The sequence below is a fragment of the Fenollaria timonensis genome (genome assembly GCF_001457835.1).
GTDB classification, from domain to species: domain Bacteria; phylum Bacillota; class Clostridia; order Tissierellales; family Peptoniphilaceae; genus Fenollaria; species Fenollaria timonensis.
The window spans coordinates 58,013-115,683 of the sequence record NZ_LN898230.1; the positions used below are offsets into that span (position 1 = coordinate 58,013).

47 protein-coding genes (2 of these 47 running past the window's edge) are annotated in these 57,671 nt (G+C 36.9%); 43 read left to right on the forward strand and 4 right to left on the reverse strand.

What is annotated here, in order from left to right:
- The 17 genes from rsmI to BN3004_RS03575 all read left to right on the forward strand — a co-directional run.
- Window positions 1-26, forward strand: partial view of a 16S rRNA (cytidine(1402)-2'-O)-methyltransferase gene (rsmI, locus tag BN3004_RS03495; protein WP_058259880.1) — the 3' end only. 811 nt of this gene lie to the left of the window's left edge; only the last 26 of its 837 coding nucleotides appear in the window; its start codon lies off the left edge, out of view; it ends in the stop codon at window positions 24-26.
- Between the two features lies 1 nt (window position 27).
- A complete protein-coding gene (locus tag BN3004_RS03500) occupies window positions 28-966 on the forward strand; it encodes a DNA double-strand break repair nuclease NurA (RefSeq protein ID WP_058259881.1) in 939 nt (312 codons plus the stop codon).
- Window positions 963-2,801 (forward strand): ATP-binding protein, encoded by a 1,839-nt coding sequence (locus BN3004_RS03505; protein ID WP_058259882.1) that lies wholly within the window; start codon window positions 963-965, stop codon window positions 2,799-2,801. The genes BN3004_RS03500 and BN3004_RS03505 overlap by 4 nt, the downstream gene beginning before the upstream one ends.
- Window positions 2,801-4,240, forward strand: coding sequence for a glycogen synthase (locus BN3004_RS03510; RefSeq protein ID WP_058259883.1), 1,440 nt, complete (start codon window positions 2,801-2,803; stop codon window positions 4,238-4,240). Before BN3004_RS03505 ends, BN3004_RS03510 begins: the two co-directional genes overlap by 1 nt.
- A gap of 613 nt (window positions 4,241-4,853) precedes the next feature.
- A complete protein-coding gene (locus BN3004_RS03515; protein WP_058259884.1) occupies window positions 4,854-6,302 on the forward strand; it encodes an aspartate ammonia-lyase in 1,449 nt (482 codons plus the stop codon).
- 124 nt (window positions 6,303-6,426) lie between these two features.
- Entirely contained in the window at window positions 6,427-7,368 is a 942-nt protein-coding gene (locus BN3004_RS03520) for a Fic family protein (protein ID WP_058259885.1), read from the forward strand.
- A 107-nt stretch (window positions 7,369-7,475) separates the two neighbouring features.
- Window positions 7,476-8,405, forward strand: coding sequence for a carotenoid biosynthesis protein (locus tag BN3004_RS03525; RefSeq protein ID WP_196792476.1), 930 nt, complete (start codon window positions 7,476-7,478; stop codon window positions 8,403-8,405).
- Window positions 8,398-9,447 (forward strand): DMT family transporter, encoded by a 1,050-nt coding sequence (locus tag BN3004_RS03530; protein WP_058259887.1) that lies wholly within the window; start codon window positions 8,398-8,400, stop codon window positions 9,445-9,447. Before BN3004_RS03525 ends, BN3004_RS03530 begins: the two co-directional genes overlap by 8 nt.
- 69 nt (window positions 9,448-9,516) lie before the next feature.
- A complete protein-coding gene (locus tag BN3004_RS03535; RefSeq protein ID WP_058259888.1) occupies window positions 9,517-10,089 on the forward strand; it encodes a methyltransferase domain-containing protein in 573 nt (190 codons plus the stop codon).
- 762 nt (window positions 10,090-10,851) lie between these two features.
- A complete protein-coding gene (locus BN3004_RS03540) occupies window positions 10,852-12,177 on the forward strand; it encodes a radical SAM/SPASM domain-containing protein (protein WP_058259889.1) in 1,326 nt (441 codons plus the stop codon).
- Window positions 12,161-13,879, forward strand: a complete 1,719-nt coding sequence (locus tag BN3004_RS03545; protein WP_058259890.1) for an ABC transporter ATP-binding protein — start codon at window positions 12,161-12,163, stop codon at window positions 13,877-13,879. The genes BN3004_RS03540 and BN3004_RS03545 overlap by 17 nt, the downstream gene beginning before the upstream one ends.
- Entirely contained in the window at window positions 13,872-15,587 is a 1,716-nt protein-coding gene (locus BN3004_RS03550; protein ID WP_058259891.1) for an ABC transporter ATP-binding protein, read from the forward strand. Before BN3004_RS03545 ends, BN3004_RS03550 begins: the two co-directional genes overlap by 8 nt.
- Before the next feature lie 83 nt (window positions 15,588-15,670).
- Window positions 15,671-17,608 (forward strand): methionine--tRNA ligase, encoded by a 1,938-nt coding sequence (metG, locus tag BN3004_RS03555; RefSeq protein WP_058259892.1) that lies wholly within the window; start codon window positions 15,671-15,673, stop codon window positions 17,606-17,608.
- Window positions 17,608-18,378 (forward strand): TatD family hydrolase, encoded by a 771-nt coding sequence (locus BN3004_RS03560; RefSeq protein ID WP_058259893.1) that lies wholly within the window; start codon window positions 17,608-17,610, stop codon window positions 18,376-18,378. The genes metG and BN3004_RS03560 overlap by 1 nt, the downstream gene beginning before the upstream one ends.
- Window positions 18,371-18,904 carry a ribonuclease M5 gene (gene rnmV, locus BN3004_RS03565; protein WP_058259894.1) on the forward strand — a complete coding sequence of 178 codons (534 nt, stop codon included), beginning with the start codon at window positions 18,371-18,373 and terminating at the stop codon, window positions 18,902-18,904. Before BN3004_RS03560 ends, rnmV begins: the two co-directional genes overlap by 8 nt.
- Window positions 18,897-19,757 carry a 16S rRNA (adenine(1518)-N(6)/adenine(1519)-N(6))-dimethyltransferase RsmA gene (gene rsmA, locus BN3004_RS03570; RefSeq protein WP_082244069.1) on the forward strand — a complete coding sequence of 287 codons (861 nt, stop codon included), beginning with the start codon at window positions 18,897-18,899 and terminating at the stop codon, window positions 19,755-19,757. Before rnmV ends, rsmA begins: the two co-directional genes overlap by 8 nt.
- The gene (locus tag BN3004_RS03575; RefSeq protein ID WP_058259895.1) at window positions 19,747-20,091 is read left to right on the forward strand and encodes an ArsR/SmtB family transcription factor; all 345 of its coding nucleotides are present in this window, start codon (window positions 19,747-19,749) and stop codon (window positions 20,089-20,091) included. Before rsmA ends, BN3004_RS03575 begins: the two co-directional genes overlap by 11 nt.
- A gap of 188 nt (window positions 20,092-20,279) precedes the next feature.
- Here the strand turns inward: BN3004_RS03575 and BN3004_RS03580 are convergent, their stop codons facing one another.
- The 3 genes from BN3004_RS03580 to BN3004_RS03590 all read right to left on the reverse strand — a co-directional run bounded on the left by BN3004_RS03580 (window position 20,280) and on the right by BN3004_RS03590 (window position 23,017).
- Window positions 20,280-21,455, reverse strand: coding sequence for an ISL3 family transposase (locus tag BN3004_RS03580; protein WP_058259271.1), 1,176 nt, complete (start codon window positions 21,453-21,455; stop codon window positions 20,280-20,282).
- Between the two features lie 174 nt (window positions 21,456-21,629).
- A complete protein-coding gene (locus BN3004_RS03585; RefSeq protein ID WP_148344886.1) occupies window positions 21,630-22,592 on the reverse strand; it encodes an IS3 family transposase in 963 nt (320 codons plus the stop codon).
- The gene (locus tag BN3004_RS03590; RefSeq protein ID WP_058259269.1) at window positions 22,487-23,017 is read right to left on the reverse strand and encodes a helix-turn-helix domain containing protein; all 531 of its coding nucleotides are present in this window, start codon (window positions 23,015-23,017) and stop codon (window positions 22,487-22,489) included. Before BN3004_RS03590 ends, BN3004_RS03585 begins: the two co-directional genes overlap by 106 nt.
- Before the next feature lie 212 nt (window positions 23,018-23,229).
- On the opposite strand from BN3004_RS03590, the gene BN3004_RS03595 reads away from it, so the two are divergent.
- On the forward strand, window positions 23,230-28,257 hold the full coding sequence (locus BN3004_RS03595) for a Cna B-type domain-containing protein (protein WP_058259896.1): 5,028 nt from the start codon (window positions 23,230-23,232) through the stop codon (window positions 28,255-28,257).
- Window positions 28,258-28,374: 117 nt separating this feature from the next.
- Here BN3004_RS03595 and BN3004_RS03600 read toward each other — a convergent pair whose 3' ends face one another.
- Window positions 28,375-29,172 (reverse strand): hypothetical protein, encoded by a 798-nt coding sequence (locus tag BN3004_RS03600; RefSeq protein ID WP_058259897.1) that lies wholly within the window; start codon window positions 29,170-29,172, stop codon window positions 28,375-28,377.
- 98 nt (window positions 29,173-29,270) lie between these two features.
- Between BN3004_RS03600 and BN3004_RS03605 the strand changes: the two genes are divergently transcribed.
- The 25 genes from BN3004_RS03605 to BN3004_RS03725 all read left to right on the forward strand — a co-directional run.
- Window positions 29,271-30,434: an amidohydrolase gene (locus BN3004_RS03605; protein ID WP_058259898.1), complete on the forward strand. Its 1,164-nt coding sequence runs from the start codon at window positions 29,271-29,273 to the stop codon at window positions 30,432-30,434.
- 190 nt (window positions 30,435-30,624) lie between these two features.
- On the forward strand, window positions 30,625-32,694 hold the full coding sequence (fusA, locus tag BN3004_RS03610; RefSeq protein ID WP_058259899.1) for an elongation factor G: 2,070 nt from the start codon (window positions 30,625-30,627) through the stop codon (window positions 32,692-32,694).
- A 597-nt stretch (window positions 32,695-33,291) separates the two neighbouring features.
- Window positions 33,292-33,750, forward strand: a complete 459-nt coding sequence (locus BN3004_RS03615) for a CtsR family transcriptional regulator (RefSeq protein WP_058259900.1) — start codon at window positions 33,292-33,294, stop codon at window positions 33,748-33,750.
- Between the two features lie 4 nt (window positions 33,751-33,754).
- Window positions 33,755-34,318, forward strand: coding sequence for a UvrB/UvrC motif-containing protein (locus tag BN3004_RS03620; protein ID WP_058259901.1), 564 nt, complete (start codon window positions 33,755-33,757; stop codon window positions 34,316-34,318).
- Window positions 34,290-35,330, forward strand: a complete 1,041-nt coding sequence (locus BN3004_RS03625; protein WP_058259902.1) for a hypothetical protein — start codon at window positions 34,290-34,292, stop codon at window positions 35,328-35,330. The genes BN3004_RS03620 and BN3004_RS03625 overlap by 29 nt, the downstream gene beginning before the upstream one ends.
- Before the next feature lie 26 nt (window positions 35,331-35,356).
- Window positions 35,357-37,831, forward strand: coding sequence for an ATP-dependent Clp protease ATP-binding subunit (locus tag BN3004_RS03630; RefSeq protein WP_058259903.1), 2,475 nt, complete (start codon window positions 35,357-35,359; stop codon window positions 37,829-37,831).
- The gene (gene radA, locus BN3004_RS03635; RefSeq protein WP_058259904.1) at window positions 37,800-39,161 is read left to right on the forward strand and encodes a DNA repair protein RadA; all 1,362 of its coding nucleotides are present in this window, start codon (window positions 37,800-37,802) and stop codon (window positions 39,159-39,161) included. Before BN3004_RS03630 ends, radA begins: the two co-directional genes overlap by 32 nt.
- A 182-nt stretch (window positions 39,162-39,343) precedes the next feature.
- Window positions 39,344-39,820: a CarD family transcriptional regulator gene (locus BN3004_RS03640; RefSeq protein ID WP_058259905.1), complete on the forward strand. Its 477-nt coding sequence runs from the start codon at window positions 39,344-39,346 to the stop codon at window positions 39,818-39,820.
- An 8-nt stretch (window positions 39,821-39,828) separates the two neighbouring features.
- Entirely contained in the window at window positions 39,829-40,893 is a 1,065-nt protein-coding gene (locus BN3004_RS03645; RefSeq protein WP_058259906.1) for a PIN/TRAM domain-containing protein, read from the forward strand.
- A gap of 13 nt (window positions 40,894-40,906) precedes the next feature.
- Complete coding sequence (gene ispD, locus BN3004_RS03650) at window positions 40,907-41,635, forward strand: 2-C-methyl-D-erythritol 4-phosphate cytidylyltransferase (RefSeq protein ID WP_058259907.1); 729 nt, start codon at window positions 40,907-40,909, stop codon at window positions 41,633-41,635.
- Window positions 41,635-42,111, forward strand: a complete 477-nt coding sequence (gene ispF / locus BN3004_RS03655; RefSeq protein ID WP_058259908.1) for a 2-C-methyl-D-erythritol 2,4-cyclodiphosphate synthase — start codon at window positions 41,635-41,637, stop codon at window positions 42,109-42,111. Before ispD ends, ispF begins: the two co-directional genes overlap by 1 nt.
- Before the next feature lie 98 nt (window positions 42,112-42,209).
- Window positions 42,210-42,671, forward strand: a complete 462-nt coding sequence (locus BN3004_RS03660) for a rhodanese-like domain-containing protein (protein ID WP_058259909.1) — start codon at window positions 42,210-42,212, stop codon at window positions 42,669-42,671.
- A gap of 281 nt (window positions 42,672-42,952) precedes the next feature.
- Window positions 42,953-46,351: an S-layer homology domain-containing protein gene (locus BN3004_RS03665; RefSeq protein WP_058259910.1), complete on the forward strand. Its 3,399-nt coding sequence runs from the start codon at window positions 42,953-42,955 to the stop codon at window positions 46,349-46,351.
- Window positions 46,352-46,521: 170 nt separating this feature from the next.
- Window positions 46,522-47,634 (forward strand): ABC transporter ATP-binding protein, encoded by a 1,113-nt coding sequence (locus BN3004_RS03670; RefSeq protein WP_349267119.1) that lies wholly within the window; start codon window positions 46,522-46,524, stop codon window positions 47,632-47,634.
- Window positions 47,621-48,553 (forward strand): carbohydrate ABC transporter permease, encoded by a 933-nt coding sequence (locus BN3004_RS03675; RefSeq protein WP_082244070.1) that lies wholly within the window; start codon window positions 47,621-47,623, stop codon window positions 48,551-48,553. The genes BN3004_RS03670 and BN3004_RS03675 overlap by 14 nt, the downstream gene beginning before the upstream one ends.
- A gap of 5 nt (window positions 48,554-48,558) precedes the next feature.
- Complete coding sequence (locus BN3004_RS03680; protein ID WP_058259912.1) at window positions 48,559-49,386, forward strand: carbohydrate ABC transporter permease; 828 nt, start codon at window positions 48,559-48,561, stop codon at window positions 49,384-49,386.
- A gap of 24 nt (window positions 49,387-49,410) precedes the next feature.
- Window positions 49,411-50,766 carry an ABC transporter substrate-binding protein gene (locus BN3004_RS03685; protein ID WP_058259913.1) on the forward strand — a complete coding sequence of 452 codons (1,356 nt, stop codon included), beginning with the start codon at window positions 49,411-49,413 and terminating at the stop codon, window positions 50,764-50,766.
- A 55-nt stretch (window positions 50,767-50,821) separates the two neighbouring features.
- On the forward strand, window positions 50,822-52,228 hold the full coding sequence (locus tag BN3004_RS03690; RefSeq protein ID WP_058259914.1) for a CehA/McbA family metallohydrolase: 1,407 nt from the start codon (window positions 50,822-50,824) through the stop codon (window positions 52,226-52,228).
- On the forward strand, window positions 52,218-52,913 hold the full coding sequence (locus tag BN3004_RS03695; RefSeq protein WP_058259915.1) for an HAD family hydrolase: 696 nt from the start codon (window positions 52,218-52,220) through the stop codon (window positions 52,911-52,913). The genes BN3004_RS03690 and BN3004_RS03695 overlap by 11 nt, the downstream gene beginning before the upstream one ends.
- Window positions 52,914-52,993: 80 nt before the next feature.
- On the forward strand, window positions 52,994-53,710 hold the full coding sequence (locus BN3004_RS03700) for a TIGR04282 family arsenosugar biosynthesis glycosyltransferase (protein WP_058259916.1): 717 nt from the start codon (window positions 52,994-52,996) through the stop codon (window positions 53,708-53,710).
- Window positions 53,688-54,383 (forward strand): TVP38/TMEM64 family protein, encoded by a 696-nt coding sequence (locus BN3004_RS03705; RefSeq protein WP_058259917.1) that lies wholly within the window; start codon window positions 53,688-53,690, stop codon window positions 54,381-54,383. Before BN3004_RS03700 ends, BN3004_RS03705 begins: the two co-directional genes overlap by 23 nt.
- Window positions 54,352-55,026, forward strand: a complete 675-nt coding sequence (locus BN3004_RS03710) for a TVP38/TMEM64 family protein (RefSeq protein ID WP_196792477.1) — start codon at window positions 54,352-54,354, stop codon at window positions 55,024-55,026. Before BN3004_RS03705 ends, BN3004_RS03710 begins: the two co-directional genes overlap by 32 nt.
- Complete coding sequence (locus tag BN3004_RS03715) at window positions 54,998-55,684, forward strand: TIGR04283 family arsenosugar biosynthesis glycosyltransferase (RefSeq protein WP_058259918.1); 687 nt, start codon at window positions 54,998-55,000, stop codon at window positions 55,682-55,684. The genes BN3004_RS03710 and BN3004_RS03715 overlap by 29 nt, the downstream gene beginning before the upstream one ends.
- Window positions 55,674-56,630: a heterodisulfide reductase-related iron-sulfur binding cluster gene (locus BN3004_RS03720; protein ID WP_058259919.1), complete on the forward strand. Its 957-nt coding sequence runs from the start codon at window positions 55,674-55,676 to the stop codon at window positions 56,628-56,630. The genes BN3004_RS03715 and BN3004_RS03720 overlap by 11 nt, the downstream gene beginning before the upstream one ends.
- A 194-nt stretch (window positions 56,631-56,824) precedes the next feature.
- A protein-coding gene (locus tag BN3004_RS03725; protein WP_058259920.1) for an ABC transporter ATP-binding protein crosses the window boundary here: on the forward strand, window positions 56,825-57,671 show its 5' end (the start). 848 nt of this gene lie beyond the right edge of the window; 847 of the gene's 1,695 nt are visible here — the first part of the coding sequence; it begins with the start codon at window positions 56,825-56,827; its stop codon lies beyond the right edge, outside the window.

A 57,671-nucleotide genomic window follows, 5' to 3' on the forward strand; every position in this document is an offset into this window, starting at 1 on the left:
CGCTGCTTGAGATAAAGGAAGACTAAGATGTACGAAGATTTAATCATAAAGATGAGGGACCTCAACAATTTAATAAAAGAAAAGTCCATGGATATTGATAAGAGGGGCAGAGAAGGTCTTAAGAAGGAGATTTATTCTGGCCTTGCCGAAAAGTATTTGATAGATGACGATATTGACCTAGAAAGATTGGCTGATGAAGGCGGCCTCTGGGCTGTGGACGGCTCACTGGGCAGGATAGGCTCTCTTTATCCGCACTACATAAGCGTGATAGATGCACTTGTGATATCGACAAAGGGCGGCTTTGAGCACAGGAAGAGCAGTCTTTACTCGCCAATGCAAGGGCAAGTGCAAGAGGAGGATGAATTTTCTTTCGAGTCAGAAATGTACGTAAAAAAAGAGATGGCGAGGCTCGAGGTGCGCGTCGTTATCGAGGCTTTAGAGAAAGAAACGCCTAAGATGATATTTATGGACGGCGGCTTTATCCGCTACATCATCAGCTGTAAGGAAGATTTTGAAGAGCTGAAAAAGATTTGCATAGAGCGCGGAATAATTTTAGCTGGGGTCATAGAAGAGATAAAGACATCAATACTTGGTAAAGAGCTGGATCTAAAGGCTTACGATAGAGAGATACTCTTCTCGCTACTTGATTATAAAGAGGCGATGCTTATCAATGACGAGATCAATAACAAGGCTGAAGAGGGCATAACGAGTGCCTTTGCACGCACATCAACCAAGCCCTATGCCATCGGCGTAGATATATCGACTGAGCAAAAAGATTTTATGAAGGATGTGCTCAAAACCATAATCAAATTGACGCCAAAGGATTCGAGAGGCATACCCATAATCTTGGATATAGTTGACAAGAAGGTCAAAATTACGGATGAACTTAAACAGAGGGTTCTAGTCAAGGAGCTTGACAAGGACGTTTACGATAGATATTTTAACGAAGTGAGGAATTTTAGATGAAGGTCTTAGGTTTAACAGGTACTAGCGAGGTTTATTTGGCCTCGAATGAGAGAAATTTTAGAATAAATGAGTTTTTGCTCATTGAAGATAAAGTAAAAAACTATATTGGCGAAGTTGTTGAAGCAAACACCTTCAATCGCTTTATGCCATTTGAAAAGGAAAATGATTTTGTTGATCAAAGCGTGATCGATTCTTTATTGGCTTTGGGTTACGACGTGAATAACGAGGTCGTCTACCTAGCTAAGCTAAGGCTTTTAGAGGAAGCGATGTACCCAATCATGGCGGGTTCATCTGTTAGAGTGCCCGAGTTTGATGAGATTAAGAGCCTTATCATCAAGTCGTCACCTAAAGATGGCTTGGTGCTTGGCGTTATCAAGAACACAGACGACCTTTACAAAAATGCGGACGAGGAGCTAAAGGACATCGTCTACACTTTTGAGAATGGCGAGAGAAAAAATCAAAAGGACCTTCCTTATATCTTCAATGTGAGCGAGTTCAGTCAGTACCCACACATAGGCGTCTTCGGCGGCTCTGGCTCGGGTAAATCATTTGCCCTAAGAGTCATTATCGAAGAGCTAATGAAAAAGAGGATACCGACTATAGTTTTAGACCCTCACTACGAGATGGATTTTAAGCTAAAGACTTACGACGAAGCGGCTGATTATAGCAGTCTATATCAAAGCTTTTTGCTTGGTAAGGACGTCGGAGTTGATTTTAAAGACCTAAATGTGGGTGAGTTCAAAAATTTATTAAACGCAGCGGGCGCAATGACTGACGCGATGGATACTTCAGTTGATGAAGTCTTCAAAAGAGGCGAGAGTGTCGACGCATTTAGACTTAGACTAAGTGAAATACTTGAAGCACTTGACAGGACTGAGGAAGCTCTCAATATGGATATGCAGACAGCAGAGCTTAATGGCGATGCAGCGGAGGCAGATAGGATAAGAAGATTACTTGGCTACCAAAAGACTTATGGCCGCAAGCTTAATGCATCGAGCTTAAAGGGTATTAGCTGGAGATTTAGAAGACTTGTTCAGGACAATGTTTTTAGCAATAGCTCAGAAGCTTTAGAGGCTGCGCTTAGAAGCGGCAAGCTTATATCATTAAAGGGATCAACAAGACTTTTGGAAGTTTATTCATCATATATACTTAAGAAGTTTTATTACAAGAGAAGAGCCTATATGGACGCAAAGCTACTTGGCACTAACGATGAGGACTACTTCCCACCATTTATCATAATCACAGATGAAGCACACAATTTTGCTCCGAAGGCCTTTGAGAGCGCGTCAAAACCCATTCTCAAAGAAGTTGCTCAAGAAGGAAGAAAGTATGGTGTCTTCTTGATACTCGCAACACAAAGAATTACACTGCTTGATGACACTATCACTGCTCAGCTCAATACAAAATTTATACTAAGAACGGTTAGAGAGTCAGACATAAGTACCATAAAAGAGGAGACAGACATCAGTTCAGACGACGCGAAGAGGCTCCCTTACTTGACTACAGGCGATGCCTTTATATCCGAGGCCTCCTTTGGCAGAACCATATTTACAAGATTTCGTTTTGCAGACACCAAGGCCATAGACAAAGTAAATCCATTCTTAGAGTTAAAGGGCGAGACAGAAAATAGGATGCTGGCGGTCTTTGAAGAGATAAAGGATAATTTGCCTATAAGCGATTTTAATCTTACTCGTGAAGCGGCAAGGCTTGAAAAAACAGTTGGCACCATGAGCACAGAAGAGTTTAAGGACATACTTGAGCGCCTTGCAGACGAGGGCTACATCAGTAAGAGAACAAATCCATTCGGACAAAATGAATATATAGAGAAGGAATAATGATGAGAATATTTTTTTTAGCAGCAGAAGTGAGTCCCTTCGTCAAAACAAGGGGACTTGCCGAGACCATGAGGTGCCTTCCAAAGGAGGTCGCCAAAGAGGGTAACGACGTCTACGTCTTCATCCCACTGCACAAGCCAATTAAAAGTGAATATCAAGAGAAGGTCGAGTTCATGTCATCCTACGGGGTCATGATGGGCGACGGCATTATCTATGCGAGCGTTTTTAAGTACGAAGAGGACGGCGTTAAATATATTTTTATTGCCAATGAAGATTATTTTGAGAGAGACAGAATTTATGGTGAGTTTGATGACGCCAAGCGCTACATCTTCTTTAGCAAGGCCGTTTTGGAATTTATTCAAATGTATGGGATCAAGCCAGACATCATTCACGCGAATGACTGGCACACAGGACTTGTGCCCGTTTTACTAAAGCAATATAGGAAGAGCGACAGCTATTACAGAGGCATCAGAACCGTCTTCACAGTTCATAATTTAAAGTACCAAGGAGTTTTCAATCAAAATATCATAGCCGGCATAGTCGATACCGACCTCGATGTACTTAAGGACCAAAATTATGAGTTCATCGACTCGATCAATATGCTTAAGGCAGGTATTGTCTCAGCGGATATAGTGACTACCATTAGTAAGTCCTTTAGAGACGAGTTAATGGATCCGCACTTTGGAGAAGGGCTCGAAGAAGTCTTTAAGGAGTATAGCTACAAGTTTCACGGCATTGTCAATGGTATAGACAAGGAAAAATACAATCCGATGACGGACAAGGCCTTATTCAAAAATTACGATGCAAATGGCTTTAAGATTAAGAGATATAATAAGGAAGAAGTTCAAAACTACTATGGACTTAAGAAAGATGCTGAAAAGCCTCTAGTCATTATGATCAGCCGTATGAAGCGCTCGAAGGGCATTAAGCTCGTGATTGGCGCCATAGAAGAGATGGTTAAGCTCGACTGCAACTTCATCATCATGGGCACTGGCTTTAAGAGCTTCGAAGAAAAGTTTAGAGAGCTCGAAGAAAAGTACCCGGACAAGATGGCGGCAAGGATTTATTATAATGAGAACGAAGCGAGAAGATTATACGCCGCATCGGACATACTCTTGATGCCGTCGGAGCTTGAGCCTTGTGGATCAGCTCAGATGATTGCCATGCGCTACGGCTCGCTGCCTTTAGTAAGGAAGGTTGGTGGACTTAAGGACACGGTCATTGCTTATAATGATGACAAGGAGCACGCCAATGGCTTTGCCTTTGAAAATGTTGATCAGAATGAAATGTATGTGGCGCTTAATAGGGCGTTAAAATTATATTATCAAGATGAGGATGAGTTCAATAGGATACTTAAGAACGCAATGAGAGTTGACAATGGCTGGAAAAATACTGCAGAGAAGTATATTGAATTGTATCAAAATTTATGCGACGAATAAAATTTTGCGTTAAAATGCGCCCTTACGCTTATTCGCTTTTCGGCAATGCTCAGGTATGATTATACATTCCGCTTGCCTCAAAGCTCCATTTCGCGTAATCATCACATTTTTCCAGCAAAATTAAAAAATATATTAGAAACATCTAAATAAGAAATTACAAAGTTAAAGCTCTTTGCTCAGTGCAAGGAGCTTTTCTTGTATAGTGACGAGCGATTGCTGAGGTAAAATTACTAAGGCTATGACGAGCGCTTGATGAGGTAAAATTACTAAACGTATGACGAGCGCTTGATGAAGTGAATTTACTTATCATATGCTGGGCGATTAAGTGAGCAAAACAATAATCATGGCAAGACCATTATCGTGGCAAAACCATTATCGCGGCAAGGCCATTAGCAAGAAAATTTTATTAATTTTTTTGAAAAGATTAAATAATTTCTTTCATATTTACTCATATAAGGACTGTGATTTGAGTCACAATGAATTATCTATTCACTTAGCTTGCAAATACTTTACTAGATTAAAAACTCTACGCCATTATCCTAGGTTTAAGCACTTGCAAGCTTTTCGATTATGTGTTAGAATGATGATGTAATTAAAAATCGGGAGGTAAGTCATGGAAGAAATCAAAAAAAGAATAGAAGCGGACTCTATTGGTGAGAAGGAAGTACCAGTAGACGCTTATTATGGCGTTCAAAGTCTAAGAGGTAAGGAAAACTTTCATATAACTGGCAGACACATTCATCCAGAGATGATTGTTGCCCTTGCTGAAATTAAAAAGGCTTGCGCTATCACTAACCAACAATCACGCCTTATGTCTAAGGAAAAGGAAGAGGCCATTGCCAAGGCTTGTGATATGATTATCGAAGGAAAGTATCACGACGAGTTCATCTGCGACGCAATTCAAGGCGGTGCGGGCACTACAGCTAACATGAACGCTAACGAGGTTATAGCCAACCTTGCTAACGAGATCATGGGCGGAGACTTAGGTACATACGACCACGTTCACCCAAATGACGACGTAAACATGTGCCAATCAACTAACGATGTTTATCCAACAGCTGGTAAGATAGCTGCTGTTAAGCTTGTTAACAAGACTATCGACCAATTGATGGATCTTATAAATGCTCTTGAAAAGAAATCGATTGAGTTTGACGACGTTATCAAGATGGGTAGAACACAATTACAAGACGCAGTACCTATCAGACTTGGACAAGAGTTCCACGCATACCAAAGTGCTCTACGCCGTGACGTTAGAAGAATTAAAAAGGCGAGAGACGTGCTTAAGGTTATTAACATGGGCTCAACTGCCATCGGTACTGGTATAAACGTTGATGTTAACTACTATGTAAATATTACTGAGACACTTGCGAGAGTGACAGGACTATCACTTAAACAAGCGGACGACATGATTGATGGCACTCAAAACCTTGACGGAGTGGCATTCCTATCAGCAACTATCAAGACTTGCGCTATAACATTATCAAAGATGAGTAACGACCTAAGACTTATGAGCTCGGGACCAAGAACTGGTTTTGGCGAAATCATTCTGCCAGCTAGACAAAATGGCTCATCCATAATGCCAGGAAAGGTTAACCCAGTTATACCGGAAGTAGCTAGCCAAGTTGCTTTCTCAATCATAGGTAACGACATGTGTATCACTATGGCGGCTGAAGCTGGTCAACTTGAACTAAACGCGTTCGAACCAGTTATGTTCTACAAGCTTTTCGAATCGATTGAAACACTTGGAAACGCTTGCGAAACTCTAAGAGTGAACTGCGTTGAAGGCATCGTTGCTGACAAGGAAAGATGCAAGGCGCTACTTGATAACTCTGTAGGTATGGTTACAGCCCTTGTACCGCACATCGGCTACAAGAAGTCAGCAGCCATCGCTAAAGAAGCGCTTAAGACAGGCGAATCAGTTACTTCAATCATACTAAGAGACAATATCCTTGACCAAAAAGAAATAGATGAGATCTTCAACCCATTCCAATTAACTAAACCGGGAATTGCAGCGAGGGAGTTATTAAAGGATAAAGGCGACAAGGAAGACGACGATAAATAAATAAAACAAAATAAAAAACTTATGGGGAGCAAATGCATTGAAATTTTGATGCAAATGCTCCCCATTTTTCTTGCTTATTGGTAATAATAATGATATAATTAATAAAAGAGATAGGAGGTGCATTATGAGTCCAAAATATGAAGACATTCAAGAGCTCATTAGGAGACGAGCAGACCTTAACGCAAGGCTAAGGCTTCTTCCTTACGATGGAACACCCGAAGTAAAGACTCGTGGTGATAAAAAATATCTTTATGTGAGAAAAAGAGAGCTTGGCAAACAAAAGTCGTCCTACGTTGGTGTATATAGCGATGAACTTTATAATATTTTGCTTAGCAATGCAAGAGAAGCGCGTGAGATAAAAAAAGAATTACGTGCACTAGATAAGGAGCTTGCTAGCCTTGGCTACGAAGAAGCTAGTTTATCAAGCAATGTTCTGATGAATATTGATTTTGCTCGAGCCAATATGAAGACAAATATATATGATCAAGCAGTTCTCGAAGGTGTTGGAACAACATTTCCTCAAACAGAAGAAATTATTGATAATGGCAAGGTTAGCGGCGTTAAAGCAAGTGACGTGCAAAAGATTTTGAACTTAAAGCACGCCTGGGAATTTATACTTGATAAGGATGTTATCACTTGCAAAAGCGATTACTATTTGCTTTCACAGATAGCAAACTTAGTTAACGAGGGCTTCTATATAGATGGCGGACGCATGAGATCATTGCCAGTTGAGATAGGCGGATCAAGCTATTTACCGCCAATACCTATGGAAGCAGATGTTAAAGATGATATAAATAGCATTATTTTAGAAGATGCTCCAGCCATAGACATAGCTATAAAACTATGTATATATACAATGAAGAAACAAATATTTCTTGATGGAAACAAAAGGAGCGCAATAATTTTTGCTAATCACTACTTAATAGCTCACGCAGGAGGCTTTTTGGTAATACCAGAGAATGAAGTAGAAGAGTTTAAAAAGCTTCTAGTAGCTTATTATGAAGGAGAAGACATTAATATAATAAGTGAGTTTATGAAAGAGAAGTCATGGAAAAAGCTAAATTAAATATTCTCATTGGGGAGCAAATGCATTGAAATTTTGATGCAAATGCTCCCCATTTTTATCTGCAAATTTGTGTTATAATATAAGTATAAAACAAAAAGGAGTTAATTATGAACTGGATCAATGCATTTGAAATAATTTGTTACATAATCGTCGCAATATTTTTATTTGACGTGATTAAGAAAAAGGCGTGGAACGAAGTATATATGTTCATATCCGCGGCGATAGCGGGCTTTTCGCTCGAGCTGCTTGCGGTGCGCTTAACAGACATCTATCACTACTCGAAGCTCTATTACATAATGATAGGCGTAGAGCCATATCAATTCCCTTTCTTCGGCGGACTTATGTGGGGCGCAGTGGCCGTCTGCGCCTATAGACTTGCCAAGAAATTTAAACTCAGCCCAATAATGACGGCGCTTCTATCGGGCTTTTTCGTTGTGTCGATGGACCTCTTACTAGATGTAGCTGCGATAAGGCTTTCGGGCGGCTTTTGGGCATGGGATGGTAGACCCATTAACTTAGTCATTGACCACCATACCTTTATGTCCGTCATCTGGGTAAACTTCCTTGGCTATATGTTTGAAACACCGTCGATAATTTATTATTCACAAAAATATTGGCGCCGCAATGAAAAATCCATAATCAAAAACGTAATTGCCGCCATAATCATAGGGCTTATGTCGGTCGTGACAGTTGGCGTTTTAAGCTTCATATCGCTTAAGCTAAATGATGTAACGGATGAATGGTTTTCATTCATCGCCTTTGTGGTTTTGTGGCTATATATATTTATAAGGCTGATTAGAGAAATCGTTTTAAGGAGAAAAGAAGTAAAGATAAAACTAGACGACGCAGCACTAACAATATTTTGGTTCGCGCTATATCTTTACTGTTTAGTGGGTCTTGTGCGCTTAGGCATACTAAGCGCAAAGCCACTATATACTGCGCTTTGTGCACTACTATCTCTTGGCACAGTGCTACTTACTTTGATTAATTTTGGTACTGATGATGAAGATTTTGTTAAGGAGCTTCAAGATGAATAAAAATAATAAACTTATCGCAATAATCTGCGCCATATTAGCGGCCGTCTTTTATGCGCTTAATACACCATTTTCAAAAGTTTTATTAAAAAATATCTCGCCGACATTCATGGCCGCCTTCCTTTATCTAGGAGCTGGCATAGGCGTTGGCATTATGTACCTATTTCAATACAAAAAAGAAGACAGCTCAATGCGCTTAAGTCGAGAAGACCTGCCATATACGGTACTGATGGTTCTTTTAGACGTCATCGCACCCATATTTTTAATGATAGGCATATCCATAGGCTCGTCAGCAAACGCATCGCTTTTAGGAAACTTCGAGATAGTTGCTACAAGTATCATCGCTCTAGTGTTTTTCAAAGAAGCAGTTTCGAAAAATCTCTGGATAGCGATAGCCTTTATAACAGTTTCAAGTATAATACTTTCATTCGAGGGTGAAGGAGCATTTAAATTCTCCTATGGATCACTATTTGTAATACTTGCGACACTTTCGTGGGGGCTTGAAAACAATTGCACGAGAAAAATTTCAAATAAATCAAGTTATGAGATAGTTACGATCAAAGGGATATGCTCAGGACTATCATCATTAATCATCTCATTCATCATCGGGGAGCAGCTGCCTGAATTTAGATACATCGCCTATGCACTTTTGCTTGGCTACGTGGCATATGGCCTAAGCATCTTCCTATACGTAAGAAGCCAAAGAGATTTAGGAACCGCTAAGACCAGCGCTTACTATGCAATAGCTCCCTTTGTGGGAACCTTTCTATGCTTTTTAATTAACGGAGAAGCCTTAAGCGCTTCGTACTTCATCGGCCTAGTATTTATGGTGATAGGAACCGTCTTTGTAGCTATGGATACTTGCTTAATTAAACACACGCACTTGCACACACATACGATAAGACATACACATGACGGAAGCACTCATACACATGTATTTACACACGAGCATGAGCACAAGCACTTTTTAGATGAAGATGGCAGGAGCCACAACGCCTTTTTGAGCAGCGAAGAACATATGAGGCTTCATAAAAATAATTTATAAATATTAATAAATAATATAACATATAGAATATTTTAAATATGTTCTGGGTATATATACTATGGTGATGATATGAATAAAACAGATACAAAACAATATGTTGATGAATTTTATAAAAGGATAGCCGAAGACAATAAGGTTTCGGACGAGGAAAAGCAGAGGGCTGTCGCTTACTCATTGGGCTACACTGACGAGGACATAGAGCTTGGCGGCGACTTGGGTCTTGGCTGCGGCAATCCCATTCAAAATGCTAAGCTAAAAGATGGCGAGTGGCTACTTGACCTTGGTTGCGGCAAAGGGGTTGACGTGTTTAAGGCGGCTCGTGAGATGCACGGCACAGGCAAAGCTGTGGGCATAGATAGGCTTCCTGAGATGATTGAGAGAGCAAATTTCATTCGTGACAAGAGAGGCTTTGACAATGCGGACTTTTTAGTCTCGGATATTGATGATATCAACTTGCCTGACAATACCTTTGACGTAGTTATATCAAACTGCGTTATCAATCTCTTAGAAGATAAGGAAAAGGTCTACAGAGAGATATTCCGTGTGCTTAAGCCAGGCGGACGTGTTTCGATAAGTGACATCATTCAGATAAAAAAGCTTCCTGATGATATCCTAGCCGATCCCATCTTTCATGCGACATGAGTGGGTGGATCCATCACTTCAGAGGCTCTGAATAAAATTTTAGAAAAGGTCGGCTTTATGCCATATACAATTGTCGAAGAGGACTTGACAGAGGAGTACCTAAACAAGTGGGGCCACGAAGGCCTTGACGAATTTATCAAGCGTGGCAAGATACTCGCGATAAAGCCGCTTAATTAATTTAATAATCATGCTTATGGATGCTATTTAATAATGGCGTCCATTTATTTGCAAAAAAACACTATAACTTTAGCTAAATGACTTGACAATTAGTTTGCAAAGTGATACGATAGATGCAAGGAATAGTTTATTATATTAACCCTCCCTCAAGCTTTTCTCCTTCGTTTGAGGGGGGGTGTTTTTTTATATTTATATCAATGGAGGTGAGGCTATGAAAGCAATTTTTAGCACCTACAAACTAGTGCGCAAGCATGCTGGAGCCACATACATATTCATATTAGTTGTAAAAGAATATTATTCTAAGTGTAACATATGTCTTGACAATTAAGAAATTTTAATGTTATTTAATAAAATAAATATTGACTTTAGTATTCTAAGGTGATATTATGTATATAGATAGCTACATAGATTAATTTTCATAGAATGGAGGTGAGATAATGATATCTAGAGTCAGAAAATTTCTAAGGAATCAACAAACTATATATGGCGGCTGTACATGTAGAAGTCAAAGGTGTGCTAACTAAAGATTTTAATATTTAATAAAACAAAATATCTGTGTAGCTATCTTACTTTATGGAGGTAAAAATGAAGGACGTAAGAGTTATTAATGGGGCATATGTAACTGAAGAAAATGATAAGGTATTAATTTTTAATCCACATTTATTTACATCATTTATATTAGCGAAAGATGGCACTATCGAGAATACAATTGAAAAAAATAAAAAACTACTTATAGATAAATCTATTATTTTTGAAGATAATTTTAACTATAACTTAGTATCAAAATTTTTTGAAAATAAAGAAAAGTACAATTTTAATAAGTTAACCATTACTGATGCATTATCATATAACTGTAATTTAAACTGTTCTTATTGCATGCAGCAAAATACATTTAAAGAAATAAGAAGAATTAATTTGGATGAAAAGCTAGATTTATGGTTAAAATTAATTAACTTATTTAATGCAAAACAAATAGATTTATGCATGTTTGGTGGTGAGCCACTATTAGAATATGAAAAATTCGATAAACTGTTTGATGGTTTACTGTTAAATAATATTTGCATATCCAATATTAACGCTGTTACTAATGGCACTATTTGCAATGAAAATATAATTAATTTTATTAATAAATATAAATTAAATTCGTTACAAATTACAATTGATGGAACTGAAAATATTCATAATTTAAGAAGAGTTTCTAAAAACATAGGAGAAAAACCTTTTAATAATATCATAAATAATATCAAGTGGTTTTTATCAAGTACTGATGTTTTAATTACGATAAACACTGTTTTGGATAAAGCTAACAAGGATGACTATATAAATCTTATTGATTATTTAATAAAGGAATTTAAAGAATATATTTATAGCTGTAGACCAAGAATAATATTTAATCTAGGGCTTGAGTGTCATCCATTTAAGAAGTCTGATTTTACTATAAAAAACATATTGCCTGACAGTGAATATCAAAATACTTATTACGATTGTATGTATAAATTGATTAATAAGAATGTTGCTATTAATTCGATTTTACCTTCTCCAATATGTATTAAAAATTTACCAACGGACTTAATTATTTCTCCTGATGGCTCGGTTTATAATTGTATATCTGGACTAGGATTAGATGATTTTAAAATAGGCACTTATTATGATATCACAAATAACCCAGAAAAATTTATAATAAATTTAATAAATAAAAAGAAAAGATTAGATTATAATTGCAATAAGTGCAAGTATTCTCCACTTTGTAATGGTGGCTGTGAATATGAAATGATATCGTCAGAAAAGAAATCATCTTGCCAAAAAGGAATATTTGATAAACATATATACGACATAATTAAAATTGCTACAATGGTAGAGGAAATAGACAACAATGTTTTTAGGAGGCGTTGCTATGAAAGCGATTTTTAACACGTATAAACTTGTACGTAAGCATGCAGGCTCCACATACATATTCATTTTAATTGAATCTTTAATCACGGCTCTTGTTAGTCCGGCGATAATTTACGCTACGGCTATGGCTGTCGACTCGATTCTTAACTATGTACATGGAGAACGTAATTTATTTCCAGTCATTCTTTTGATACTTTTATTTGCTTGGGGAGAAGTATCTAAGTTCATTCGAAATATTTTAGACATAAAGCTTGAGCAAAAACTAGAACTTAATTTAAACACGGCTGTAATGAATAAACTAGATAAAATATCTTTGGAAGAGATAGAGAAGTCTGCTTTTCAAGATAAGCTAAACAAGGTGAAGGACCGTCCTCATATGGCAGTGATTGAACTTTTTAACTCATCCATCGCCATAGCAGCTATTGTGGTGAAGGTAGTGGGTATTGCCTTTGTCTTCTTTACAATATCAGCTTATCTTGGCCTTGCTTATATCATAAGTGCTGCGCTTGATGTATTTTTCAGCTTCAAAGCCGTTAACAATATGAACAAGATGTTTGAGAACACATCACATAACGAGCGTGAGATGGAAAATATTTTAAGGATACTTAAGGACAAGAACGCCATTTACGAGATAAAAGTTTTTCAAATGAAGAACTTATTTCTTAAGAAGTTTAAAAAATATTCCGAGGCCGTTTTTGATGAAAGGCTTAAGACGACTATTGCAAGTCAAAAATATCTTTTGCTTAGCTCTTTTATAAATATAATATGGATGGGCCTTGCAATACTTTTCGCCCTACTAAAACTTATTCAAAGAGCAATTACTGTCGGTTCGCTTACAGCAGTCATCACATCTGCGTCGACCACTTTGGATATGGCTGAAGACTTTGTATATGAAGCCTCTAGCGTAGCTAATTCTGGCTACATCGCAGAAACTCTTTTATATATTCTTGATTATGACGAAAAAGAAGTCAGAGAGCAAGTAAAAAGCGGCGAAAAAATCGTTTTTGATAAATTAAGTTTTAAATATCCACAAAGTGAAAACATAGTTTTAGATGAATTATCTCTAGAGATTGACAAAAATAAAGTAACTGCCATAGTTGGTGATAATGGCGCTGGCAAGTCAACTATAATCAAGTTAATAGCTGGACTTTACAAGCCAACGAGTGGAACCGTCAAGATCAATGGCGCTGAGCCATATTATTTATCGAAAAACGAATTAGCAAATGAGCTTGCGATAGTTTATCAAGACTTTCAAAACTATGAACTTAGTATAAGGGATAATGTTTTGCTTGGCGATGATAAAGATATTTCAAGCGATTTAGATTTAATGGAGCTTGATAAATACGATGAAAAAACTAATTTAGGTAAGCTTGAAGATGACGGCGTATATTTGTCTGGTGGCGAAAGCCAAAGGCTTGCCATAGCTAGAGCCATCTCAAAGTCTTCTGATTTTCTTATCTTTGATGAGCCAACTGCATCCATGGACCCGATGATGGAAGCGAAGATGTATGAGGGCATAATCAAGGTGCTTAAGATGCGTGGTGCAATCATTATAACACACAGACTTGTCTTATCAAAGCTTGCTGATGAGGTTCTAGTCATTGACAAGGGAAGACTTATTGAACGAGGCACGCATGAAACTCTTATGAAAAAGGGCGGCAAATATGCAAAGATGTTCACTGAGCAAGCGGCTTGGTATAAGGAGGCAAAAAATGACTAAGGTAATTAAAAAAGTTTTTAGCGTAACACCAATTGCGACCGTATATGTCTTCATCTACCATATAACTTCAGGCTTCTTCGTTGCAGCAAAGCTATATGCCTCAATGCACATCATACAAAGCGGCTATGAATACATCAAAAACTTTTCTGATATAAACGTTTTTATTAAGTATGGAGTCATGCTTTTAATCATCATAGCACTTGAAAGACTTCTTGAGTACCTATATGCGATAGCGATGAATGGCTATTTATTCGAAAAAACTGGCAGTTACTTAAATAGAGAAATGGCAGCAAAATTATCAAGGGTAGACTTAATTAACTTTGAAGATAGAGATTTTTTAACTATAGAAGAAAGGGCAGCCACAGCTGTTGACGACGAAAGGCTAAGTAATTCGGTAAGGTTACTTGCTATGGCACTAGGTCAAGTACTTGAAGTCATCTTGATACTTGCAACACTTTGGACTTATAGCCCATACTTAGTTGCACTAGCAGTCTTAACAGTAGTGCCCTACCTAATCACAAGACTTATACGCGGCAAAGCCTTTTATGATCTAAAGAGCATAGAAGCCTTTGACGAGAGAAAGCTAAATTATTTTTATAGCATATTTACAGACACTAAAACTAATAGAGAGATAAAATCATATAATAGCTCTGAGTTTTTCTTAAGTAAATATACAAAGGTATTTAAAGATACAAGCAAAAAGTATTTTGATGAGAGACTAAAAGATGCTAAGTCACTACTTTTCTGCGACATACTAAGCGTTATAGCCTTCTCCATAGCCATAGTCATAACGGTAAAACTTGCCTTTGATGGCAAGATACTCATCGGCATGATGGGCGCTGCACTTATGGCTTATCAAAATATGCAAAACTCAAGTAAAGAGATGATAGTCACTGTCGGCAATTTACCGAGAAACATTTCCTTCGCAAGCGATTACTTTACTTTTATGGACAGCAGCGAAGAGAAAAAGGCTTACAATGTAGATTTTGGCAAAATTAGCGTAAAAGATGCTTCATTTACTTATCCAAAGACTGATAATGGCCTTCACGATATTAGCCTAAGTATAGATGAGGGCGAGAGTGTGGCAATTGTTGGCTATAACGGTTCAGGTAAGACTACATTTACAAAGGCTTTGACTGGCGTTTACGATGCGAGCGGGGAAATATCTTTTGCTGGAGTAAATATAAAGGTAAGAGGACTTAGTTTTGATGATTACACTATAGTTCCTCAAGAAAGAACTGAGACTAATTTAAGTATAGCTGAGCATATAGCCTCGCAAGAAACTTATGATGAAGCAAGAATTAAATCTTTGCTTGATTATGTGAGCTTAGACAAATTATATAAAGAGCATTCACTTGATACAAGGCTTGGCAAGGACTTTGACGGAGTAGAGTTATCTGGCGGCGAAAGGCAAAGGCTTGACATAGCGAGGTCCATGTATAAGGATGCTAAGCTTATAATACTTGATGAGGCAACATCGGCTCTTGACCCGATGCAAGAGAGCGAGATCTTAAAGAAGTTCCTTGACATATCAAAGGGAAGGACGTCCATCATCGTTACACATAGACTTGGTATATGCAAGAGCGTTGATAAGATAGTAGTCTTTAAAGATGGCAGAGTGGATAATCTTGGCACGCATGATGAGCTATTAAAAAATTCGCCATATTATAGAGAGATGTATGAGGCACAAGCAAAATTTTATAAGTAATAAAAAAATCAAAGACCATATATAAACGGTCTTTGATTTTTTTGTCTCTTTATGCTATAATTAAGGGAAAAGGAGTTGAAAGAATGGAAAAATATTATTTAAGTACACCAATTTATTATCCAAGTGGTTATTTACACATAGGAAACACGTATACGACTATAGTTGCTGACATGCTTAAGAGGTACAAAGAGCTTCAAGGCATGGATGTATATTTTGTTACTGGCTCCGACGAACACGGCGAGAAAATCCAAAAGAACGCTGAAAAGGCTGGCGTTACTCCATTGGAATTCGTTACAAAGATTAATGAACAAATATATAAGCTATGGGACTTACTTGACATAAGATATGATAAGTATATAAGAACTTCTGATAAGTCTCATGATGAGATGGTTAAGAAGATATTTACAAGGCTTTACGAGCAAGGCGACATCTACAAGGGCGAGTACAAAGGACTTTACTGCACTCCATGTGAGTCTTTCTGGACTGAGTCTCAACTTGTTGACGGCAAGTGCCCTGACTGTGGTAGAGAAGTACATCCAGCTCATGAAGAAGCGTATTTCTTCAGATTAAGCAATTACAAGGACAGACTTTTAAAATATTACGAAGAGCACCCAGAATTTATTGAACCAGAGTCTAAAAAGACTGAAATGATCAATAACTTCTTCAAGGACGGTCTTCAAGACTTATGCGTTTCAAGAACATCCTTCGACTGGGGCGTTCAAGTGCCATTCGATCCAAAGCATGTTGTTTACGTATGGATAGACGCTTTGTCGTCATACATTGACGCGGCAGGATACTTACAAGACGATGAAAAATTCGAAAAGCTTTGGCCAGCTGATATTCACTTAGTTGGTAAGGACATTTTGCGTTTCCACGTAATTATTTGGCCAGCTTTGTTAATGGCTCTAGACCTTCCACTACCTAAGAAAGTCTTTGGCCATGGCTGGATACTTTTTGAAAGCGACAAGATGAGTAAGAGTAAGGGCAATGTCATCTACCCTGAGCCAATAGTTAAGCTATATGGCAGAGATGCGCTTAAGTACTACGTTTTAAGAGAGTTTAACTTCGGTAGCGATGGTAACTTCCAAAGCAAAAAGTTTATGGAAAGAGTAAACTCTGACCTTGCAAATGACCTTGGTAACTTGGTTTCAAGAACTATTGCCATGGCTGAAAAGTACTTTGGCGGCACTGTTAATAAAAAGGCATCTGATGACACAATTGATAAAGACTTAATCGATGTGGCACTAACAAGAAAGGCAGTTCTTGATGAAAAGATGGAACACCTTAACCTATCTGTAGCCATTGACGAAGTATTTAAGCTAATTAGAAGGTCCAATAAGTACATCGACGAAACATGCCCATGGACTCTTAACGATGATGAACACAAGGAAAGACTTGAAACTATAATATATAATTTACTTGAAGCATTAAGAATTTCATCAGTTTTACTAAGCCCATTCATCCCAGATACTGCTAATAAGATTAGGGAAGCGCTTGGTTTAAGTGAAGAAATGAAATATGAAGAGTGCGACGACTTTGGCTTAGTTGACAAATACACTGTAAAGAAGATAGATACACTATTCCCAAGACTTGACGTTGAAAAAGAAGTAGAGAAACTACTTAGTGAAAACGCAAATTTAATTAAATCGAGAGAAGAAAAAGATGGCAAGGCAAAGGCAGAGGACTCTGATGCTAAGCCAGCTATAGAATATGATGACTTTGCTAAGCTTGATCTAAGACTAGGTGAAATTATTGATTCGAAGGAACATCCTGAAGCTGACAAGCTTTTGATTAACACAGTTAAGATTGGTGACGAGACAAGAACTATTGTTAGCGGTATCAAAAAGTGGTACAAACCAGAGGACATCATAGGTAAGAAGGTTGTCGTTGTATGCAACTTAAAGCCTAGAAAGCTTAGAGGCATTGAGTCTCAAGGCATGATACTTGCTTGTGAAAACGGCGATGACTTATCACTAGTGACATCGCTTGCAGATATGCCATCGGGCTCAGTGATTGCGTAATGATATTCGTTGATTCACACGCCCATCTTGACGACGAGGCCTTTGATGAGGACAGAGACGAAGTCATAGCCGATATATTAGCTGGCGGAAACTATTTCTTTAATATAGCATCTGACCTTAAGACGAGCTACAGCTCATATGAACTTGCCAAAAAATACGATCACGTCTACGCAGTTGTAGGCGTGCATCCGCATGAGGCAAAGGATTACACAGCTGAAACGCGTGAGGCACTTAAAGAGCTATTAAAAAAGGATAAGGTTATGGCGATAGGCGAGATTGGTCTTGACTATCACTATGATTTTTCGCCAAGAGATGTGCAAAGAAAAGTTTTTATTGATCAGATAGATTTATCTAGTGAAATGGATGTGCCCATCGTTATTCACACGCGTGAGGCGATGGAAGAAACTTATGAAATACTTGAAAAATACGCTCAAGGTATGAAGGTTTTAATCCACTGCTATACAGGATCTATAGAGATGGCGAGAAAATTTTTAAAATTAGGCTACAAACTAGCTTTAGGCGGAGCACTAACTTTTAAAAACGCAAAAAACACAGTTGACGTCGCAAAAGAGGTAGCTCTAGAAGATTTACTTATAGAGACAGACTCACCATATATGACGCCGGTACCTTATAGAGGCAAGAGAAATGACCCGAGAAAAGTCATTTTGGTTGCAGAAAAACTTGCTGAGATCAAAAATATTAGCGTAGAAGAAGTGCTTGAAGCAACAAAGAAGAACGCATTTGAATTTTTTGGAGTGAAAAATGATTAAAGAACTCATAGTTGTCGAAGGCATGGACGACATCGCTCAGATAAAAAACGCTGTTGATGCAGACATCGTCGCGACACATGGCTATAAAATAAAAAAGACGCTCTTCGATGAGCTTAAGAAGGCTGTCAAAACGAGGGGAGTAATTGTATTTACTGACCCTGATTACGCCGGTAAGATGATTAGGCGCACCATAAATGAGAATGTTAAGGGCTGTAAAAACGCTTATTTAAAGCAGTCAGATGCGATTAAGAAAGATGATATAGGCGTTGAAAATGCTTCGAAAGAAGCAATTATAGATGCCTTAATGAACGCAAGAGCCTCGACAGAGGAGAGGACTGTACTATATACAACGAAAGATTTGTATGAGACAGGCCTCTTAGGCGCGGACGGCTCTAAGGAGAGACGCGAAAAACTTGCGAGCCTACTAAAAATTTCTAATTCAAACGCAAAAAAGATGCTCGACGCACTAAACTATTATCAAATTTCGAGAGAAGATTTTGAGGAGGCTATGAAAAAAATTGACTGAAAAGGGTTTATATAGCATAGCAAGACTCAAAGAGCTGCAAGAGGACTTTGGCTTTGTATTTAAAAAAGCGCTTGGACAAAACTTTTTGATTGACGGCAATATAATTAGGAAGATTGCTGAAGAAAGCGGCATAACAAATGACACTACTGTTATGGAGATAGGTCCCGGCATAGGCACCTTGACCGAAGAGCTCGCAAAACACGCGAAAAAGGTCATAGCCTTTGAACTTGACGAATCACTTAGAGAGATACACAAGGAAACGCTTGGCGAGCATGATAATGTAGATGTCATTTACAAAGACTTTATGGACGCCACTGAGGACGAGATCAAGGCTTTGACAGGCGGTCCGTTTAAAGTATGCGCCAATCTGCCATACTATGTGACGACACCCATATTAACATTTTTACTAGAGTCAAAACTTGATATAGATTCAATCACGGTTATGGTGCAAAAAGAAGTCGCTCAAAGGATAGTCGCAGATGAAAAATCAAAGGACTACGGCAGCATATCTGTCTTTACAAGGGCCTATGGCGATGCGCGCATAGCATTTAACGTGTCTAAGGACTGCTTCTATCCAAAGCCAAAAGTTGATTCAGCAGTACTATATATAGAAAAGAAGAAAAAAGATTTGGAAAATGAAGAGCTATTCTTAAAGATAATTAGAGCAGCCTTTATGAAGAGAAGAAAAACGCTTGCGAACGCTTTATTTAATAGCGAAGTGGGTATAGATAAAAAGGATACAGTGGCAGCACTAAAGGCCATTGGCAAAGGTGAAAATGCAAGGGCAGAGGAGCTGAGCTTTGATGACTTTGTAAGCATAACGAGAGACTTGGAGGGAGATTATGGAAAATAGAGAATTAAGTCAAGAAGACTTAGACGCAATAAAAAACGATGTCATCGACTATAAGATAGTTGAGAAACTTGCAGACATTATGAAAGCGCTTAGCGAGCCTTCAAGAATACAAATCATACATGCGCTAAGCCTAAGCGAGATGTGCGTTACAGACCTTTCATACGCGTTAAACATGACACAGCCACTTGTCAGTCACCACTTAAGAATATTAAGAAATCTTGGCCTAGTTAAGTACGAGAGAGATGGCAAGGCACTGATATACTCACTTGATGACGAACACGTTTTGATGCTGTATAAACAAGGCTTGGAGCATGCGAAAGAAAAAGTTCAATAAAGATATATTATGGCTCTATGTCAAATATTGGGGAGACTTATTGATTTAAGTCTCTCTTTTTATGTTAAAACTAACATTTGCACGTTTTTAATTTATATACTTAAAATAACACAAATTTATGTAATTTTTGCATGACTAATAAACCTATATAGGCTTATTAGGTTTTTATGATGTTTTATATATATATTTTAGTCTAAAAGCATTATTCTTTTTCTGAACCTCTCGAAGTTTCTCATACCAAAGCTGTTTCTTTTTAGTGTCTTTATCTTTGTATGTTTTCCTTCTAGTGCTCCATTTGAATGTTTGTAGTCAAATGAGTTTGTAATTTCATCAGACCAGTTTGTAAAGGCTGTTATACATGATTTAAACTCTTTAAGTTTTGATTTTTTACATATGTCTATCCATGCGTTTACCTTGTATTGTGCTTGTTCTTTGTTTTTCTGCACTAGAACTTCTTGATAGAAGGATTCTTTTAAGCCATATGCTAGTCTTAGCTCTTCGCTTATCTCTAGCATTAGAGCTGCTTCTCGCTTTTGATCATCATTAAGTTTTGGCATTGGTTTTGTAAGTATGCTTTTACTTCTTTTTAGGTATATTCTCATTTCTGCTGATGTATCTTTTTGTATTCTCTTTCTTACGTTTTCTAAGCTCCAAGAGACTTGTCTTACGAAGTGATATTTGTCTGCTATGTGTACTGCGTTTTTAAAGTATGCGTTTTTAACGTTTTTAAATGTTTTTGACATATCGCTAACAAATATCTTTACATTTTCTCTTTCTTCTTTTGGTATGTTTTTAAAGTATTCAAACAAAATATTTTCTTGCCTACTTTTAACTATGTCTATGATTTCATGTGTTATGCCATCTAGAAGTGAGCATTGATACTTGTATGAACCGCTGTCGCCTTTAAACTCGTCTATTAAAAGTACTTTTGGAAGACTTTTTCTCTCTACTGATAGGTAAGATAGGACTCTTGTAACTGTTGATGTGCTTACTGAGTATCTTCTTGATATTGACTTTATTGAGTAAAGTTCTCTAAACTCTCTAGCTATGGATGCTACTAGTCTTTTTGTCATGGTCATTTTCTTTGCTACTAGTTCTGTTTTGCTATCAATTCTTTTCCCGCAGCACTTACAGTTGTACCTAGTTTTTCTTAGGTTTATTATGCATTTTTTACCATGCATCTGTGTATCTTTTATCTTTTGAGTTCTGTGATCATGAACCCAGATATGTTTAGAACCACAGTATGGGCAGCTTTTTAACTTTTTTGTCTGTGCTTCTATAACTACTACATTTTCACCTTCTTTAAAATTGTTAACAACTACATCTTTACAAGCTAGCAAATTTATGGTATTATATTCTTGCACTTGTACACACCTCCTATGTTGTAGTGGTATTTTAAGTATAGGATAAAATGTGTGCAAGTGCAACTTTTTTTTGTAATTTTATCAAAAAAATATCTATTGAGGTTTTACTCCCCAATAGATATTATACAGCCNTGTGATATGCACCCACAAACCCGGACAAAATAACCGCGTTTATTACACGGCTTGTAACCTGTACTCAACAGGTGACAGGCCGTTTAATTTTGTCTTTATTCTCTTGTTGTTATACCAGTCAATATATTCTCTAATAGCAGCTTCTAATTCCTCAATAGTTTTGTAGTTTTCACAGTAAAACATCTCTTGTTTTAACAATCCAAAGAAATTTTCCATGGGTGAATTATCTAGGCAATTTCCTTTTCTAGACATACTCTGTTTGATCCCATATTTTTCAAGTGTATATACCCAACTCCTATGTTGGTAATGAAAGCCTTGATCGGTGTGGATCATTAAGTTATGCTTTACAGGTATGGTTTGTATTGCGTCTTTTAATGACTTTAGTGTGAACTCTACTGTTGGAGATTTGCTTATGCTGTAGGAAATTATTTCTCCGTTATACAGATCCATTATTGGAGATAGGTAGAGTTTTATTTCCGAATTTCTTATTCTAAACTCTGTTACATCACTTACCCATACTGTATTTATCTTATCCACATAAAAGTCTCTATTTAAATTATTTTTAGCAACTTTACCTACATTGCCTTTGTATGATGAGTAGGCTTTTCTTCTTAAGCCATACTTGTTACATAAGAGATTGTTTTCTTTCATGATTCTAAGAACTTTTTTATGGTTCATAATTATGCCTTCTTTTTTTAGTTGTAAGCACACTCTTCTGTAGCCATATCTTCTTTTGGATTCTTCAACTACTCTCTTTACTCTTTCAATATCTTTGGCTTCTTTTGTATTTACTTCCTGTAGTTTCTTCTCCCATTCATAGTAAGAGCTTTTTGGCAAATCAGCAGTCTCTAGCCAATACTTTAAAGGTAATTTCTTGTATTTTTGCCTTAGTTCAAAAATTATTTTGGTCTTTTCTTTGTTTTTTGCAATCTCTTTTGAACTAAGGCTTCCAGTTTTTTTTCGTATTCTAGCCTTGCTTTTAGGTATAGATTTTCTTGTCTTAATTTAATTAACTCTTCTTTTTCTGAAGGGGTAAATTCATTTATCTTATCTTTGCTCATATTAGAATCTCCTAGTTTCTTTGGCCTTCCTCTCTTCCCACATAAACCTTCAAAACCTTTTTCTTTATACTTCCTTTGCCAGACAGCTATTGTGGATGGCTGTTTGATTTTGAAGTGTTCTGCAGTTTCTTTGTAGGATAGACCATTTATTTTCCTATATTCTATCACAGATAATTTAAATTCTCCACTATATGAACTATTTTTAATACTTTTCTTGAGGCCTTCTTCACCAAACATTCCATATGACTGAATCCAATTTCGAATTGTATCTTTAGATATCCCATATTTTTTCGATAGATAAATTTGTCCATATCCTTCTTGGTTTTCTTTTACTATTTTTAATTTCTCTTCATATGTTATTTTTTTCATTAAAATACCCCCTTATTTCCGTGTCCGGATTTAAGGGGGCAGTACAAAGGCTCTCTTTTTTGTGTGCGTTTTTATAAAATGTATATGATTTGATTGAAAATCATTGCAATTAACTTTATGTAGGTATATAATAATAGTACTCAAATAAAATTTTTGAGTATGCAAAGTTATATCTTTGCAAAATAAAATATAAAAAGAAAGGAGGGAGAGAAATGAAGAAATTAAATGTGATTATACTAACAATGATACTAAGCTTAGTTATCTTTGCAGGTGTAAACGTCATGGCGATGGATGAAAATACAGTAAAGACAGAAGAGCCAAAGACAGTAATTTCTGAAGAAGCTCCCAAAGGTATTGAGGGAGGAAATACAGCTGAAGAAGTAAAAGCTGAAGAGAAAGAAGAAATTGTAGAGGAAGGAAATAAAGAAGCGAGTGCTCCTATTGAAGACAAAACTACAAAAACAGATGTAGAAAATGTTGACATGGGGGGGGTGCCAAGCTCTAATATAGATACAGATAAGACTGTAGAGCCTGAAGACAAAAAGCCTTCCGATGCAAAAGAAGAAACAAAATCAGAAGAGGAAGCTGAAGGAAAGACTAATGAAGAAGATAAAAAGTCTGAAGAAGTAAAAGATGATAATAAAGAAGAAGATAAGAAGCAAGAAGAAAATAAAGATGGCGACGACAAAAAAGAAGAAGCAAAAGATTCTGATACTAAAACAGACGAAGAAAAAGCTAAAGAAGATACAGAAGAAAAGACTGAAGAAGAAAAAGCTAAAGAAGGTACAGAAGAAAAAGCTGGTGAAAAAGCTGAAGAAGGCGAAAAAACTGAAGAGAAGACAGAAGCAAAAGAATTAAAGGCTGGCGAAACACTAGAAATAGAAGAACTAGCTGAAAATCCTATAGCTTTAGGAGCAGGACAAGGTAGTGGAGCTGAAAAAGTTGTTGAAGTAAGTACGTTTGAAGAATTAAAGAATGCAATTGCAGAAGCAGGTTCTACTCCAACAATCATCAAGATTATGCAAAGCTTTGATATAAGTGAAACGATTATAATAAAAGCAGATCAAGACATAACAATTACATCTGGCGCTGATAGAAGTAAAGCAGATAATCAAGTCACACCAATTGGCGAAGATAAAATAACTATGCCAGAACCAGATAATGACATGGAAAGAAGACAAGAGCTTGTTAAAGAAGCAGAAGCTAAAGGTGAACAAGCTCTTGAAGATACAGATTTAGAAAAGAATCCATTGCCCAATGTTGATATTATTTTAAAAAGAGCTAAAGATTTTAAGGCAACACTATTTAAAGTCGAAAAAGGAGCTACGTTAACTTTAGGAAAAGATAATAAGGATCCATTATTTATAGATGGCAATAAAGATGTGAAAACAGCTATAGAACATGGATCAATAATTGATGTGTCTGGCGAACTTACTATGAATGGAGGATTTATTGCCAACAGCAATAATGAACACGTTAATTCTGCGCCTATTTATGTGCATGAAGGTGCTACATTCACTATGAATGGCGGCAGAATTACTTCTAATAAAAATATTTCTAAAGGTCAATCAACATTCAATGCAGCTGGAGCTGTTTATATTGATGAAGGTGGCAAATTCACTTTAGAAAGCGGAAGTCTTGATAATAACGAAGCACCAGTAGGTGGCGTATTTTTAGGACGAATTTTCGGAAATAAAAATGGTAAAAGAATTAAAGCTCTATTTACAATGAATGGAGGTCTTATTGCTAATAATAAAGGTCCATTGTATGACAACTTAGAACCAGAGACAGAAAATTATGGCGGTGCTGTACATGTAGATTCACTTGCTAATTTTATATTCAATAATGGTATATTAGCTGGAAATGAATCTTACCATGGAGGAGCTGTTGCTATTAATGATAATTATGTTACAGGTACTAATGGCGTAAACTATTCTAATATTCAAAATGTTGATTATGATGAATATATTAAATATGCTGGAGCGTACTACACTCAATATGGTGGACTTATTTATAAAAATATAGCCAAAGTTCATAATGATGGTAACACATCGGGTGCAGGTGGAGGCATTTATATCAATGCATCGACTGCTACATTAAAAGGTGGTTATCTTTTAAACAATAAGTCTGAAAATATGGGCGGAGGAATTTATGTTTCTATTGTCCCACACGTTTTAAAGTTAGAACATGTATTGATTAGTCAAAATAAAGCTATAAATGGTGCTTACTATCATCTTTCTGCTGGTAATGGCGGGGGATTTTGGCATTGTCCAGCAGGAAATGTAGATTTTGAAGATTTTAATTCAGTTTACATTTTTGATAATGATGCTTCATCTGGTGGTAAAGACATTTTTACTCATGGAAAAAAAGATAATTATAGTATTTTTAATGGAGAAAGTTATGATTTTCCAAAATTCTTAACAAATATATCTCCAATAACAGAACAAGGAAATATTATAAAATATCTATATAACGGCAAAGAAGTTCCAGAATGGATGTATCACACAGACAAAGCTGTATCTTTACAAGCTATATATAATGCTCAAACAAAAAATGAAGCTTGGACAAACTCTAATCTATTTATTATGGGCAACACTGCTTTAAAGGGTGCTGGAATTGGATCAAACGCTAACACTACTCCTCCAGGAAAAACTGGCGAATATGAAATAACTATAGATAAAAAGTGGCATAAATCGATTCCTGAAGATAAAAAACCTAAAAGCATTTGGGTTGATTTATTTATAGGAGACGCAAAATATGGCGAAGTTGAACTAAGTAAAGATAATGATTGGACTGCAAAGTTTGAAAATCTACCTTTTACAGCTGAAGAGCTTATGAAAAAGAAGATCAGCTACTCAATAAAGGAAAGAAATGATGATTTCTACTCTGTTATAGATGAAACATTAAATTCTTTAGAGGTTGAAAGAGTATTTGCTGGTGAAAAATACCCTAATGATGATAATGCCATTAATTTTGATATGCCACCTCACAAGCAAATGGACTACAAAATCGTATTTATCCATAAGGATAAAAATGGTAAAGAAATCTCGAGGGAAGATATTAAAATTGACTATAAGGAAGATAAAGAGAAATGGACTGGCCTCGTAAAAGATATGCTTCTTGATAAGTTTAAGAATCTTAAAGATGTAAAAATAACATATCATAGTTATGAAAAAGCCTATGAACCATCTCCTGATTGGGTTGGCCTTGGCTACAATGGTTTAACTGCTGATTCAAATTGGTGGGAAGAAAATGGTCCTTGGCATGAAGCCTATATACTCGAAAAAGAAGACGGTACAGTTGAAATTCAACTACCATATCTTTGGACTCAATATATGGGGAATCCAGATCATACAACTGATGATTACACAAAAAATACCAATGGTTATAGGTTAGCGTTAGTGCCAAATCATAGATTTACCATTACTAACTATCCATATTCAGAAATACCTGTAGTGAAAAAATGGGATGAATCGATAGAAGAAAAGGATATTCCTGATTCTGTTAAGGTATATTTATTGAGAGATGGAATAAGAGTTAAGGATAAAGATGGAAACGATCGTTACGTTATCCTATCTAAAGATAATGGATGGAAAGGTAATTTTGACAAACTTCCATTTTTTGAATTAGATGGCATGGGATTTGAAAAATATTGGGTTAAGGAAGATTCTGAAATATTTATCCCACTTGTTACAAGAAAAGAAAATTCTATTTTAAATATTAGAGTTGAAAGGGATAAAGATTCTGATAAATATCTAATTTATAAAGATTATACAGGTGGATATTTTAGAATTAATTATATACCTTTTGAAGTGCACTATATTTACAAAGTTGGGAATAAAGAAGTAAAAGAAGTTTATACAAAAAAACTAGAGCCATATAGAGTTGATGGATGGGATTGGCATTTAGACACAGTTATCAAAGATATAGTAATGAATGGAAAATTTAAAGATTCAGATATAGAAATTAAAATGTATTACGATGAAAATGGAAAGCCGTTCCCAAGAAACCTTGGACAGTATGAAGCGAACTGGGATGGTGACATTGTTACAAACGATGATCCATATGTCCTTAAATTAGTTGAAGAAAATGGAAAGTTAGTTCTTTATGTACCAAAGTTAACAGATGTTGGCGATAATGACAATTTACTTTATGTAAAACCATATACTGAAGAAGGTAAGAAATATTTTGAGCTTACAAACTATTATCAACCAAAACATCGTATTGAAGTTGAAAAAGTTTGGGATACTGAAAACACTGAATCTATCCCTAAAAATCTTAAGATTAAGATAAAAGGAAAGTATGTTGATAAAGAAATAACTCTTACACCTGAAGAGTGGAAATACATGGAAGAATTCCTAGGAAAAGGGATTCTATCTACAAACAACTACGAATTTACTGAAGAAGACTTAGAAAAATTTGACGGAAAACAGTCTATTGAAACAACTATGGATTTTGATGCTAAAGACAAGATTGTAAAATTCTTTGGCACAGACAAGAAAGAATTGACAAAAGATGAATTCTTAAAAATGATTCAAGGCAAAAAATACTCATTTGAACTTAAAGAAGCAGCCGAAGATAAAGCTGAGGTAGAACTTAAATATGATGAAGATGGAAACTTGATCATCGTATATCCAGTTGATGTAGTAATTACAGAAGTAGCTAAAGTCACTTTCACTAACACAGAAAAACCTGAAGAGCCAGAAGAACCACCTACACCAGAAACAAAAACTATAACAGTTAGAGTAAATAAAGTTTGGCAAGCTCTTGGCAAAACTAGAGATATACAAGTTGAGCTGTATATCAATGGCGAAGCAAGCGGCAAAATCCTTACTTTAAACGCAGCTAACGGCTGGAGTGCAAGCTTCACTAATCTTGATTTAGAAGACGAATCAGGAAGAAGATACACATACACTGTTAGAGAAGTAGGCGAAAAGGACAATATCTACAATATTGACGATAGAAAGTTCGAGGTAAGCTACTCTGGTGAAATGTACAAAGGTTTCACTATACTAAACAAAGAAGTTCCACCAGAAGAACCTGAGGAACCAGAAGAACCTGAAGAAGAAGAACCAGAAGAACCACATGAACCAGAAGAAGAAAATGAAAAGCCTAAAGACAAGAACAGATTACCAAAGACTGGCGTTACAGAAGACGCTTTAGGTATATTCTTAGGTTTAATGATTTTACTTGGACTTGTATATATCAAGAAAAAGTTTATCGTAGAAAAAAGTAAATAGTTAAATCTATTATAAAAGATATCTGCTAGGCACATATGAGCCTGGCAGATATTTTTTGCAAAAAAAATAGTAGGAAGCATCTCTTCCTACTATATATACATATCTATTAAAAATTATCTACTTAAACTCAAATGTAGTCATCTTTTCTTTGCCGCCATCGCCTTTGTAGACTAGATCGAATTTTTCTGCCTTGCCTTTTGCGTGATTGAAGTAGAAAAGCGCGTGCTCTGTCTTGCCGCTTGCGATATTTATCTTGAATTTGGCTGCATCGTACTTACCTCTGTCTGTGTAAAGCGTTGCGCTTAGTAGCTCTCTGTCCCATTTCTCAGTGCTCATAAGTTTTGCTCTGACTTCCATACCCTCAGTAACTTTACCAAGTGATATGAACTGTATATTGATTTTGTCTTTATCAAAGTCACTTAATTGCCAAGCGTGCGGCTCGTACATCGATGGTGCAAACTTGAATACATCGTCTTTATCCTTGTAGATGTAGATGTACTGCGCAGTATTTGAGTTGTTAAAGCTCAAAGTGTATCTAAGCTCGATTGCGTGTTCATCAACTTGGCTCGCTTCAACATCTGATACTTCGATGTCAATGTCTTTAAGTGCTTCGCTTGTCTCTTTGTTAAGCGCTCTGTATTCATCACGCGTCATGTCAACCGCTGTCAAATACTCATCGCTAACCATCTCTGAGAAGGCTTCGTAATTTTTCTCTGCTATACTCTTCTTAATAAAGCGTTTAAGCGCATTAACAAAGTCGTCGTCGATGTCATCAGCCTTTGGCTCTTTGCCTTCGCTAACGTTCCAGTCTTTTATCTCTTCCTTTGTAAACTTCGTCTCTTTTTCTGAACATGCTGTCAATGCCATAAGCATGGCCACTAGCATAGTTATAAATAAAATAAATTTCTTTTTCATAATTCACCTCAACATGAATATATTACTACATCTACAGCAATTTGTCAAGCTTGACAAAACGCGGCTCTTGATGTAAGATTTAGCTAGTAGGTGATAAGATGGATTTAGTTTTATATAGAAGATTTTTTCACAAAATCCCCGAGCTCGGCTTTGAAGAGATTCAGACGACTAAGGAGATCATTAAAATACTTGAAAATTTTAATTGTAAACTTTATTATGGCAGGGCGCTTTACGAAAAGGGCGCCGAGAGTAAGATGAGCGACATCGATAAAGGCTTCACTGGGGTGATGGCTGAGTTTGGCGCGGCTCCGTACTTTTTATTCAGAGCTGATATCGACGGGCTCAAGATAAAGGAGACGAGTGATATAACGCATTTACCGAACACCTTTGGCTTTGCCTCGACTAATGGCAATATGCACGCCTGTGGTCACGACGGACACATAGCCTTGGCACTTAGCTTATGCGAGCGCTTTAGTAAGTCTGGAGAATCGGCTCGTGTACTATTTCAACCTGCAGAAGAAGGGGTTCGCGGCGCAAGAAGCATGGCGGACTTTATTACAGAGGATGTGGGTGGATTTTTATCATATCACATTGGTTTAGGCGAGGAAAAGGGCTACATTGGTGTTGGAACGACTGATTTTTTGGCAACTACCAAGCTTGATATGAGCTTTTTCGGAAAGGCGGCGCACGCAGCAAACGCTCCTGAAAAGGGGATCAGCGCTCTTACTATTGCCATGGCTTTTATAGATATGATAAAGGATCTTACAATTGATGCTCATAGCAAAAAATTTATAAACATCGGTATTATAAATGGCGGCGGCCAAAGAAATGCTATCATGGATAAAATTACTTTGGGTATGGACCTTAGAACGGATAGCGACGAGGCGATGGATGAGATGCTTTCTTCTATGGAGAAGATTGCAAGATGCGTATCTGAGGCGAAGGGCGCGAGCTACGAGATGAAGGTGCTTGCAAAGGCAAATGCATATAAGGAAGAGAACTATGAACTAATTGATAGAGTGATTGAAAAACTTAAGGCAAATGAGATAAAGACTCATAGAATGCCAAGCTTTGGCGCGAGTGAAGATGTGACTTTTTATCTTAAGAAGCTTAAGAGCCGCGGCGTTCCAGCCATGCACATGATGCTGGGAACGAATTTAAAGGGGCCGCACCACAGCGATACATTTGACTTTGACGAGGAAGATTTAGAGTTCTTCTACAAGGCCATAGGTCTAGCGTATGAGGAGATGAAAGAAGAGTGATGAACTCTTCTTTTTTTAGTCTCTTTAAACTTTTCGCGTATCATCTTGATAAAATCATTGCAAAAAAAATCTATATGTGTTATAATATTTTTGTGAAGAAATTATTATCTTCACGCTAAATTTTTTTACATATAACGCTTTTATAAAGTAAATCGATAAAATAACTATATTTATATGAGGAGGAAAAAATATGAAGGCTTACGATGCAAGCAAAATCAGAAACGTATCCCTTTTGGGACACAGTAGTAGTGGTAAAACTATGCTAGTTGAATCACTTTTATACGCAACAGGAGCTATCTCTAGGATGGGTAAGGTTGAAGACGGAAATACTGTTGGAGACTTTTCCAAAGAAGAGATACAAAGAAAGGTTTCTATCAATACAAAGGTTATTCCTGTAGAATATAATGATGTTAAATACAATTTCCTTGATACACCTGGTTACTTCGACTTCATTGGTGAGATGTACGGTGCAAAGAGAGCGTCAGAAGGCTCTATACTAGTTATTGACGCGCAAGCAGGCGTTGAAGTAGGAACTGAAAAAGCGTGGAAGAACTTAAATAAATATCATACACCAAGATTTATCTTCTTAAATAAGATGGATAAGGAAAATGTTAAATTCGACGAAGTTTTGGAAGATATAAAAACAAAACTTGGTGGCCATATAGTTCCACTAGTTATGCCTATTGGCGAAGCTGAAGGCTTTAAGGGCATGGTTGACTTAATTCAAGACAAGGCTTACAGCTATGAAGGTAGAAAGAGAACTGAAATTCCTGTTCCAGCTGAGTGGGATGGCTATATTGAAAAGCTTAGAGGCGAGTTAAACGAAGTCGTTGCTGAAACATCTGAAGAGCTTATGGAAAAGTATTTTGCAGGTGAAGCCTTTACTGATGCTGAATTTAAAGAAGGTATAAAGCAAGCTGTTAGAAATGGTGAATTAACTATACTTATGGTAGGTAGTGTTGAAAAAGGCATAGGCATGGAACTACTTCTTCATAAGATTCAAAGATATTTCCCTGCTCCAAACGAAGTAGGCGCATACACTGGCACATGGGAAGATAAAGAAGAATTGAGAAAAGTTGATGAAAACGAACCATTCTCGGCAGTTGTTTTCAAGACTATAGTTGACCCATTCGTAGGAAAGTTATCATTATTCAAAGTTATATCTGGTAAGATTACTAAATCTACACCATTATACAATGCAAGTCAAGAAGTAGATGAAAAGCTTGGCGGATTATTCTACTTAAGAGGTAAGACTCAAATCGATACTGATAGCATCATCGCAGGAGATATCGGTGCTACGAGTAAACTTGAACACGCTCGCACTGGCGATACGCTATGCGACAAGGCTCATCCTGTTATATTCGAGAGAATTAGGTATCCAAAGCCAACTCTATATATGTCGGTAAGACCTGTAAAGCAAGGCGAAGACGAAAAGATAGGCGTTGCGCTTAACAAGATGACTGCGGAAGACCCAACATTTGAAGTAATTAGAAATCATGAGACTAAGGAACTTTTAATTGGTGGTCAAGGTAACATGCAATTAACAGTTATTAAAGATAAATTGAAAAACACATTTGGCGTTGAGATTGAACTTGACGATCCAAAGATTGCTTACAGAGAAACTATTAGACAAAAGGCTGAAGTTCAAGGTAAGCACAAAAAACAATCAGGCGGCGCTGGTCAATACGGTGACGTTTGGGTAAGATTTGAACCACATGATGGAGATGACTTTGTATTTGCTGAAGAAGTATTTGGTGGAGCAGTTCCAAAGAACTTCTTCCCAGCAGTTGAAAAAGGTCTTAGAGAATCGCTTGAACATGGCGTTTTAGCAGGATACCCAGTAGTACATGTTAAGGCAACATTATACGATGGATCATACCACGACGTTGACTCAAACGAAATGGCGTTCAAGATCGCTGCACAATTGGCATTTAAGAAGGGTATGCAAGAAGCAAAACCAATCCTTCTTGAACCTATAGTTAAGGCAGAAATAAAAGTACCAGAAAGCTACTTAGGCGACGTTATGGGCGATATGAACAAACGTAGAGGCAGAATTTTAGGTATAGACTCACAAGATGACGGTACACAAGTAATCACAGCAGAAGTACCTCATTCAGAAATGTTTAGATACGCAATAGACCTAAGAGCGATGACACAAGCAAGAGGCTCCTTCCAAATGGACTTTGTAAGATACGAAGAAGTACCACAAGACCAAGCAAATAAGATTATAGAAGCAGCCAACGCAGAAAAAAATAAATAAATAAAATATTTTTCAAGCACGGAGTGCCAAGGTTCACGTCCGTAAGGACGGGGTTCTTCTATTTTACATCGCTGAAAGCGATGGCAAGGTTCACGGGACCCACCCGAAGCTAAAAAAAGCATACACAAATAATATATTTTTCATATTTATTCTCTTAAGGAGGACGTACTGATTAAGGTACGTCTTTCTTATTGTGTATGCTTTAGCTTCGTTGGTGGGTGTGGTTCTTTTTCTCTTAGAGAAACACACAGGTTTTACTTGTGTGTTTTTCTTTATATATTTTTCAAGCACGAAGTGCCAAGGTTTATTTAATTTGTGATAAGTTAAAAAAAGTATATAAGGTTTTCATATTTTAAATTGCCGAAGGCAATTGCAAGGTTCCGGGGCACCCATCCAACGCGAAGCGTTGAGATAGGGTCGGGTTCTTATTCTCTTAGAGAAACACATGGGTTAATTCTCATGTGTTTTTCTTTTTTTTATACAAGTCCATTCACAATTCTAATAGAAATTTATACAAAATAGTTACACTTAATGTTTATCCATTGTCAATCTTGGGTATTTATGTTATAATAGTCAAAGAAGGTCAAAGGTGAGAATATGTTAAGCGATGAAATACAATATTTTTTAAACAATTTAATTGAAGAAGAAGGCGGCAGCATACTTATCAAAAGAAGCGACATTGCCGTTAGATTCAACTGTTCGCCAAGTCAAATCAACTATGTCTTGACGACAAGGTTTGCGCCTCACTTTGGTTACTACATTCAGTCGAGAAGGGGCGAGGGCGGCTATATCAAGATCGAGAAGCTTGATCTTTTAGAGGATGAAGACGCATACAAAGAGATACTCATGGACGCCATTGGCGATAGCATCACCATAAAAGAAGCTCACGACATCATCAGAAAGCTTTGTGATGACGAGATCATTACAAGGGATGAGAAGGAGATAATACTTGCTTCGATTGACGATAGGGCTCTTGCCATTGACATAGACAAGAGAAATGCACTTAGAAGTGATATATTAAAGAACATCCTATTGGTTTTACTGAAAAGGGGGTAGTAAAATGTTATGCGATGAATGCAACAAGAATGAAGCGATGATTAATTTAAAGCTGATATTGGACGGCGAAATTATTGAAAAACACTTATGCACTGAATGTGCGCTAAAGGACTTTAACGAAATGAATCAAGGAGAATATGGAGAATATACGGATATGAATATAAATGAAAGCGATATAAGGAGCCTTTTTGAGGGCTTGCAAAAGCTATTTGGCTCGTTCGAAACTTATGAGTTCGAGGAAAAGGAGTGCCCTAACTGCCACATGAAGTTCAGTGATTTCAACAAGAACAGAACGCTTGGCTGCGAGGAGTGCTACAAGACTTTTGCCTACGAGATCAGACCGATTTTGAACTCTCTAAGAGGAGAAAAAACTTATGAGGGCCTACTACCAAAGAGGTATATGGACGCAAATCCTATGCACATGGAGATCATATCTCTTAAGAAGGAGCTAGAAGCCGCAATACAAGACGAAAACTACGAGAGAGCTGCTGAGCTTAGGGACGAGATCAAGGCGAAGTCCACGAAGGAGAAGGTGGAAGATGGCGAAATCAATGACAATTTACAATAAATATATACTAAACACGATTGTTTCTTTAAAGAGGAACATCAAGGGCTACAAGTACCCTGACATGCTGATGTGGTCTAAGCTTAACGAGATTTTGAATATGGTTTTGGAAGCTTTAAAAAACACTAGCTACAGTTTTATGCTTTATGAAGTATCAAATATGGATAAGGAAAAGTTTGAGTACTTTTTAGCTAAGGGTTTTATGGATGAGTCAGTGAAAGAGAATATCACAAGAACGAAGCTTTTGCTTGATGAGGACAAGTCCATCGCCATAGTTATAAATAACAATGACCATATTGAGATCAGAGTTCTGGGAACGGCAAGCGCTGACGAGCTAGTTGACATCGCCATAGACGTGGAGCGTGAGCTTGATAAGTCAATCGAGTTCCAATTTGACGAAAACTACGGTTATCTTACGAGCGACCCCGTTAACATTGGCAATGGCATAAGCATAGCCAAAATCGTTCATCTTTATAGAAGGGACGAGTTTAACAAGGATGAGCTAAAAAGCGATGATATGTCTAAGATTAGGCTTACACCGCTTGTGGGGCCAAATGGCTCTAAGATAGAGGACATCTACATCTTGGACGCTAATGTAAACAAGTTTACTAATATCGAGTCGTTTAAAAAGCTTTCCATGCTGACTGACCAAAATGTAATTGTTTACGAGAATGAAAATAGACGCAGGTACCTTGAGCAAAATTATATCTTGATGAAGGATAGAATTATGAAGGCTTTGGAGATGATTAAGGTGGCGAGCCTTATCAGCTACGACGAGGCACTTATCTACCTATCGAACCTGATGTTCGCAAGGAGCATGGACTTACTTGAGCCAGCTGATGTAAGCATCGACGCGGCTCTTTACCAAATGATAACGCCTGAAGCTATCGAGTATACTTACTTTATTAGCAATAAGTCAGAAATTGACCAAAAGAGAGCGACTATACTTAGGGAAAAGCTAGGCAAGGTAAAATTTATTGACAAGGATATTAAGGAAGAAGAAAATAATTTATAGATTTATATATAAGAAAGGAGATAAATATGGCAGTTTTTGGAAGATTTACTAGAAATGCAAGATTCTCATTTCAAATAGCCGAAGAAGAAGCTAGAAGGATGTTTAAAAGCGAAGTTGATCCTTCTCACGTTTTGATTGGCATTTTAAGCGCAAACACGACTAAGGCGTCTGAAATTTTGAGGCAAAACGGCCTCGAAATGGAAGCTCTTAGAGAAATGGTGGAAAAACTATCTGTGCTTGACGTGAAAAAGCCAGAGGATATATATTATTCAGCAAGTTTGAAATATGTGATAGAGGAGTCCATCAAGATGGCGAACCAAGCAGGAGCTCCAATTGTAACGACTGAACACATACTTTATTCAATAGTGAAGATGAACGAAGCGCCTGTTTCCATTATCTTGGAGAGATTTGGTGTAGATAGAGAGAGGGTTCTTTCGGCTCTTTCAGGCTACCTAAATAGCCTAAGAAGCTTTAATCAAGGCGGCTTCCAAGACGAGGACGGCTTTGATGAAGATGCCGCTGATGATGGCGAAGCGCTTCAAAAATACACCTTGGACTTAAATGAGCTTGCTATAAAGGATAAGATAGATCCTGTAATTGGCAGAGCGTCTGAAATTGAGAGACTTATACAAATACTAATGAGAAGGACGAAGAACAATCCTGTTCTAATCGGTGAACCAGGTGTCGGCAAGACAGCCATCGCCGAAGGTCTAGCTCAAAGAATTGTTTCAGGAAACGTTCCCGAGATTATCAGAGATAAGAAGATATTCTCCCTTGACTTAACTAGCCTAATCGCTGGATCAAAGTACAGGGGCGAGTTTGAGAGCAGAATCAAGAATTTACTTGAAGAGCTTAGAGAAAGAGACGACGTAATTCTATTTATAGATGAAATTCATACTATAGTAGGAGCGGGCTCGTCAGAAGGTTCGCTTGATGCGTCAAACATACTAAAACCATACCTTACAAGAGGCGAGATACAAATCATTGGCGCGACTACTGTTGATGAATACAGAAAATATGTTGAAAAGGACGCGGCTCTTGAAAGAAGGCTTCAAACCATCATGGTGGAAGAGCCTAGTGAAGAAGATGCTATAAAGATTATAGAAGGTCTTAAAGATAAATACGAAGCGCATCACAGGGTATTAATCTCGCACGAAGCCATCGAGGCGGCTGTGACATTATCAAAGAGATATATATCAGATAGATATTTGCCAGACAAGGCCATAGACCTAATTGACGAGGCGCAATCACTTGTTAGAATGAAAAATTATGTTAGGCCACTATCACTTAAGGAGATAGAGGACGAGCTAAAAGAGATTGCATCTGAAAAGATTCAGGCGATACAGGCACAAGACTTTGAAAAGGCAGCTCAGCTAAGGGACAAGGAGCGCGAGCTTAAGGACAAGATGGACCTAGACAGAATTGAGTGGAAGCAAAAGTCAGAGCTAAACAGCATGAAGATAGGCTTTGATGATATCGCAAGAGTTGTCTCGAAATGGACTGGCATCCCTGTTGAAAAGCTTAGCGAAGAGGAAAAGGAAAAGCTACTAAACTTAGATAAGAAGCTAAAATCAAGAGTCATAGGTCAAGACGAGGCAATAGATGTGCTTAGCCACTCGATAAAGAGGGCGAGGGTCGGCTTAAAGGACAAGAACAAGCCGATAGGCAGTTTTATCTTTGTTGGACCAACTGGTGTCGGCAAAACTTATCTTGCCAAAGCGCTTGCAGAGAGCCTATTTAACGACGAAAACGCTATGATACGTATAGACATGAGTGAGTACATGGAAAAGTACAGCGTATCTAAACTTATAGGTTCGCCACCAGGCTACGTTGGCTACGATGAAGGCGGACAGCTAACTGAAGCGATTAGAAAGAAGCCATTTTCAGTAGTTTTATTCGACGAGATTGAAAAAGCACATCCAGATGTGTTTAATGCACTACTACAGCTTCTTGACGATGGCAGATTAACTGACTCAAAGGGCAGGACTGTAGACTTCAAAAACGCTGTCATCATCATGACTAGTAATGTCGGTGCAAGTAGATTCAAAAAGCAAAATACTTATGGTTTTGGCGATACATCAAGCGAAGAAAGAAGCGAAAAGAAGAAAATTTCCGAGATTGCTAACGAAGAGCTTAAGAAGACATTTAGACCAGAGTTTTTAAACAGGGTCGACGACATCGTTGTATTTAATCAACTAAAAGAAAATGATATAGAAAAAATCGTTCACTTGATGGCGGAAGACCTTAAGGCAAAACTTAAGGAGATGGGCCTAAATATCGAGATTGACAAGTCTGTTGAAGACGAGATTGCTAAGAAGGGCTTTGACCTTGAATATGGGGCAAGACCTTTAGAGAGAACATTTAAGAAGATGATAGAGGATAGATTATCTGAAGAAATTTTGAAAAATAATGTTTCTAAGGATAAGAGCATCACTATCTATTACAATGGTAAGGAATTGGAATTTAAAAATGGCAAAGAAGAAGAGCTTGTACAAGTGTAGCGAGTGCGGCTACGAATCCAGCGGCTACTTAGGCAAGTGCCCCGAGTGTGGTTCTTGGGGCAGCCTTAAGGAAGTTTTGGAGGATACAAAAAAAGCAGTAAAAAAAGAAAAAATCGTAAGAAGCAAGGCAATGCAGCTAAAGACTGTCACTTCGTCAAACTCGGATAGGCTTAAGACGAGCTTCGAAGAGTTTAACAGAGTTATGGGCGAGGGCATAGTTAAGGACTCGGTTACAATACTTACAGCTAAGCCGGGCGCCGGCAAAAGTACACTTCTTTTGCAAATAGCGAACGACGCGTGCAAAAAAGGCCTTAAGGTCTTATACGCTTCAGGCGAAGAGTCCGAGAGCCAAATCAAGCAAAGGGCAGATAGGATACTTGATACTATCGAGGATGATCTATACATCATAAGCGATATGAGCCTTGACAATATTAAGGAAGAAGTCCTTAGGGTCGACGCGGACATGGTAGTCGTTGACTCGATACAAACTGTTGAGCTTGATGAGTACAAGCCATCAAGACCTGCCTCACCAACACAAACAGTTGAGTGTGCTTATGAATTAGTTAATCTTGCAAAAAATATACAAAGGCCTCGTATAGTTTTTATCGTGGGTCAAATGACTAAAGATGATGAATTAAGAGGCGTTAGAACACTAGAGCACCTTGTAGATACCGTTCTAGTTATGGATACTTATCAAAACGATTCCTTAAGAACCATTGTCGCGAGCAAAAATCGTTATGGAGCTACAGGCGAGATGGGCTTTATGAATATGCAAGAGAGGGGCCTTGTATCGATCGACAATCCGAGCGAGTACTTTGTTTCGTCAAGGAAGGAAAACAATTTCCCTGGCAGTGCCATAACTGTAAATATGGAAGGGACTAGACCAGTTATACTTGAGGTCGAAGCCCTTGTAACGAAGTCATATACACCATATCCATCGCGTATAAGCGAGAATATGTCAAGAGAAAAACTAAATACACTACTTTCAATCATGGAAAAGAGATTAAACGTTGATATGTTTGATAAAAACGTCGTAATCAAGTCCATGGGAGGACTCAAGCTTAAGGAAGACGCATCGAATCTTGCTTTAATCGCGGCAATATATTCACAGCTAGTGAATAAGGTCTTAAGCTCAGACACAGTCTATATTGCTGACATATCCTTAACGGGCGAACTTAAAAAAGTGCCTCAGCTTGAGAGAAGACTTAAAGAAGCCGAACGCATGGGCTATAAAAAAGCAATAATTAGTAGCGAAGCAAAACTATCGACAAAGTTCACAAAATTAGAGCTAATTAAATGCTCTTCCTTAATAGATGCACTTAAAGAATAAGAACCCCGTCCTTGCGGACGTGAACCTTGCAATTGCCTTCGGCAATTTAAGAAAAAAAATCTATAAAAGGCTTGACAAAGATTATATAATATGATATCATAAAACTTTACTTTTTAGCCGAACTGTGATACAATATACTATAAGTATGAGATTATCATCTAAGGAAAAGGGAGGCGAGAAGTATGTATGAAGTAGGAGATATGGTTTGTTATCCAATGCATGGAGCGGGCATCATAGTCGACATAGAAAAGAAAAACATTCTAGGCAAGAGTGAAGAGTATTTTGTTGTTAAGATACCTATAGGTGCTATGAAGGTTATGATACCTGTTAAAAATGCAGAAAAAAGAGGGATAAGATCAATCATTGAGAAAGAAAAGTTAAAAGATGTAGTTGAAGTATTAAAGGAAGAACCGACAAAGATGAGCACTAACTGGAACAAGAGAGTTAGGGATAATACTGCGATTTTGAAGGAAGGAGACATCTTCGAAGTTGCTAAAGTTTACCGTAACCTAAAGAGCTTGGATGATAAGAGAAATCTTTCGACCGGAGAAAAAAAGATACTTCACGACACAAAGAACATTTTGATGAGTGAAATGATACTCTCTTCCGGCAAATCATACGAAGAAATAGACAAGATTATCTACGAGGCAGTAGAGTAGGAGGAAAAATGTTTAAAAAAATTATGAAAGTCGTCATGCTCCTCATAGGCGGAGCAGCAGGCTACGGCGTAAGTTTATTGGCCATCAGCCTTGTACCAACATTTCATAATTATAGTATCTATGTATCGGTATTTTTATCCATTTTATTTGCAATTATTTTTTATTTATTGTCAGATACTATATTTACACGACTTATTAATGTTGGTGACAGGGTTGAGATCGAGCTAAGAAGGTTCACTAGCTTGGACCTTATCTTAGGATTAGCAGGATTATTACTTGGGCTAGTCATAGCGTTTTTGCTATCGCAGCTCGCTATGAACATAGGTATACCAGTACTTGGACCAGTTTTGTCCGTTATATTCTATATACTATTTCCATATATTGGTATTATAGTTACGACTAGAAGAAAGGACATTTCAAATATTGGAGAGAAATTTACTCAAAAGAGCACAGTAAAAAAATCAAAGAAAAAAGATACAAATCTATACAAAATTCTTGACACATCTGTTATAATAGATGGTAGGATTAAAGACATCGCTAGCTCGGGTTTTATTGAAGGTACTTTAGTAATACCTAATTTTGTCTTGCAAGAACTTCAGCACATAGCTGATTCGGCGGACGATCAAAGAAGAAAAAGAGGTAGACGCGGTCTGGACATACTTAAGCAAATGCAAAACGAAGCAATAGTTGATATTGAAATATCAAACGAAAAGATTGACACAGTCGAAGAGATTGATGACAAGATACTTGAACTAGCCGCTATGATGGACGCAAAAGTCCTTACTAACGACTACAACCTAAACAAGGTTGCCCAAGTTAGAGGCATAGAAGTCCTTAATATCAACGAACTTGCCAATGCGGTTAAGCCAGTCATATTACCAAGCGAAGAGCTTGTAGTTGAGATAGTTAGAGCAGGTAAGGAAAAGAACCAAGGTCTTGCTTATCTTTCTGATGGCACGATGATAGTTGTCGAAGAAGCTAAGAAGAGGATAGGCGAAAAACTCAAAGTCGAGATAACAACAGTGCTTCAAACAGCTGCTGGCAAGATGATGTTTGCTAAGATTAAAGAATAGTTGGAGGAAATTTATGATAGAGAATAACTTTGTCTCAGTTATAATTGCCGCTGCAGGCATGAGTAACAGGATGGGTTCAAAGGTCAACAAAGCTTTTCTGCGAATAAATGACAAGCCAATACTTGTTCATACCATAGAAAAGTTTGAAAGATCAAAGTACATCGACGAGATAATTATTGTCTGTAAAGAAGACGAGATAGATTACACAAGAAAAGAAATTGTGAACAGATATAAATTTACTAAAGTAGTTAACATTGTTAAAGGCGGTAAGGAGAGACAGGATTCAGTATATAACGGGATCAAAGCCATAAGCATTAATTCTGATATAGTCTTAACACACGATGGAGCGAGACCTTTTATCAGAACTGAAACCATTAACAAAGCTGTTGAAACAGTTCTTGGCTGCGATGCTTGCGTTGTAGGTGTCAAGGTTAAGGACACAATCAAGTCAGTTAACGAAGACGACACAGTTCATCATACGCCAAAGAGGTCGCTTTTGTGGCAAGCTCAAAGCCCACAATGCTTTAAGAAAGAAATTTTGCTTAAGGGCTACGAACACGCTATAAAAGAAAATATATTAGCAACAGACGACTCGGCACTCGTTGAATTTGCTGGAGTTGAGGTAAAGATGCTTGAAGGCCACTACGACAATATCAAGATCACTACGCCAGAAGACTTAGTTATAGCAGAGATCTTCAATACGAACTGGAAGCAAAGGCTTAAAAGCACAGGTGCATTCTAATGGATATCAGAATTGGTAATGGCTATGACGTGCATAAGCTAGTCGAAGGCAGAGATTTAATACTTGGCGGAGTAAAGATAGAGCATGAAAAGGGGCTGCTTGGTCACAGCGATGCAGATGTTCTTATACACGCGATTATGGACGCCATCTTAGGCGCTATGGCGAAGGGAGATATAGGTTATCACTTTCCTGACACAAGTGATGCCTACCTTGATATCGACTCAAGAGTACTTCTTAGAAGGGTCTATGCCATGGTTAAGGAAGAGGGCTACAGCATTTCAAATATAGACGCGACTGTCATTATGCAAAGGCCAAAGCTAAGACCATATATAGAAGGGATGAGAGAAAATATTGCCAAAGATCTTGAGCTAAGTATTGACAGGGTGAGCGTAAAAGCTACAACTACAGAAAAATTAGGCTTCGAAGGAAGAGAAGAAGGGGTAAGCTGTATAGCAAGCACCATACTACTAAAGTAGTATTTATTAGCATTTTATTAAGATAAGATTAAAAAAAGTTACAATCACGCTTAAAAGTGGTATAATATCTATGGTAAAATTTTAAGGAGGTAATACAGATGAAAAAATTATTATCATTAGCTTTAGTGCTTGTATTAGCATTTTCACTAGTAGCTTGCTCAAAGCCAGCAGAAAACAAACCAGCAGATCAAGGAACAGAAAGCGTACCAGCAGACCAAGCTGATAGCGTTCAAACAGGAGAAAAAGCAACTATGACAGGTGACGAAGTAGTAGCACTACAAGCAGACGCTGAACAAGAAGGTAAATACGTTATCGTTGACGTAAGAAGCGCTGAAGAATACGCTGCAGGTCACATCAAAGACGCAAAGAATATTCCTTTAGATGACATCAAGAACGATGCATCAGTTCTAGACGCTGACAAAGATAAAAAGATCGTTTTATATTGCAACTCTGGTAAAAAATCTGGAGAAGCTCAAGACGCTCTATTAGCAGCTGGTTACACAGACGTTGTTAACGCTGACGGCGTTAAAAACTACGAATACGATTTAGTAACTGAATAGTATTAAAAACAAATGAAGAAGAGCGAGTGATCGCTCTTTTTTAGTACGAAAATTTATTAATACTAATAAGATTTTATTATATCTACCCTCTTTACTTGATGAATGAGTAAGGAGGGTATTTCTTTGTAAATAGTAAATAAAAATTCAATTGTACTTATAAATATGGTAAAAAATATTTATCTTCTGAAAATTTATATTATTTTTACATCTATATATTCTTCCTATAATATTTATCTTATAGAATAAGTCTCGTAGAAAATATTTATAAACTGGAGGTAAAAATGAAAAATTTATTTAAAAGAACATTGTTGCTACTTATGGCGATACTTATGTTCATCTCTCCACTCAATGGAGTCATAGCAGAAAATGCCAATGAAGCTATCGTACTAAATAGCGGCGATACTAGCAGCGAAAATGCTGATGAAGCAATCGTCTTATTTGGTGAAGATGCTAGTTCAAAAACTTCTAATGAAGTAGCTGAGCTAAAAAGCAATCCTAACAACACCTCTGATGCTGTTAATCGCACAGAAGATATTAAGTTTACACAAGAAATAAGCAAAGGAAGCGTTAAGATATCTCTTATGTCAGATATACACGTCTTGCCGAATGAGCTTATTGCAGATAATCCTGCTTATACAAGAGCTATGCATGCAGATAGAAAATTGTTTACACAAAGCCAAGGCATTTTTGACGAAGCTATAAGACTAGCAGAAGAAAATGATTCAGAAATCATAATGATACCTGGCGACTTAACTAAGGATGGCGAAGTACAATCTCATAAGTATGTAAGCGAAAAGCTTGAAGCTTGGAAGAGTGGAAGAGAAGCTCAAGGCAAAAAGGCTGCATACTTTGTAATACCAGGTAACCACGACATTAATAACTACGATGGATATGACTTTACAACTTATAATAAAGACACTGACACGGCAAAGCTTGCAGGACTAACTACGCATACAATGTTTAATAGCATGTACAAGTCATTATACGAAGACGCAGAGCTATATATAAACTCAGAAGAATACAAGAGCTATATGGCTAGTCATCAAGATGTAGCTGAAGGACACGGCTCTTCATCATATGCAAAGCATATTGATCTAGCTGGATCAATTGAAGGCAAAAGCGGACTTACTGTTATAGGCATAGATACATCCATAAACACTGCTGACGTTACTCCTAACGGTGAAGACTCTCATATCACAGCTGGTACTATGGGAGAAAACCTATATCAATGGGCTAAAAAACAAGTTATAGAAGCTAAAAAGAGAAATGACGTTGTATTTTTAATAAGCCATCACGGTTATATACTACACTTTGTAAAAGAACCAGAACTACTTAAAGAATACTTATTAAATGAATGGGACGAAAAGTGCTACGATGGTAAAAGGCCTGCAGAAGCCTTTGCTGATTTAGGCGTTTCTTATGTATTTACTGGTCATATGCATGCTCAAGATATTGCTAAGCTTGTAAGTAGAGACGGAAATACAATATATGATATAGAAACAGGTTCAACAGTTACTTACCCTTGTCCTATACGTCATCTTGAGCTAAACAATGCAATAGCTACAGAAAATCCAGGACATGACTTAGATGTTAAGACAGAACTAATCAAAAATGTTACTTATACAGATTCAGATGGAAGTCAAAAAAATATTACGGATTTAACGGAGTTTGCTAAGGGCACAGTAATTAACAAAGACTTAATTGTTGGTGCAAGTGGAGCTTTGTTTACAAGTGAGCTTTATAAAAACTTGTCGGGTGATCTAAGTAAATCAATAACTGGACTAATTGAGAACGAACCTGATCCAGCAAAAAGACATGAAAAGCTTAGTGCTTATTTATGGGATAATTTAGAGCCAGTTATAATACCTATGCTAGCAGAAAAAGTTAAAGAAATGGATGAAAGAAATACTTTTGAAGCACATATAGAAGATAACGACAAATTAAAGCTAAATGCTAAAATTTATTATAAGCTTATGGGTAGAGATAGAGAAATTAATGCTAAAGTAACAATTACAAAAGATAATTTAGCAAAATTGGTAGAAGAACTATTGACTAAGATTAATAATAAATTAAAAGACGAAGATTTATTAAAGGGCTATGTTAAAAAACTAGCTGGACCACTATTAAAAGCCAAAGTAACCGATAAAGTTACAGTTCAAGATTTAGCAAATTATGCTTATCTTTCTCACTTGGCAGGAAACGAAAAGCTTAGTACTGAAATTCAAGAAGCATATAATAAGATAGAAAAAGATGGAGCACTTGGAGATATATTAAGGCAAGTTAATGGACCACTTTCTGAAGTAGTCGATAATTTTGTAGATGGTTTAGATTACGATCCAGAACTTGTTGAAGTATTAGATACTAGTGAGTCTGGAAAAGATGCTTCACTTATCAAAATGGCGATTAATATGAAGATAGGAAAGAGCGTAAAAGATACACTTACAAAATTAAAATTTATGAAATTTGACATTACAGCAGATGGAGCAAAAAATGTACTAGATCTAGATAAAATACTTGCTATAGAAGCTGTTCAAGGCGGTTTATCCTTAGCAGATAAATCAATTCTTGATATAGTTGATGCTTTTACAAGCGAAGATCAAGCTGCTTATCAAGAATACTCATACAAAGAAGATAATAATACAAAACTTTCTTGGCAAGCCAGCATGGACCCAGCTAATTTCACAGCAAGCATAAATGGAGACACAATAAGTATATCAAGCGGTGGCAATGATGAATACACAGGAAAACTTGTACAAGATGGAAAAGATATAGCTTTAGATGAAAATCATTCAGCAAGCTTTGCTTATGATAAAGAATTTACTATTAAACTAGAAAGAGTCCTTCCTAACGGATATACATTAAATTATACATCAAACAATGTACTGATTAAAGAAAATACAATAGAACCAAATCCAACCCCACAACCAGAACCAAATCCTGATAAAGACAATACTATAATTATACCGACATATGAACCTGATAATAGAGATGAGCACAACTATAGACCAAGAAGACCAAGAACAGAGAAAAAAGAAGATTATAAAGAAGAAACAAAGACTATTGAAACAAATACAAAACCTATAGAAAAAACAAAACTTAGTCCAATAGAAGTACCTGATAAAGTCTTGCCAGTTAATTTTACAGACATAGTCAATGAAAGAAGAAGAGATGCCATCATCAATCTTGCTTCAAGAGGCGTTTTAGCGGGTATTAAAAAAGATAAGTTCATGCCAAATACAACAGTTACAAGAGCCATGGTAGCTGCAGTCTTCATGAGAATATCAAGAGATAAGTTTATAAACACAAATATGAGCGCAAAAGATATAATGATGAAAGACTGGTACTTCAATTCAGTTAAGTGGGCAATGACACATGGTATTGTAGCAGGATACCCAGACGGATCATTCAAGCCTATGAAAAAAGTAAGTAGACAAGAATTAGCCGTTATGCTTGAAGGACTACTTAAACTATATAATATAAATATGCCTAATACTGTTGACGTTGACTATAGCGCATATAGCTATCTACCAGCATGGAGCCACGATGCAGTTATAGACGTAGTTAGAAAAGGATTGTTAGAAGTCGATCAAGATGGCAAACTTGGATACGATAAAGAAGTTAGTCGTACTGATTTTGCATACGCGATTGATAAGATAGTTGAGTTTGCATTAAACAATTAATTTTTAATAAGATATAGCTAAGCAAAATTAATATTTACCCTCTTTACTTGATGAACGAGTAAGGAGGGTATTTTTTGTAAAATTATATTAAATAAAAACTAAATACTTTACTCACACTTAACATATTGCACATACAACATTAACAAAACTCATGTATCATAAACAAGTAATTGAGATATGAAAATTATTTAGGAGGATGTATGAGTAAGATTTCTTTAAGACATGTATATAAAAAGTATGAGAATGGAATCGATAACGCTGTTAAAGACTTTAATCTTGAAGTAGAAGACAAAGAGTTCATAGTCTTTGTTGGACCATCAGGCTGCGGAAAGTCCACAACGCTTAGGATGATAGCTGGACTTGAAGATATTAGTGAGGGTGAGCTACTAATCGATGGCAAGAGAATGAACGAGGTAGCACCAAAAGACAGAGGCACTGCAATGGTATTTCAAAATTATGCTCTATACCCACACTTAAATGTTTATGACAATATTGGTTTTGGGCTAAAGATTCGTGGCGTTGACAAGGATATTAGAGATAAAAGTATTAGAGAAACTGCCGAAAAGCTTGGTTTAACTGAGTACCTAAAGAGAAAGCCGGTTGAGCTATCAGGCGGACAAAAGCAAAGGGTAGCTTTAGGCAGGGCCATAGTTAGAGACGCTGAAATCTTTTTAATGGATGAGCCTCTATCGAACCTTGATGCTAAGCTTAGAATACACATGAGAGAAGAGCTTGTTGAGCTACAAAGGGAGCTTGGCTCAACTGTTATATACGTAACTCACGATCAAACAGAGGCTATGACTATGGCTACAAGGATAGTTTGTTTAAAAGATGGCGTGATTCAGCAAGTTGGAACTCCAAAGGAGCTTTATGAAAACCCTAGCAATGTCTTTGTTGCGGGCTTTTTAGGAGCACCGCCAATGAATTTTATCAAAGGAAAAATTAGATACGGAAAACTTTATAATAGCAAAGGAAGGGCTCTTGCAAATTATTCTAATGTTGACAATAAAGACGTAGTCATGGGCATTAGGCCTGAGCACATTAGAATTACTGATAATGAAGATGATTTTGCACTAAAGATTAAGATGGTAGAGCTATTAGGAGCAGATTACCATATACATGGCGAGCTAGATGGAGACGAGATAACTCTTAGAGCAGATGCAAAGCTTGATATCGAGTCAAAAAGCGAGATACATATTGCATTTGTGACAGAAAATATCTTGTTATTTGATGCTAAGACAGAAAACAGAATTTTCTGGGAGGCAATAGATGGAGCTAAGTAGAGAAGTAAGCAAAGCAAAAGATAAAAGCAAAGCAAAAAGAGTTCGTGGAATAAAAAGTATAAGATTTTCAGGCTTTCTTGTCTATATAGTTTTGCCACTAATACCGCTTTTGGTATTTTGGTTCATCCCAATGATAGCGTCATTCTTACTAAGTTTTACAGATTGGGACTATATCAGCCCGACATTTAATGTAGTTGGCGCACAAAACTACAAGGACATACTTAGTAGCGATGCCTTTTGGCAAGCACTTAAAAATACTTTGTTATTCGGTCTAGGAACAGTAGTTCCGACACTTATCTTTGGCTTTTTGATGGCAATACTCATAGATAAATTTAGACGCGGCAAAGAGCTTATACAAGGCTTTTTATTCGCACCATGGATTACGCCGATGGTTGCTATGTCTATAGTATGGAGCTGGATGTTTAGACCAGATATCGGCCTTATCAATAGAGGGCTAGCTATTTTTGGCATAAGTGGACCAAACTGGCTAACAGACTCAAACACAGCGCTCATCGCTGTAATGATAGTAACCGTATGGAAGACATCGGGCTGGTGCATGCTTTATTACGCAGACGCCATCAGCAAGATACCAAAGGATTTATTCGAAGCGTATGACCTAGAAGGCTCAAGTGTTTGGCAAAAGATAAAGTACATCTATATGCCGATGACAGCAAAGACAACGCTGTTCTTAGCGGTTATAAGCCTAATTAACTCAATACAAGCCTACGATCAAATCAGTGTACTAACACGTGGTGGCCCAGCAGGATCAACAAGAACATTGCTTTATTTATTCTATCAAATGGCCTTCGAGCAATTCAACATGGGTAAGGCGACAACGGTAACCATGATTATGGTCGTCATTACTGGTATACTCGCTGGACTTATGTTTATCTTGCAAAAGAAGTTCGCAAATAGGTGATAAAGATGAAAAAACAAGTAAAATTAGTAAATATAATAATAGTCACAATAGTAAGTATTATTACTTTCTTCCCACTTTTATGGATGTTTTCAAACTCGTTTAAAAGTGCGGAAAGCATAATCAGAGAGCCGATGAAATTAGCTCCAGAATTCTTTGACTTAAGAAATTTTAGAGGCGTTTTAGAGCAAGCACCATTTGACCTATATATTTTTAACAGTATAATCACATCCATCGCGATAGTTGTGCTTCAAATGCTAACGTCTATACTCATGGGATATGGCTTGTCACGCTTTAAGTTCAAGGGAAAGAAAGTTTTATTTGGGGCAATACTATTGACGTATATGCTGCCAGCTGCGGCGACTTATGTACCGAGCTATGTAATACTTGCTAAGATGAATTTAATAGATACACTAACTGGCATCGTAATATCAAACGCGGCGAGCGTCTTTGCCATATATATGATTTATCAAACATTTTCATCCATACCAAAGGAGCTTATCGAAGCGGCTGAGATGGACGGAGCAAATAACTGGCAGATACTTTGGAGAGTTTTGGTACCAGTAGCAAAGTCTACAATACTTACAACTGCTTTAATTCAGTTCGTGGCGATGTACAATAACTACATGTGGCCATCACTTATAACTAACAGCAAAAAGAATTATCTAATAAGCGTTGGCTTAAATATATTCTTTAATTCAAGAGGAAATTTCACTCAAAACCTACCTATGCTCATGGCAGCTAATGCAATAGCGGTACTTCCACTATTAATATTATTTTTAGTATTACAAAAGTGGTTTATCAAAGGCATCAGTGACAACGGCATAAAAGGCTAAAATTATCATTATAGGAGGAAAAAAATGAAAAAATTAAGAAGTTTAGCTGTAATACTTTTAGTATTATCACTAGTATTTACAGCGTGTTCACCAGCTGCTAAGGAAGCTATGGACGAAGGAGATAAGACTACAAGCGCTGAAGCAAATGAGTCAAAGAGCGAAGAAAAGAAAGATGAAACAGCTAGCGATAAGCCGGTTGAAATTCAATTCTGGTATGGATTAGGCTCTGTAGCTGGAGAAACTATGGAAGAAATTATTAATGATTTTAACAATTCACAAGACAAGGTAAAGGTAACAGGCGTTCAACAAGCCGACTACGACGAAACTTATCAAAAGGTTCAAGCAGCTATTGCAGCTAATCAAGCACCAGCAGTTTTCATAGGTAGCAAGATTAAAGAAATGGGTGAAGCGGGTCTATTGGCTGACTTAACACCATATATCGACGAAAGAACACCTCTTGATGATTATCTAGATGTATTCATGAAGCCAGATCAAATCGATGGCAAAGTATATGCTTTCCCTGCTTATGGCACAACTCAAGTTATTTACTATAGAAAAGATTTACTTGAAAAAGCTGGATTAGATCCTCAAGATGTATATTCATCTTGGGACAAAGTCTTCGAAGCATCAAAGACTATGCAAGAAAAAGGCATAGCTGACTGGGGTCACCTAGTTATGTGGGGTCCAGATAACCTATCAGATATTGCTTATAGCAATGGCGGAACTGTATTGTCAGAAGATGGTAAGACAGTAACTATCAACTCGCCTGAATGGGTTGAGGCTTGGGACTTTGTTAGAAAGCAAATTTTTGACGATAAAACTACTAAGATTGAATCAGGCGGACAAGGCTGGGAATATTGGTACAGAACTATCGATAACGTTATGAATGGTACTGCAATGAGCTATACTGGTTCATCAGGAGATAAGGGCGACCTTGATTTCACAAAGATCGACTCAATTCCTCAACCATCATTACATGATAAAAATGGTAAAGCTCAAGCAGGCGCACACAGCTTATTAGTTCCAGAAGCTGTATCAGAAGAACAAAAGAAAGCTGCTTATGAATGGATAGCATACTTCACAAGTCCTGAAATATCTGCTAAGTGGTCAATGAAGATTGGTTATATACCTGTTAGAAAGAGCACTATGGATATCGATGAATATAAGAAATTTACAGAAGAAAGTCCATATGCAAAGGTACCATATGAACAAGCACTTACAGCTACACCAGTGTTTGTAGACCCAACTAAGGGACAAATCATAGACGCTTTAAAGATAGCTGCAGATAAAGTTGAATTACAAAACGTTCCAGCTAAGGAAGCACTTGACGAAGCACAAAAAGTAGCTCAAAAAGCACTTGATGAAGTACTAAATAAGTAAGATTATAATTTGGGCGTCTCTATATGAGGCGCTTATTTTTTAATGAGAGGTATATATGCAAAGAGAAAAATTCTTAGATATAAAGTTAAATAAGGCTTATGACGTAGTAAATTTCACTGTTGATAAAGATATCAAGGCCCTAACAATTAAGTGGAGCAATAACAAACAGTTTTTTAGCGCCTACATTTTCGCTCCAGATAAGAAGCTTTATGCACAGATAATAGCTGCGAAAGAAAATGGGGAAAGGCGTATAGCTATTATCCAATCTAGCTGTTCGCCTTGCTGCCAAAGCTTTAAGCCTAATATAGCTAAGGGCGTTTGGAGTCTTGAATATGGCGTTCTAAATAAGTGTGACGCAGATGATATCAGTCTTGAAATTTATGAAGGAGATTTAGATAGTGAAGAAAATAGCTTTAATGAAGTAAATTTATTTGATAGCATAAAGATGATGGACGATGGACCAAAGAAAACTTCTTATGCTGCGGACTTCCACACTCACACCATATATTCAGACGGTAAAATGTCTAGAGAAGCCAATAATGATATGGCGATAAAGCAAGGACTAGACTTCTTTGTGCCTACGGATCACAATGTCTATCACTACACATGGCCAAAGCGTGAAGGCTTAAAAGTGTACCCGGGTATAGAGATAACATCTAGCCTTGGTCACATCAACTTATTATTTGCAGAAAAAACGCCATTTGCAGAGCATGCAATATATGAGATTGAAGACGAAGAAGCACTTGTAAGGATAATCAAAGAGGCAAAGGACTACTCACTGATTACAGTGAACCATCCATGTATGCCGCCGTGGGACTTTCATGCAAAATCATTTCCGCTTGATTTAATCACGTTTATGGAAGTGATCAACGATCCGACATATATGACATCTAAAAAGGCAATAAAAGACGCTATAAGGGCTTGGAGCTACTTATTAAACGATGGCTACAGAGTCATATCCATAGGCGGAAGCGATTCACACTTACTTCCAGAAGAAAAATATGAGGGTTCAGCATATCCATCGCTTTTAGGAGACCCAAAAGCCATAGTTTACGCAAAAGAGAACACAGCCGAAGCTCTTAAAGACGCGATGCTGGCTGGAGAAGTGTCTGTGACTAGATCAAAGGAGATAAAGCTTAGTGCCAATGGCTTAGCAAGAGAAAATGAAAACTTCACTGGAAGAGCAAGCTTAAGAGCGGAGTTACTCGAAAACAATTTTCATTCATCAGCTCTTCATATATCTTGGATAATCGATGGCGAGTGCGTTAAAGATGAAAAGGCTAAAGAGTCGATGTTCAATATTGAAATAGACAGCGCTTACCACTGGATAAGAGTAGATGTTTGGGACGAAGAAGGAAACCTTTATGGATACACTAATCCAATTTTCTTCAATAGAAAGACTAAGGAGCACGAGATGAAAGTCTGGGGCGATTTGATGGAGAAGATGTCAAATGAAAAATAATATAAAGGGCGTAATATTTGATAAAGACGGAACGCTTTTAAAATTTACTGACATTTGGAGGCTTAGTTTAGAAGAGCTCTTTGATTATTATGAGCTTGGTGAAGCTGATAAGATAGAGATAAGACAGGTAGTAGGAGTGAATGAAGACCACAGCATTAGAGAAAATTCTATATTTGCCTCAGGCACTATAGCTGATTTAGCAGAAGTATTTAGTAAATATGTTGACAAGAGTAAAGAAGCTCTTGATAAAGAGATAAGTGATTTCTTTTTAGCTTACTTAGCTAAGCATCCAGAATTGATTGTGGGGACGTGCGACGTTAAAAAGTGTTTTGACGAGCTAAAGAAACTTGATATCAAAGTAGCTGTCATAACAGCTGATAGCTTTAAGCAAGCGAAACTAAGTTTTGAGATGCTTGGCGTTTTTGATGAAATTGATTTTTTAGCAGCAGCTGATTTTTATCCAAATAAATCAGATCCATCATCATTAGATGCTTTTTGTAAAGACTTTGGGCTAAGTAGAAAAGAAGTAGCCGTTGTAGGTGACTCACTAATAGATCTAGAGCTAGGTAAAGTAGCTGGGCTTGCTGTTGGCGTCACGTGCGGCGTAGGTACAAAAGAGATGCTTATGAAGGATGCGGATATTGTTTTGGATACGCCACTTGATTTAATAAATGTATTAAGATAAGTAAATAAATATTAATTGGGTATAAAAGATGTGTGAAGCGAATACCGCTTTACACATTTTTTGCGTTTAAGGAGATATATATGAAGAACTTACTTATTATATTTACAAGGGTACCTATTGAAGGACACACTAAGACGCGTCTCGAGGACTTTTTATCTAAGAAAGATATAGTTTTATTTCACAAGAATCTTATTAAAAGGCTAGTAAACGAACTTAAGTCTGATAAATGGGATTTAGAAGTGCATGTGACGCCCATTAACAAGGTAGAAGTACTTAAAGAGCTGCTTGCAAACGAAGTATACAAGGCGCAAGCTGAGGGAAACCTCTTTGAGAGAATGGAGATTGCTATCGATACGGCTTTTAAGACTTACGAAAAGGTCGCTCTCATTGGCTCTGACATCTATGACATTAGCAAAAAAGATATCGAGGCCGCCTTTACTGCGCTTGATACAAACGATATAGTTTTTAATCCATCATCGGATGGTGGCTATTCACTCGTCGCGTCGAAGATTAATTTAGATAATAAACTTAATATAGATTTTAAAAATAAATCAATGATACTCGAAGAAACTATTAAAAATTTTAATACTTCGCTAATTAAGAGCCTTAGAACCGTTGATGATATTGACACGAAAGAGGATCTATTATATAATTACCTTGGTAAAAATGTGTATTTTTTAAGTAAGGATGAGATTATCTTAGATGGCAAAAAAATAAAGCTTGATGAGACAATATTTTACGACTTAATAAATATAAATAATTGGGGGAATAATAATGAAGAAAAAGAAAATTTCTAAGATAGTACTTATTTCTATCATATTACTAGTAATAGTACTGTATTTTGCAGTACCAAGTTTTAATGCGACTATGAAAAATTTCGTAACTCAACTAGGAAGTCTTAATCTTGACGCTGTTATTGAGCTAATCAGGGGCTATGGCGTATATGCAGCTATCATTTCATTTATACTAATGATTTTGCAATCAGTTCTTGCGCCAATACCAGCTCTATTAATCACTTTAGCAAATGCAGCAGTATTTGGCTGGTGGAAGGGCGCACTTCTTTCGTTCTGGTCAGCAATGGCTGGAGCGGCTCTTTGCTTCTACATCGCTAGAACACTAGGTAGAGACTATGTAGAAAAAGTTGTTACTAAGACAGGACTTGCTAAAGTTGACGAATTTTTCGAAAGATACGGCAAAAACTCAATACTTATATGCAGACTCCTTCCCTTCGTTTCATTTGACATAGTTAGTTACGCAGCAGGCCTAACACCTATAAAGTTCTGGGACTTCTTCATAGCAACAGGTCTTGGACAACTTCCTGCAACTATTGTTTACTCATACTTAGGTAATTTAGCTGGCTCGACAAAGACTATATTTATAGCAATAGTTTCCGTTGTTGCTCTAAGTGCCTTAGTTTATATGATAGGCAAGATATATAATGACAAGAAAAAAGCAAATAAATCCAATTAAGATACTGAGCCTATTAATTATAATAATAGGCTCCGTTCTAGTTATAAAGTACGTGCCTATGGAAAAGCTCAAGGCCTTTATCGAAGAGAGAAGAGAGCTTTCAGAAGTCTTATACGTGGCAGCTTTTGCGATACTTCCAGTATTTTTCTTCCCAGTGCCAGTCCTTGCGCTTATAGCTGCTGCTCTATTTGGCTTTGTGAAGGGAAGCCTTTTGACCATGGTCGGAGCACTTTTAAATATGTCTATCATGTTTGTCATCGCAAGATACATAGGCAGAGACTTTGTTAGCGCCTTGGTTCATAAGCACGTGAGTAAAAAGACTTACGACAGATATTTTGCCAAAGATGCCAAGATCGCATCAGGACTATTTTTGTTAAGGCTTACACCAATCATTCCATACAATATACTTAATTATGCTTATCCACTAACTGATATAAGCTTTTGGAAGTACCTAATCGTTTCTTTCTTGGGGATAATGCCTGGAACGCTTGTTTACCTAAACCTAGGTGACAAGATTAAAGACTACAAGTCCAAAGAGTTTTTGATTGCAGTTTTAATCATGCTCGCACTTGTAATAATTTCAGTTTTGCTTACAAAGTACGTTAACAAGAAAAATGATAGCAATAGTAGTTCCAGTATATAAGGAAGAAAAAAGCATAGAGCGCTTCATAAGGCACTTATATAGCTTAGATGGAGACTTCAAAGTCTACATAGCTTATGCAGATGGTGGAGACAAAACGCTTGATGTGCTTCATAAACTAAATAAAGAATTCCCATTCAAGATAGTTATGAGCGAAAAATCACGTTCAGTTCAGATGAATACAGGCTTTAAAGAAACTAGCGAGGATAAGGTTATCTTTTTGCATGCGGACTCGTATTTAGATAAGGATGCCATAGTAAAGATGGATAAGGCACTTGATAAGTATAGTGCCGCAGCCATTAAGATAAAATTCACAAGCAAAAGATTTTTAATGAAGGTCGTTGCCTTTAGATCAAATATAAGGCTAAAACTATATAATATTGCCTATGGCGATCAAGCTATGTCCTTTAGACGCGAGAAATTCATAGACATGGGCATGTTCAAAGAACTACCACTTATGGAAGACTACGAAATGTCAAGAAGGCTCAAAAAAGAAGGAACAAGGATAAAGGCTATAGACTCATACGTTACGACAGACGCTAGACGCTTTGAAAACAGAGGAATTATTAAAACCATAATTCTACATAAAAAGCTAAAATTAATGTTTTTACTAGGTTACCCGATAGAAGAGATCACAAGGAGATATAAAGATGAAAGATGATAAGAAAAATTATTTAAAATACGTCAAAGATACTTGCCTCGACTGCTCACTATGCACACAAAACTGCGACTTTTTAACGAAATACAAACTAGACTTAGAAGATTTTGCAGCTAGAGAGGACCTTGCTTACTCATGCTTCTTATGTGGCCGCTGCTACGAGGTATGTCCAGTAGATTTAGATGGCAGAGAGATCTCACTAATACATAGGAAAAATGAGGGCTTCGGCATGATGAAGTTTGAGAAGTCTCTATATAAATTCAGAAATAACTCAAATAAAGAGACTAGGGATTTATTATGGCTTGGCTGCTCATTTCCAAGAGCTTTTCCAGAAACAACTAAGAAGATGATAGAGATATTTAAGGACGATGGCTGTGACTACTCAATCGACTGCTGCGGTAAACCAGTCTTTGAGAGCGGTGACAAGGAGCGTGCGCAAAATAACATTGACCACGTCAAAATGCTATTACTTAAGAAAAAAGTAAAGAGAGTCGTTACATGCTGCCCAAACTGCTACCACTTCTTTAAAGATTACACAGACATAAACGTTATAACAATATATGAAAAGCTTCACGAGCTAGGCATAGGCAAGGTTTTTGAAGATAAGTTTCACATCTACCACCCATGTCCAGACAAAGTTCATAAAGAGATGTTTAAAGATTTAAAATACTTTATGCCAAATGCCAAAAGTGATTACAAAGACGTTCTATGCTGCGGCCTAGGCGGACTTGCGAGCCGCGATGAACCTGAGATAGCGAAAGCATTTTTAGATAGACTTAAAAATTATGAGAGCATGGTCACAACATATTGCGCAAGCTGCTCAATACAGTTCACAAAAAATCAAATATCTAATCAGCACGCACTTTGCATGATACTTGGCACAGATGAAAAAGTCGTCCCAACAAGCCTAGCTAGATTAATAAAGATGAAATTCTATGGCGGAAGATAAATTAGAAAGATAAGTTCAATTGAGCTTATCTTTTTTTATGCTAATCTTGATAAAATTATCGACAAGGTATATAATTAAATAATTTACTTGAAAAAAAATTGAGATAGTTGTTGACACCCCCCCCATTTATGATATCATTAACATATAAGCACTTTAGCATAGTGCTAAATACATTTGTACAAGGGGGACTTACGATGAATGACCTAAGAAAAAGTTTTTTCAGAAATAATAAGTTACTATACTTATTGAGCCTAGCTTTATCTGTAGCAAGCATGATAATACTTATCTTTTTTGCTTATGTAGCGCAAAGATTACTCGATGTGGCAAATAAAGGCTCTTTAGATGAATTAAAAAGTGTAATATTATTTATGTTTATACTTATAGCTGCTTTACTTATAGTAGAGCTATTAGCTAAGTCTATTAAGGCAGCTTTTTTTAGAAAAGCAATGTATCAATATAAAAACGATGCTTTTGGTATAATAACAAAGAAAGGCATAAGCTCATTTGCAAGTGAAGCAACAAACTCATATCTTTCAATACTTACTAATGATGCTACTTACATAGAAGAAAACTATCTTTCAGGAAGCATATTAATTGTTGTTAAATTAGTTTCTTTATTTGGTGGCTTAGCCATGATGATATATTATAGTTGGATTATGACTATAGCAATAATATTATTGTGCTTAATACCTATAGCTGTATCTGTAGTTGTAGGCAATAAATTACAAGCGGTTGAAAAAGAAATTAGTGAAAAGAACGAAAGTTTTATGGGGAAAATTAAGGATTTACTTAGCGGTTTCTTCATAATAAAAAGCTTTCATGCTGAAGATACTGCTATGAGATTATTTAAAGAAGAAAATAATGAACTTGAACGTGAAAAGCAAAGAAGAAAGAATACTGAAGGAAACATCAATGCTGTATCTATGGTTTTGTCTGGCGGCATACAAATGAGTATATTTGCAGTTGGTGCAATTTTAGCTATTAAAGGACAAATAACGCTTGGCGTAGTTATTGCTATAGTACAACTTATGAATAATATAA

Coding starts and splice junctions, on each gene's coding strand:
- BN3004_RS03710 (WP_196792477.1), top strand. CDS start 54,352: ATGACAAGAAAAAAGCAAATAAATCCAATTAAGATACTGAGCCTATTA.
- BN3004_RS03560 (WP_058259893.1), top strand. CDS start 17,608: ATGATATTCGTTGATTCACACGCCCATCTTGACGACGAGGCCTTTGAT.
- BN3004_RS03690 (WP_058259914.1), top strand. CDS start 50,822: ATGCAAAGAGAAAAATTCTTAGATATAAAGTTAAATAAGGCTTATGAC.
- BN3004_RS03620 (WP_058259901.1), top strand. CDS start 33,755: ATGTTATGCGATGAATGCAACAAGAATGAAGCGATGATTAATTTAAAG.
- BN3004_RS03600 (WP_058259897.1), bottom strand. CDS start 29,172: ATGAAAAAGAAATTTATTTTATTTATAACTATGCTAGTGGCCATGCTT.
- radA (WP_058259904.1), top strand. CDS start 37,800: ATGGCAAAGAAGAAGAGCTTGTACAAGTGTAGCGAGTGCGGCTACGAA.
- BN3004_RS03520 (WP_058259885.1), top strand. CDS start 6,427: ATGAGTCCAAAATATGAAGACATTCAAGAGCTCATTAGGAGACGAGCA.
- BN3004_RS03575 (WP_058259895.1), top strand. CDS start 19,747: ATGGAAAATAGAGAATTAAGTCAAGAAGACTTAGACGCAATAAAAAAC.
- BN3004_RS03515 (WP_058259884.1), top strand. CDS start 4,854: ATGGAAGAAATCAAAAAAAGAATAGAAGCGGACTCTATTGGTGAGAAG.
- BN3004_RS03530 (WP_058259887.1), top strand. CDS start 8,398: ATGAATAAAAATAATAAACTTATCGCAATAATCTGCGCCATATTAGCG.
- BN3004_RS03605 (WP_058259898.1), top strand. CDS start 29,271: ATGGATTTAGTTTTATATAGAAGATTTTTTCACAAAATCCCCGAGCTC.
- BN3004_RS03510 (WP_058259883.1), top strand. CDS start 2,801: ATGATGAGAATATTTTTTTTAGCAGCAGAAGTGAGTCCCTTCGTCAAA.
- BN3004_RS03630 (WP_058259903.1), top strand. CDS start 35,357: ATGGCAGTTTTTGGAAGATTTACTAGAAATGCAAGATTCTCATTTCAA.
- BN3004_RS03720 (WP_058259919.1), top strand. CDS start 55,674: ATGAAAGATGATAAGAAAAATTATTTAAAATACGTCAAAGATACTTGC.
- BN3004_RS03665 (WP_058259910.1), top strand. CDS start 42,953: ATGAAAAATTTATTTAAAAGAACATTGTTGCTACTTATGGCGATACTT.
- BN3004_RS03625 (WP_058259902.1), top strand. CDS start 34,290: ATGGCGAAATCAATGACAATTTACAATAAATATATACTAAACACGATT.
- BN3004_RS03505 (WP_058259882.1), top strand. CDS start 963: ATGAAGGTCTTAGGTTTAACAGGTACTAGCGAGGTTTATTTGGCCTCG.
- BN3004_RS03680 (WP_058259912.1), top strand. CDS start 48,559: ATGAAAAAACAAGTAAAATTAGTAAATATAATAATAGTCACAATAGTA.
- BN3004_RS03700 (WP_058259916.1), top strand. CDS start 52,994: ATGAAGAACTTACTTATTATATTTACAAGGGTACCTATTGAAGGACAC.
- BN3004_RS03715 (WP_058259918.1), top strand. CDS start 54,998: ATGATAGCAATAGTAGTTCCAGTATATAAGGAAGAAAAAAGCATAGAG.
- BN3004_RS03685 (WP_058259913.1), top strand. CDS start 49,411: ATGAAAAAATTAAGAAGTTTAGCTGTAATACTTTTAGTATTATCACTA.
- BN3004_RS03525 (WP_196792476.1), top strand. CDS start 7,476: ATGAACTGGATCAATGCATTTGAAATAATTTGTTACATAATCGTCGCA.
- BN3004_RS03590 (WP_058259269.1), bottom strand. CDS start 23,017: ATGAAAAAAATAACATATGAAGAGAAATTAAAAATAGTAAAAGAAAAC.
- BN3004_RS03660 (WP_058259909.1), top strand. CDS start 42,210: ATGAAAAAATTATTATCATTAGCTTTAGTGCTTGTATTAGCATTTTCA.
- rnmV (WP_058259894.1), top strand. CDS start 18,371: ATGATTAAAGAACTCATAGTTGTCGAAGGCATGGACGACATCGCTCAG.
- BN3004_RS03595 (WP_058259896.1), top strand. CDS start 23,230: ATGAAGAAATTAAATGTGATTATACTAACAATGATACTAAGCTTAGTT.
- fusA (WP_058259899.1), top strand. CDS start 30,625: ATGAAGGCTTACGATGCAAGCAAAATCAGAAACGTATCCCTTTTGGGA.
- BN3004_RS03550 (WP_058259891.1), top strand. CDS start 13,872: ATGACTAAGGTAATTAAAAAAGTTTTTAGCGTAACACCAATTGCGACC.
- BN3004_RS03615 (WP_058259900.1), top strand. CDS start 33,292: ATGTTAAGCGATGAAATACAATATTTTTTAAACAATTTAATTGAAGAA.
- BN3004_RS03535 (WP_058259888.1), top strand. CDS start 9,517: ATGAATAAAACAGATACAAAACAATATGTTGATGAATTTTATAAAAGG.
- ispD (WP_058259907.1), top strand. CDS start 40,907: ATGATAGAGAATAACTTTGTCTCAGTTATAATTGCCGCTGCAGGCATG.
- BN3004_RS03695 (WP_058259915.1), top strand. CDS start 52,218: ATGAAAAATAATATAAAGGGCGTAATATTTGATAAAGACGGAACGCTT.
- BN3004_RS03645 (WP_058259906.1), top strand. CDS start 39,829: ATGTTTAAAAAAATTATGAAAGTCGTCATGCTCCTCATAGGCGGAGCA.
- metG (WP_058259892.1), top strand. CDS start 15,671: ATGGAAAAATATTATTTAAGTACACCAATTTATTATCCAAGTGGTTAT.
- BN3004_RS03545 (WP_058259890.1), top strand. CDS start 12,161: ATGAAAGCGATTTTTAACACGTATAAACTTGTACGTAAGCATGCAGGC.
- BN3004_RS03640 (WP_058259905.1), top strand. CDS start 39,344: ATGTATGAAGTAGGAGATATGGTTTGTTATCCAATGCATGGAGCGGGC.
- BN3004_RS03500 (WP_058259881.1), top strand. CDS start 28: ATGTACGAAGATTTAATCATAAAGATGAGGGACCTCAACAATTTAATA.
- ispF (WP_058259908.1), top strand. CDS start 41,635: ATGGATATCAGAATTGGTAATGGCTATGACGTGCATAAGCTAGTCGAA.
- BN3004_RS03540 (WP_058259889.1), top strand. CDS start 10,852: ATGAAGGACGTAAGAGTTATTAATGGGGCATATGTAACTGAAGAAAAT.
- BN3004_RS03705 (WP_058259917.1), top strand. CDS start 53,688: ATGAAGAAAAAGAAAATTTCTAAGATAGTACTTATTTCTATCATATTA.
- BN3004_RS03675 (WP_082244070.1), top strand. CDS start 47,621: ATGGAGCTAAGTAGAGAAGTAAGCAAAGCAAAAGATAAAAGCAAAGCA.